The organism is Levilactobacillus suantsaiihabitans (assembly GCF_004745505.1).
GTDB lineage: Bacteria > Bacillota > Bacilli > Lactobacillales > Lactobacillaceae > Levilactobacillus > Levilactobacillus suantsaiihabitans.
This window is the reverse complement of record NZ_RKLX01000005.1, coordinates 57,298-114,968: the sequence shown is the minus strand read 5'-3', so window position 1 is coordinate 114,968 and position 57,671 is coordinate 57,298. Positions and strand designations below refer to the sequence as shown.

Below are 57,671 nucleotides of genomic sequence, written 5' to 3'. Positions count from 1 at the left end.
ATCACGTAAACCGCATCCTCTATGATGTGACGAGTAAGCCGCCTTCGACTATTGAGTGGGAGTAGAAGTTATATGTTAATTGAACCCGGAGTGTTGATTTAGCGGCGTTTTCGGGAAGTACAAAGGATACGATTGGCGGGGAATTGTTACATTTCCCACCAGGATCCCCGCCAAGTTTAGGCCGAATGAAGGCTGAGTTGGCGGGGATTTTTCGTAAATTATAAGTCTATAATTCGTGGTAAAATTAGTTAAACTGATTGATGGCGGTGATGATTGGGATGTCCTCTGAAAGAAAAAGTGTACTTGAAATGACGGCCGCGGAAGCGCGTGCCTTTTTCCTTAAATCAAGTAGCTATGCAAGTATGGTATTGCCGGAATACTTTGACTTTCAGCCTGTGCTTGATTTTGCCTTTTCAAAAGTCTCAGGCGGAAAGCTCAACTCGATGATTAATGGTAATATTCTTAAGACTGCCGAAAAAGCTAATTACTCTATTATTTTGAACAAGGATGCAGGATATGATTGGCGAGAAGTTAAAATTGTACATCCGCTTTTATATGCTGACCTTGTAGAAAAAATAACAGAGGATAAAAATTGGAATGAATTACTTGATAGATTTGGTTTATTCGAGTCTAATCCGAAAATTAGGTGTATTAGTCTGCCCGTTAAGTCAACTGGGAAAATGGGTGATACCGCAGAGACTATTTTAAATTGGTGGGAAGAGTTAGAACAGACCTCAATCGTAAACTCACTAGAGTATGCGTACTGTATTAGAACGGATATTACTAACTGTTATGGTTCAATTTACACACATACGATTGACTGGGCTGTCCGGGGAAAGGATGCTGCAAAGCAGGCGGCAGGAAAACGCAATGACAAGTCTTTTGCGCATAAGCTAGATTGGACAGTGGAAAGACTTCAATGTAATCAAACAAATGGTATTCCACAAGGTGGAGAACTTTTTAACTTCATTGCTGAGATTGTTCTTGGATATTCCGACTTACTTCTTTCTGAAAAATTGAAGGATTTGAATAACGTAGATTGGCAAGTAGTTAGATATCGCGATGATTATAGAATTTTTTCAAATAGTAAGGAAATTGCTGAGAAAATTGTAAAGGGACTTGCCGATGTACTTGCTGACCTGAATATGCATTTTAATACTAAGAAAACAGGACTTGTCTCTGATATTATTGAATCGGCTATTAAACCGGATAAGGTCTATTGGAATTCGAGAGTGCCAATTATAATGCCTAAAGTTTGGGATGGAAAACATCGTAGAGTTAATTATCAGTTAACATTACAAAAACATCTGCTAGAAATTCTTTGGTTGTCAAAAAAATTTCCAAATTCTGGAAGTATCAGTAAGGCCTTAACATCGTTTGCTAAAAGGTTAGATCAACAAAGTTTAATTGAGGAATCCATTGAGCCGTTGATAAGTATTGTAGCAGACATTGTGAGCAAGAATCCGAAGGCTATTGCGCCGGGAGTTGGCGTGCTTAGCAAGATACTCCTAAAAGGACAACAGAAATCTAGCGAATCCGCCAAGATAGTATCTAAGATCACAACGAAGCTAGAGAATACTCCCAATTTAGAATATTTGGATGTGTGGTTGCAACGGCTATCAATGCTGTCGGGCTCAGAATTAACGTTTTCTGGGAAATTATGTGATGCTGTAAAGAACACTAATAATACAATCTGGGATTCATCGTTTGTAAGAGCCAAAATAACGTTGCCATCAATTATTGATGAAGTTAAGCTCCAGGAGCTTAAACCGGAAATCTCCACTGAGGTGTTCGATGTCTTCAATGATTATAACCTGTGAACTTAAGCTGGCATTAGAAATGTAATGATATACTATGGCGGTATTTTTTCCTCACGTTGCAATTTTTATGTGGGAGAACCAATGATCTGCAAGACTGATTTTTTCTAATAGGACGAGACAAACATCGGCGGCGTTCATAAGAAACGCGTCATATGGCGAATCAGTGGTGTCGGGATGAAGTGGAAGGAATGGTTTTGATAAGTTGGTTTTCATTAGTGGTTATGTGGGTAAAGAATAAGCTCCTTAATTATGATTGGAGTAAATAACATAGCAAAGAACATTCTTTTTGATGATTATCTTGCTGAACAACTTAAAGACCCTGAATTCAAGGCAGGCTTTGATGCCGGATCTGCCAAACTTGAGCGTGCGGTTGAGGTGATGAACGCGCTGGTTTGACCCAGCGGAAACTAGCAGAGCGGGCAGATGTGCCGCGGTCAACGATTGCACGGATCGAGCAGGGCCAAAATACTAGTTTTGACACCATGAGTAAGATTGCCTTTGCGCTGGGGAAAAAGCTCAAAGTTGAATTCGTTTAAGATATAGAAACGTCTCCAATTCAAAGACACTACCCACGCCGTCAATTATCGGCGGTTGGGTAGTGTCTTTTTTCGAGCAGTTTACTGGTTACTCAGATGAGTTATTTAGCTTGTCGTTGAATAGCAGCCAGCTGGCGGTACTGTCCCTGCATCCAGGTCAGGTAAGTTTTTTCTTGTGGTAGGGTCTCAGTCACGTTTAGAACGGGGACTTGTTCCTGCTTGGCGAGCTGGACCATTGCCTTAACGGTCTTATTGCTGGCCTGCTGATTGTTGACGAGAAAGGCGATACGGTGGTGGCGAAGATCCGCCTGCAGGCGCTTAATAGCTGCGGGGGCGGGATCGGTGCCGTTCTCAATGGCCAGGGCGAACTGCTGATTGTTGCGCCGGTAACCGAGTGCCGTGAGGGCGTAGTCGAAGACGGGTTCGCTGACGTCCACGCGTTGTTGGTGACTGTGTTGCTTTAAGGATTTGATTTGCGCCTGCAGCGGTGCGAGGCGGCGGATATAGGCCGCGGCGTTGCGTTGATAGATTGCCCGATAGCGGGGCGCACGTTTACCAAATTGCCGCGCCAGATAAGTCGCCGTCCGCGCCATCGTTTCGGGGTCATACCAAATGTGTTCGTTGGCCCCTAGCTTTTTATCCATGACGTCTTCACCCACGCGAATCAGCTGTGCCTGATGGTGATGACTCTTGACGAGCTTGGAAAGCCACGCATCATACCCCAGACCGTTGCCGAGAACCACGTTGGCGCGAGCGACTGCGGTGGCATCTTTGGGGGTGGGTTCAAAATCGTGGGGGTCAATGTCCGAACTCTTGATAATGGTGGTCACAGTCCCGTGGTCACCGAGAACGGTGCGGGCGACTTCGCCATAGAAATCCAGACTGGCCACCACGTGAATCGGTTTAGTTTTGCTGGTTGTTGGCTGCGACTTGGTAGGGCTACAGGCCGTGGCTCCTAGTAATAACAAGCCCAGGGCCAAGGGGGTTAACAGAAATCGTTTAAAATGGGACATCATCAATTCTCCTCTAATATCTAAATAGTAATGATTACTGTTTAGATATTACAGAAGTTATTTTCATTTGGCAAGGATAATTTTTAATGAAAATGGTCGGTCCCAATCGCATCTGCTCGAAAAGCCATCCTGACCTTAGTCGCAAAAAAGGACAGTGACTAGCGAATTTTTACGGCTAGTAGCTGTCCTTTTATCCGTATTTGTATTTTCACGTTTCAAACGTCATCATGTGGTATAATGACGTTTGAAACGTGAGGCGATCTTAATGTCAGATTTAATCGAAGCATTTATGAAACAAAATAATGGTCAGGTGACGACCGCAGACGCTAAAAGGCTTGGGGTTAATCCGCATCTGCTCATTGATCTTGCAAACCGTGGTAAGTTGGAGCGAGTAGGGCGCGGCGTGTATATTGACCCAGCGATATTTGAGGACGACATGTATATCCTTCAATATCGGTTTAGTAAAGGTGTTTATTACAAAGACACTGCGTTGTTTTTGCATCGCATGATCGATCGGACGCCGGATCGCTATCAAATGAATTTTCCACGCGGCTACTACCCCAGCGCAATCGGTGAGTTTCCAGTTCGAGTGTATCATCAAAAGTCAGAATGGCACGAGCTAGGAATTGAGGAAGTGCTTTCGCCAGGTCAACACAAAGTCCGGGTCTATAACGTCGAACGAACACTTTGTGATATATTGCGAACGCGTGATTCATCAGATTCAGAAACTATTCGTCAAGCGATGATTAGCTATTCGCAGCTAAAACAAAAAGACATTGGTCGATTGGTACGCTATGCAGATTTGTTCAAAGTTAGAGAAAAAATCAACAACTACATGGAGGTACTACTATGAAACTCGGTTTTTCAAACGGGCAACAGTTTAAGGATTTTTTCCAAATTGAGAGGGACTTGACAGGCATGTTAAAATTAATTTATAAGCACCATTAATTAGATATCCAAAATTAATTTCATCCTGAATACAAGTCTTTTTTTAATTTAAAAACGGCGGTAAGCTAGCTTTAACCAATTTGGTTGAGGCTAGCTTATTTTTTTGGGAGTGATGAGCACATGGAAGAGTTGGATAATCCATTGTTGAGCCGCCTGCAACGCTTGCAGGATCTGAAGTTTCTGATTGACCGGGGGACGGACCACCGGCTGGATTATCACCGATTTCGGATCTTTGAGATTCAGTTGCCGACCCAGACGATTGACTTGGTGGCTGAGTATCAGGCCTATGCGCAGGACCGGACACTCAGTGAAGTCGCTGAGCTGATCGTTCAGAAGTATCGGCTATAGCTTGAGAATCTTCAAGATACTTTCGGCGATGACCTCGCGTTGCGCCTCCGGTAGGGATTTGAGATAGGCGATGAGCTCCAAAGTGTGCGCACCGGTCAACGGGTCATCGGCAAAAAAGTCGCCGAGGGTGAGGTGCAAAGCGGTGGCAATCGCCTGCAGCTTGTTGACGCTGATATTGGCCAGCTCCCCACGTTCGATTCGTGAGATTAAACTGACGGAAACGCCGGCTCGTTCAGCTAGTTGTTCAATGGTTAAGTCTAAAGCTTGTCGTTTCTGATGGACCAGTTTACTAATAACATTTTGCATGGTTGGCTATCTCCTATTGTGGTCTTAAAGCTAACCATAATGGAGGAATCTTATCTTTGACAGAGATTAAAAGACGTCTTTTTATAGATAATAAGGAAAATAATCATTGTTTGCGGTATACTTTAGATTAGCATCACTTATATTAACGTAAGTGAAAAATGATAAGGAGGATTTTTAATGATTCAAAAAATACTGGATATCTTTAAGCAGCTATACTTTGGCTTAAATGTCCGCTTCTGGGCGACCCGGTACGCTATTTCAATATTTGGGGCCGTGGCCTTTGCTTACCTGGGCAAGGAAATGTTTGTGGGCGGTCAAATGCCATTTTACTGGTACCTGATTATCATTCAGGCGGCCATCTTTTACCCCATGGCTAACGGTTTTTTGGTCATCCGCGAGTGGGAGCATGGGCGGCAGGCCAAGGGAATCTTCGACAACGTTGCGGAAATGCAGGCTGCTGATTTCCGCAAGGCCCAGTTCCGGGCGGTCCGCATGATTAACGCGAACACGAGAGAACAATCTTTTGGCGAAACCAAAAATGCCATCAAGAGTGACGCGGCTGGCATGAAGATTATGTTCAAAATTATGGGGCACGCTTTTTTATGGGCCTTCGCCATTTGGTTTGTCATTCTGGGGGTTGTCCGGTACTTGATGATTCTGGGACCAGAGGGCTATACGTTTAATTATCGTGAGGATGGCACGTTTATTGCTGATTCAGATTCGCAAGATCAATCATTATAGGAGGAATTAAATTATGAAGAAAAAGTTTTTTGCAATTGTGATTGCTATCACCTTAGTCATGATGGGCAGTGGCTTTCTGAACGCACCAGTGACGGCTAATGCCGCAGTCAAGTGGCAAAAGAAGATGCCCAAGCAGATTAGAGGGACTTATCGCACCAAAAAGGTCAACAACCATTTGCATGAACTGGGGATTGCCCAAAATTACATGGCTGATGAATACTTTACATACCACGCGAACAAGAAAGTTACGAAGAAGCTGCCAATTCTACTGATGTGGCGGGTGCCAGCACGCAAACTGAGTGCGCACCTCTATGAAGTTAAGAGCATTACCCGTTCCGGCAAGCATGTGCACTATTATCTCAAGACATTCAACCATCACCGGTTAAAGCTATCGAAGACCCAATCCTTCGCACACAAAGCTTATTACCACAGAATTAAGAAGTAACTGAAGGCTGAAAGTGAAATTAAGGCACTAATTACCGTAATGACGGTGTTCTGACACCTGAAATTGGTGAAACCAGGCGCCTGCGTCAGCCAGGGTTCCGCCTGCTCTGGGGAACACCTCCAGACTGAGAAGCGGTCTTCCGGTTCGCTTGAAAGCCTGGCCAAGACCGCCAGTCTCTCAAGTCGTCCCGCGCTGTAGGCTGAGAAAAAACCTCAGCCAACACCGCCGACACAGCTGGCTCCACCCTGGCTGCCTCCGGCAAGGTTGACGGCTATCAGCAACACTGTGTTAATGAAAGACTAGCCGTCAATGCAGCGACTACCTGGGTTTTAGACGCCTGTTGGCGCACGTTTCGGCCATGAGGCCACTTTGAGACGCGACCTTCGGCTCAAAGCGAGGTGTCGAGACTGGTCTTTGGCTCGACCCGTCCCCCCAGCGTTCCAACCCATATTTGGCGAACGGTAGGCGACCAGTTCGTGATGTGAGGCTGTAAACGACCGTTTTTGACGTCATAAGTCGCATGATAACAATAGTTTCAGTTGATTTTCGCCTTTCAACCCTTAGTAAGTAACATAGACCATTTCATTTTAGGAGGAAACAAGTATGTCATTTAACTGGATCAGCAAAGCCACGACTGTCCTACTGAGTAGCGTCTTACTCGGTGGGGTGGTCACCACGACCATGCCCGCGTTAACCACCACTGCCCAGGCCGAATATCTGGCGGACGCGCCGATTAGCTACCAAATGTTTAAGGCTGACGAAAAGGCCGCTAAGCAGGCAGTCAAGCAGGCCAGTCCGGCAGTCAAACTACAGATTAATGGGGCATTCTTCAAGCGGATGGCAGCAAAACCGGTGAACGCGTACGGCGGGACCATGTCAGCGTATTTCACCCAGATCATGCAGTCGCTGTCATCCCATGCTATCAGTGAACTGGGCCGTAAAGGACAGGCCACCGCGGCATTTAAGAAAGACTATCACGCGATGCTGGTGCTTTATGATCAGTTTAAAGGGCGCTTAGAGCCCATCTACCAAAGTGAGATTAGTGACTATCTTGATGACGCTGATCAGCAAATCAGTAAAAACGAGGTGGACTCTGGGGTTATCAGTAATTTTGGCGACTACTTTGAGCAATACTTTAGAGCCGACATCCGGCCAGATAAGGTGACAGGGGTTCCCCGAGCGAAGAGTAAAATCACGAAGCTGACCGCCAAGAAGACGGCCTCGAAGAAGTACGTGAAAGTGAAGGGGACAGTCAAGCTAAGCAAGAAGGCCAACTACGCCAAAATCAAGACCTACAAGGGGACGCGTTACGTCAAGCTGAAGGCCCACAAGTTCAGCAAGAAAATCTACGCGCCCAAGGCCAAGCGAGTGAGCGCCACCGTTGGTCACTATGCGCACGGGCATTTTTCCCGGGTGACGGCTACTAAGTCGGTGCATGTGAAGTAGTTTAGAAGACCATGAATAGCAATAAAAAACACGACCGCCATCAAGGTAGTCGTGTTTTTGGGCTTTAGTGAATCATCACTGTTCATGGGTAATCTCGTTAGCCCGTTCGATCAGTGAAACAAATTGCAGGATGCTTTCGACTTGTGAGTCGGTCAGTCCGCCCATCTTGAAGGGAAGATTGTCGGAGACCCCCAGTAAATAATCAGCAGAAGTGTCTAAAATTGCACAAATTTTAACGAATGTCTCCAACGAGGGGTAGGACAGTCCTTGTTCATAGGCAGAAACTGTGCCCTTACTTACTTCTAATCGTTGGGACAAGTCTAACTGTGTCAGGCGTTTTGATTTACGGACAGCTTTTAGCCGTTCGCCGAAGAAGTCAATGCTCATATGTTCACCCTCGATACAGAATAGCAGAGAAGCGTACCTAAAATACTGGTACTAAGTAAACGTTATATTGACACTTAAGAAAAACTTTACTAATATTGTCAGTATAGAATACCAGTATTAATTGTACTTTAGCATCAAGGACAAGTGGGTGAATCTTTCTTCTTAAAAAAGGTTACAGCCGGCTTAATCACTGAGTGCGAATGCTGGTTTTCGATAACGAAAGTGAGGGTGAGCAGTCGTACATTTAAGCAATAGATTGGTGAAATATATAGTGACAGTGTAAATGGTCAGTTTAGTCGGTGACAGAACGAGTGGTGTGGTATCACGAAAGGCGTCATCGCTGGCTGCTTTTTTTAACTGACTAATGCGGCCAAATTTGAGGTGACCATAGCAAGTAATTAGGAGATGACAAAGTGGATGGCTTAAAAGATAAGAATGGTAAGTTAAAGAAGAGCTGGTTGATTGGCGGTATCGTTGTTCTGGTGATTATTGTAGGATTGATTGTTTTGATGCCGCGACATTTAAGTGGCAAATACTCGCACACGACGAACCTCCTATTGTCTAAGTCGACCGATACCCTGGAATTCAAGGGAAGTAAGGTCACAGAATTTGCCGGCAATAAAAAGGTTAATGAAGGTACATATCAGTTAAAGGGTGATCAGCTCACCATGAAGATCAACGAAACCAATATGACCGCAACGCTGGCTAAGGACAAAAAGTCTTTTGTCGTTGACTCTGCGGATGGTCTGGCAGACTTGGCTAAGGGATTCAAGTACACGAAGAGCGCAGATTAATTGAAGGAATGGAGATTGGTTAAATGACAAAGGAAGAAATCATCAGTTACCTGACGGATAAGCAGCAGTTAACGGCTAAGGTTCAGGACTTGCGCCATGACATCTATGTTTTACAGACACAGTCAGATGGGGTATTTAACAAGTACAAGAAGCATCGGAACATTTTCGTGGTGGTCATGTTGTTTATCTTATTTATGGTGGATAACGTTGTGGCTGCGGGGATTATTTTGGCAATCTTGTTAGGTGGTTACATTTGGCTACGGATGCAGCGTTCGGCGGCTCAAGGAAAGCTCAATACGCAAATCGATCAAGTCAATCAACAAATCGCAAATGAACAAGCACAGCCAGACTACCTGGCGGGATTGCAGGATTTCCCGCGGGAATTTTACAGTTACTGGACGATTGACCGCTTAATTCATTTAGTCCAAGAAAATCGAGCAACGACATTGCAGGAAGCCTTTAACGTCGCAGAAAATCAGAATTTCCAAAACGACCAATTGGCCTTGCAACAACAGAATCTGGCCGTAGCCGAATCAACGAATTCAGCTGCCAAGGTTTCTGCGGCTGCCAACGTCTTTACGGCAATGAATACGCGGAAATAGGAAAAGACTGAATCACTGAGGAGACAATCATGATGCGTAAATTAAGCAAGGGGTTACTACTCATGTTCGTCACGTTCGGTGCGTTGGTGCTGGCAACGGGCACCACGGCCGACGCTAGTACCTGGCATCAAGGACTACCCAAGTTGGTGCGGCAACATAAGTTGTGGGCCGGCAAGAAGGGCGCCAAGTTCGGGTCCGCTAAGCAGCTCTACTCTCGGAATTACATTGAAATTGGGAAGCTCACCGAGGGCAAGTGGAAGAACAAATACTACTTCGCCGACGTTTTACGTTCATACTACAAGAACGGTAAGTATGAGGACACATTCGACGAGGTCTTGATCAACAACAGTCGTTACGAAAGCGACCCGGCGACAGCCTACAAGAAGATGGGTAAGCACACCTACCAAATCAAGTCGACCTTGAAGCGTTCGGGCTATCCCGACCAACGTTACAAGGTGAAGTTCTCCAAGAAAAATAAGCGGATGAACGTTTGGCAAAAGCGGTTGTGGAACCACATTGACCCGAATAAGGGCATGAACCGAAGTCAAAAACGCTGGCACAAGCTGGGGCAGTACCATGGGATTAAGACGGTATCTGATGACAGTTTGTGGAAGAGAGATCCGGTCCGGAAGTAAGTAGTTGAGCGGGTTTGTTTGGAGGATGATTTAAATGAAAACAAAGTTAGTCACAACAACGGTTGCGCTGGCGGCCGGATTGGTGTTGGGCGGATTGGCGTTGCCTAGTAGTACCGCGGAAGCCAAGATTCACCATACCACGATGCCCAAGGCGCTCAGAGGGACTTGGGTCCACCGAGAAAAGGACAATATTGGCGGTGATATATACAAGTATCGTACCACGATTAAGGCTACGAAATATGTGTATAACTATAAGTATGTGGTGAATGGAAAGACTATCACTAAGATCAGGTGGTCTGGTAAAAAGAAGTCGCCTTTCTACAATCACAGTGATTTGAATGTGAAGAAGCTGAAGAAGGGACGTTGGCGGATTAGCTGGTACAAGATGAACAGTGATATGGCAAGGACTTACAAGCGGGTTAAGCATAACGGTAAGCCAGCAATAGTCATGCTTGATCACTATTTAGATGGGCGACCGATGAAAATTTACTACTACAAGCAATAGAAAAATGACAAAGGGGTATTAGCGATGAAGATGAAATGGTTGGTTTCAATGATGGCAGTTACCGCTGGATTGGCGCTGGGTGGAAGTGTCGCTCCGGAGACCACGGCGCAAGCACGGATTCACTACACGACGATGCCAAAGTCGTTGAGAGGAACGTGGTTAAGCGTTGACAATGAGGATCCCCAAATTAAGCATACGTTAAAGATTACCAAGTACGTTTACCACTATAAGTCTAATTATCATGGTAAGAAAAGGACTTTGGTAAAGTGGTCTGGAAAAAAGAAATCGGATTATTATAATCATAGTGATCTTAGCGTCAAAAAAGGAAAGAAAAAGGGCACTTGGCGCGTTGGTTGGTATGGCATGAATAGTATCTTTAATAGGACCATCAAGCGAGTAAAACATCATGGCAAAACCGCACTGGTCTTTCTTGATCATTTTGGAGATGGCACACCGCAAAGGACTTACTTCTACAAGAAGTAACCATATCGACGTTGAATGGTGGTTGCTAGACCGAAATAGCAGATTACCGTATGGCAGTGCCAAGGCCAAACATTAGCGGGTTGGACGTTAAGTGAAAGCATATGCTTCGGTTGCGCGCGGACAACACGCCAGACGCTGGCATGTGGTATCGCGCACTGATGCCCAAAACAGCGAAATGATTATTCTGCCGACACACAAGACGGAGGAGCCAGCGGTGGTTTTGGCAACCCCGAAGTAGATTGGTTTGAGCGAAAAAATCTCGTGGCCATCGCTTTGAAGAAAGCGGCCGCGGGATTTTTTTCGGTTAAAAAAGGCCGGCCCGAGGTAATGTGAGCCAGTTACGGGACGTCCTAACAGTCTAATATTCTTGTCACCGCTCTTAAAACGGTTGGCGTTGGTTGGTGCGCAAACGCCGTTGCCCTCACGCGTAGTAGCGGGGCACCGGCAGTTGGGCCAGGTGAACACCATGAGATAGGGTAAAACGCTAAAAAGTCAGCATATGACGTTTATCACCACCCAACCTGATTAATTGAAAGATGCGGGCCGCTCATCTGAGAACAATCGCCGGTACCATGGTATTCTAAGAATGTACCAAATACATAATCCGAGGAGCGGTTCAGATGAAGCTGAAACAACTCGCAGCGGTTTTACTGACAGTAGTTACGTTGGGACCAGTCATGACAGTGCCGGCTAATGCCAGTACTAAAGTATTGCCCAAGAAAATGCGGGGCACTTGGGTCATCAAGCCACAATACAATAGCCCACACCACGTCAAAAAGAATATGTGGTGTCCCAAGTTGAAAATGCATGTTTACAAGAAGTCCGCGACGTGGCAGATGAAGGGATACTTACCCGATAAAATGTACGATCACAAAACGCATAAGGTTCATGTGGTTAGTTACAGTCATGGGTCAGCACTCTTAGGCGGAGACACGCTTTTTACCAAGCGGAACTTTTTCTCGATTCGTGGCAAGACACTGGACTTGGGCTGGGAACATGGTGGCGATATGTTTTTGCATCGCGCTAAGTAATTTTCAAGGGACTGTGAGCGCACAGTCCTTTTTCTTTACGACAACTGACTACGCTTTTACTACAAGAATCCCCCACCCAGGGTGTAAACTTGACCTAGAGAGAAAAATCCAAGCACAGGGGGATTTTATATGGCAAAACAACTGATTTTATACTTTTCGAATACCGGACACACGCAGGCGGTCGCACAGAAGATTGCGGCCGTGACCGGGGCCCAGCTGGTGGCGCTGCAGGCCGAACAACCGTATACGGCAGCTGACCTGGACTGGCATGACGCGACGAGTCGGACGTCGCTGGAGACCAACGACAGCACGTCGCGTCCCGGCATCGTGGTGCCAGACAAGCGCATGATTGCCCAGGCGGACACCATTTTTCTGGGCTCGCCGCTTTGGTGGGGCCAGGTGCCGCACGTGATCAACACTCTGTTGGAGACCGGACTGTTTCGCTGCAAGGACGTTCGGCAGTTCTGCACCTCGGGGTCGACGCCCATCGCTAAATCCGCGACGGCGCTGAAGACGGCTTATCCGGCCATCAACTGGGGGCCCAGCCACCGCTTTACGACCGCGATTACCGGTCAAGAGGTGGAGGCCTGGCTCAAAGCCGGGAATCAGTAATTTCCCGCGTCATTCGTGGCGTTGCAGAATCAATTGTCGTATAATGGGTTTATTCTAAGAATTTAAGGAGAAAACTATGGCAGAATCCACACATTTTTATGAATTATTCCAACCATCACATTACAACGTGTTTCTCGATATCAATCGGGCAACCAAGCAAATCTCGGGGACGTCGACCATCACCGGTGACGCCAAGGAAACGGGGATTGCCATTCACCAAAAATACATGACGATCAGTGCCGTCACCGCTGACGGGCAGGCCGTGCCGTTTACCTTTGACGACGAGACCGAAGCCATTCACATCGAACTGACCAAGACCGGCGAAACCACGTTGGCCATTGATTTCAACGCGCCGTTGACCGATAGCATGATGGGCATTTACCCGTCTTACTACGAACTGAACGGCGAAAAGAAGCAGTTGATCGGGACCCAATTTGAAACGACCGCCGCACGGCAAGCCTTCCCGTGTGTCGATGAACCCGAGGCCAAGGCCACGTTTGACCTGGCCATCAAATTCGACGAACAGCCGGGCGAGACCATCATCAGCAACATGCCCGAGGTGAAGACGGAAGACGGCGTCCACTACTTCGATACCACGGTGCGGATGTCCTCTTACCTGATTGCCTTTGCCTTTGGTGACCTGCAAAGCAAGCTGACCACGACCAAGAGTGGTGTGCAGGTCGGCGTGTTTGCCACCAAGGCCCACCAGGCCAAGGAACTCGACTTTGCCTTAGACATTGCCAAGCGCTCGATTGAATTTTATGAAGACTTTTATCAAACGCCATACCCGCTGCCGCATTCTTGGCAACTGGCCTTACCAGACTTCTCTGCCGGGGCCATGGAAAACTGGGGGCTGGTCACTTACCGGGAAGCCTACTTACTGTTAGATCCCGACAACACCGCCTTTGAAACCAAGCAACGTGTGGCCACGGTCATTGCCCACGAACTGGCTCACCAATGGTTCGGTGACCTGGTCACCATGAAGTGGTGGGACGACCTCTGGTTGAACGAAAGCTTCGCCAACATGATGGAATACGTGGCCATCGACGCCATCGAACCGGATTGGCACATCTGGGAAGCCTTCCAGACGGGTGAAGCTCCCATGGCGCTCCAACGGGATGCCACTGATGGCGTGCAATCCGTGCACGTGCAAGTGGAAGACCCGGCTGAAATCGATGCGCTCTTTGACAGTGCCATCGTCTACGCCAAGGGTGCCCGGATGTTAGTCATGGTCCGGGCCTTGATCGGCGACGACGCCTTACGGGCAGGGTTGAAGAACTACTTCGCCACCCACCACTATGGCAACGCCACCGGGGCCGACCTGTGGGCCGCCCTCGGTGCCGCTTCCGGCATGGACGTCGGGGCCATCATGACGTCTTGGCTGGAGCAACCGGGCTACCCCGTGGTTTCGGCTCAAGTCGTGGACGGCAAACTGACCATTCACCAACAACAATTCTTTATTGGGGATGGCAAGGATGCCGGCCGGCAATGGCAAGTGCCGTTGAACAGTAACTACGACGCCGCACCGGCCATTTTTGCGGCTACTGACGCCACGTTAGGCGACTACGCTGAGCTACGCCAGGCTAGCGGCGAACCGTTCCGCCTGAACGTCGGCAACAACTCGCATTTCATCGTGAAATACGACGACACCCTGCTACAAGACATCTTGGCGCACTTAGATGACCTCGATGCCATCGCTCAATTACAGTTGCTCCAAGACCTGCGGCTGTTAGCGGAAGGCCAACAAATCTCCTACGCCGACATCGTACCGTTGTTACCACGGTTTGCGGCCAGCCATTCGGCCATTGTCAACGACGTGCTTTACGGCGTCGCGGCCAACCTGAAGAAATTCGTCAAGGAAGGCTCCGCCGAAGAACAACAATTGCGCGCCTTGTTTGGCCAATTAAGTGGCGACCAGATCGCCCGGTTGGGCTGGTTACCGCGGGCTGGCGAAAGCAACGACGACCAGTTGACCCGGCCAACGATCTTAAGCGCCGCCCTGTATGCCAAGGATGATGCGGCTTTGCAAGCGGCACACGACATCTTCACGGCCAACCAGGACAACTTAGCCGGTTTACCGGCGGCGGTGCGGGTCTACATTTTGGCCAACGAAGTCGAAAACTTCGGGTCCGCGGCGTTGTTTGACCAGTTGCTAAACGACTACCGCAAGTCCAGCGATGCCAGCTACAAGGCCGACATTGCCGCGGCATTGCCAACCACGCCAGATAGCGACCTGGTGGCCAAGCTGATCGACGTCTTCGAGGACGCTGACACCATCAAGCCCCAAGACTTACGGGCTTGGTACCGCGGTGTGCTGGCACACAAGGGGCAACAAGCTGCTTGGGACTGGATCCGCAACGACTGGCAATGGCTCGAGGACACGGTCGGTGGCGACATGGAATTCACCACGTACATCACCGTGACGACCGGGGTCTTCCACACGCCAGAACGGTTGGCTGAGTTCAAGGCCTTCTTCGAACCGAAAATCAACACGCCGGGCTTAACCCGGGAAATCACCATGGACACCAAGGTCATTGCGACCCGCGTGGCCCTGGTCGAAGCCGAAAAGGACGCTGTCAATGCGGCAGTGGCCCAAACGGTGAAGGACTAAATTACTTCGCATAAGTCTATTGAGAGCTTGGAATAATTTCTGAGCTCTCTTTTTGTGCTGTAAAATCATTGCAATGGTAGACTAGTAGCGGCTTAAAACGATTCTGCTGGCAAAAGGGGCGATTTTTCTATACAACGATGGGGTGAAGCAGGTATACTGACTAGACCAGAGGCGATAGTTCATGATAGCGAAAAATGGCCCATCAGGAGAGATCCTCCCAATGGGCCATTGACTAAGCAAACGATTAGTCGTTCAAGTTGTAGCGTAACTTCATGTGTTCGGAACCAAAGGTCACCATGTCGCCCAGTAACTTGGTTTGACGCGTGAAGGATTCGTTGGATAATTTTTCGTTGGCATCCTTCAAAATCTTCACGTCGGCACCGTTTTCGATAGCGGCATCGGTGTCGTTTTGAATCTTGCGGTAAGCGCCCATGGCTTCCAGAGCGAAGGTGTTGCGGAAGTCGACGTACAGGTCGTAGTCCGTGTCACCCAGCAGTGCCGTGGTGCAGCTCAACCAGTACATGTGGTTCAAGTTGAAGGTACCGTCCGCATCCTTGTAAGCGGCTGGCGTGTCGTCCACGTTGGCGTAGAATGGCACGACCGTGTTGAAGGTGTTGGCGCCAAAGGCTAACCAGTGAATGCCGGCGATGCTGTCAGGAACGTTGTTACGGATTTGCAAGATGTGCACATCGTGGTTCCGGTTGATACCGATTGGCCGGAACTTGGTCTTGTCAGCTTCGGAGCCGTCACCGTAAACGTCGTACTTGGTGTTCTCAAAGTGTGAGCTCAAGACGTACTTCACGTCTTCGATGGTAATCTTGCGGTTAGCGTGGCAAATGAATGGCAGGTCTTGATCTTGAGGGTCGTGTTCTACGTCTGGAGTGAAGTACTTTTGACCGAACCAAGCCCGGGGGTTGTTGTAGACCGTGTCCTTATCGGTGGCACTCCCGAAGATGTGGCGCAGGTTGACGCCTTCAAAGTCGGGGTTCAGGTTGTATTTGGCAATCAGGTCCTCGAGGTCGTCTGAAGCCAGCGTGTCATCGGCGTTGAAATCAAAGTCGTCGATATTCATCCGGTTGGGCGCGACAACGTAGGCGTCGTCGGGAATCCGCTTGGCTGCCCAGTGGTGACCGCCGATGGTTTCTAACCACCAAATTTCGTTGTTGTCAGAAAAGGCGATCCCGTTAGGTTCGTAAGTCCCGTATTGGGCGAGCAAACTGCCTAGGCGTTGGACCCCTTCCTTGGCGCTGTGGATGTAAGGCAGAACCAAAGTAACCAGGTCTTCTTCACCCAAGCCGCCAGCCACGTAGGGGTCAATGCCCATGACGCGTGAGTTGGTCGTGATGGTTTCGGTCGCAGACATGGCGACGTTGTCACTGTTGATCCCCGCAGCCGGCCAGATCCCGTTGGTTAAGATTGAATTGGGGATGGACGTGTAGCGTAGGGGATTGTCCGGCAACTCGACCTTGACGCCACTGATGACGGATTGATAATGCCGTGGTTGGTCGGCCGGGTTGATGACGACAAACTTTTCAGGGTCGAGGGCTTCGTGACCATCGTCGTTCCGCGAAATAATCGTGGAGCCATCGATGGAGGCCTTTTTCCCCACTAAAATAGTGGTACATGAACCTTTAATGCGTTTTTCCATAAGTACAGCAACTCCTTTTAACCCGTATTATATCATTGCCGGCTAGGAGAAGAGAAGTAGTTCAGCAAGAATCGCGATTTCGGGAAAAACGCCGGCACGTTTCGGCTATGTGGCGGATATAGACGTGCTCCTCGGCTCAAAGCGAGGCGGCGAGACCGTCCCTTGGCTCGGCCCGTTCGCCCCAGCGCTCCAACCCATACTTGGCGAACGGTAGGCGGCCAGTTCGTATTATGTGGCTGTAAACGACTATTTTTGACGCCATGAGTTACTTATTCTTGACCTGATTTTGGAGCGTTTCCACCAGCTGGCGGAGTTCTTGATTTTGCTGCTCGATGTTTTCCAGATGTTGTTCTAGCCGGTGGTAGTCGGTGGCGGATTCGCGATTGGCGAAGTAGGTGGTGATGGTACTGGTCAGCGCCCCAATGAAGCCGATGCCGACCAGCATCAACACTGTGGCCGCCACCTTGCCGACGACCGTGTGCGGGGCCACGTCGCCGTAACCCACGGTCGTGGTCGTCGCAATCGCCCACCACAGCGCCTCGCCCCAGGAGACGTGTTCGGCGTAGGCGTAGAGGGTGGCCGCCAGAATCAAGATGGCCATGCACGCCCAGAGCAAATAGATGAAGCCGTTGGTCTTGAGAAATCGCTTGAGCACGTGCCGCAATTTGCCCAGAAAGCCCACTAGCCGCACGAATCGAAAGAGCTGCGTCAGGCGGAAAAGTTGGGTGAGCCGGGCCAGCCGAAAGAAGCTGAAGAGGCTGCTGAGGGGGATGATGGCCAGCAAGTCGAAGATGTTTTGCCGAAAAAAGCGGCGTTTGTCAGGCGCGCGCCCCAGTCGAATCAGGTAGTCGAGAGTGAGGAAAAGCAGGATACCTTGGTCGTAAAAGAGCCATGGCCGGTGGGTCAGGTCGATCAGCCGCGAAAAGTCTAAAATCGTCAGGACAATGGAAGTCAGGGCCAGCCCCACGACGCTGATAGTATAAAATTTGTGTAGGCGAGACATCGTTGCACCCCCAGTCAATCACCAGTCTTTAACACTAGTATGCCAGGTTGCGGCGGTAAGCGGGTGGCAAAGGCGTCGGTATTGGCGGTGGCTGAATTAACGGCGACTACGCAGGTGGCTGACGGTATTGATCTTGCTGGCCGCCTTACCGTTCTTGGCTAAACCAGTAGCCTACGTCAGCCAGAGGTTCTGCCTGCTATGGGGGACGGCTTCAGCCTGAGAAGCGGGCTTCCGCCTCGCTTGGAAGCCTCGCGAAGTCCGCAAGTCTCCCAAGTCGCCCCACGCTGTAGGCTGAGACAAAACCTCAGCCAACACCGTCGACACAGCTGGCGCCACCTCTGGCTGACTCCGGCAAGATTGAGCGTGTCAAATATAAAACGCCAGACCAGCCGGAATTATACGGGTCGTCAGCGCTGGTACTTGCCTGAGTGCGTGGTATTTGTCGACCATCACCGTAGCCGAGAGTTCGCTAGAGATGCGTTCAGCTGTGGGAGTTCCCTTAGCGGCGCGGGTCATGGCGCTTAGGGAACTGGCAACTTTGAGACGTGGGCTTTCGGCTCGAAGTTGAGGCCCAAGACCGCTCTTTGGCTTGGGCCGGCGCCCTCAGCGTTCCAACGCATCTCTAGCGAACGGTAAGGCGGGCTGCCAACAACTATGTAAACAGACCAAAAAGGCCCGGACCAGCGTCCAAGCCTTGAAGTGAATTTTGATTTAGTCAGCAGGCGTATCTGCTGCTTGCGGTGCTAACATGGCGGGCAATAGTGCGTCGATGATGCCTTGCGTGGGGGTGGGAAAGGCCATGATCAGTCGACTCAGTGCCGTGCCGGTCAGCTGTTGGTCGATGATCAGTGTCAAGACGTTGATCAGGTCAGGCGCATCCAAGCCATAAATGGCCGCACCCACCAATTGGTTATGGGTATTGAGCACAGCCGTCAGTTCGGCCGTCGTTTCGTTTTGGTATTCGAACGCGAGCAATTGGCCGAACGGAATGGTTTGGGTGTGGTAGTCGCTGGGGTGAGCGGCCGCCTGGTCCGTGGTTACGCCGACCTGGGCTAAGCGGGGCAGGGCAAACAGCACGCTCGGGATGGCCGGGTAGCTAATGGGCGCTGTGTCACCGAGAATTTGGCCAGCGATGTAGTTGGATTCGAAGGTGGCCGTCGGGGTCAATTTCGGTTGGAGCTTGGCCACCACGTCGCCACTGGCGTAGATGTTAGCGCCGTTGGCTCGTAAATGGTCGTCGACCACGATACCGAAGTGGTTGGTGTGGATGCCGGCATTTTCCAGGCCCAGGTGGGTCACGTTGGCTTCGCGACCGGTGGCGTCGACCACGTAATTGGTGTCAACGCTAAGGCCGCTGGTCGTGGTGACCTGGTAGCCGTCCGTGGTCACATCCACGGCCAGGGCGGTCTCGCCGAAGTAGAAGGTGGCGCCGTCGTTTTCCATTTGGGTGATCAATTTACCGACGTGTTGGGCGTCAAAGCCGCGCGCGGCCCGGTCGCCGTGTTCCAGAATCGTGACCTGGCTGCCCAGTGCCATGACAAATGAAGCAAATTCCAGCGTGATAATGCCGGCGCCGATGAAGGTGATGTGCTGCGGCAGTTCGGGCAGGTCCAAGAACTCACGGCTGTCGTGGAGAAATTCCTTGCCGACGATACCTAAGCGTTTGGACCGTTGCCCAGTGCCTAAGACGATGTTAGTCGCTTGAATGACCTGCTTGCCCACCTGAATCAAATGGTCGCCCATCAAAATGGCGCTACCTTGAATGACGTCGATGCCCAGTTGGTCGAACATGCCGGCCATTTGGGTCGGTAACGGATCGATGACCTGGTGCTTGTAGGCCATGAATTGTTGCCAATCCACGTGGGCCGTGGTGTCGACGCCGACCGTGCTGTAACGGCGTAAGCGGGCCAGCAGTTCGGCCGGGCCGTCCAACAGGATCTTGGCGTCACAGCCGTAGTTGGTGCAGGTGCCACCGAGCAGGTCCTTTTCGATGATAACGACGGACTTGCCGGCTTGTTTCAAGGTGACAGCGGCGTGCCAGTTGGCGTGACCACTCCCGATAAAAGCAACATCATATTCTTGAGTCATATAAGTTAGAGAACCTCTTTCTAAAATTAAGTCGTGAACGATTGGTTTAACGAACGCAAAATGACTAGGGTAACAAACGTTGGAGTTGGGTGATGAGCTGTTGGTTGAGCTGCAGGGCCGTTTGGTAGTCGTGCTGATTGAACGGTTGGCGCGCCACGTAGGCTTTTACAGCCGCAAAAATCTCAGGCTTTTGTTGCAGGGCCCGGGGGGTCAGGCAAATGATCAACTGCCGCCGGTCACTCAGGAGCGCTTCACGCGTCAACCACCCGTTGAGTTCCATGCGTTTCAGCAAAGGCGTCAGGGTGTTGCTACCAAAGTCCAACCGATCACCCAACTCATGCAGGGGCAATCGATCATTTTCCCACAGAACTAGCAAAACGAGGTACTGGGGATACGTGAGCGAAAACGGCTGAAGTGCTTGCTGATACAGTTTGATCAACAAGCGGCTGGCGTGGTAAGTTGAGAAGCAAAGTTGATTTGCCAAGGTTAAGTCGTCTTCTGTCAAAATGTCATGCCTCCAATTGAATTGTGTACGATGAAATTTACTATAGTCGAATTTATCCCACCTGTCAACTATATTCGGGCGAGATTGTGAAAATTAATTATCACGTTGTTCGGTTGTAACCGAACCCGAATGCCAGTAGAATAGACTTATTGAGATTTTTAAATTGGCTCAAAAAATGATTAAAAATTTTTTCGAGTGGGGGAGTAATCCCCGAAATAACTCGGATTTTTGCCACTTCGGGGTGGCAGTGACACGTGCTTACCGGCGTGGTAAATGGCAAGCAAGTGTGGCGGTATGCTGACCAAGGCCGGCACACGAACAACCCGAAAAAAGTTAGTGAAAAAATGACTAAGGAGCGACTCGATGGATCTGACGGCAGCGCAACACGTTTTAAAACAGGTCTTTGGCTATGATGCATTTCGACCAGGGCAACAGGCAGTAATCGAACACGTCTTGGCCGGGGAGAACAGTCTGGCCATCATGCCCACGGGTGGCGGTAAGTCCCTGTGTTACCAAATCCCCGCGATGCTCTTTGACGGCATTACGGTGGTCGTGTCGCCTCTGATTTCCTTAATGAAGGATCAGGTCGACGCGTTAAACGATAGTGGGATTCCCGCGACCTTCATCAATAGTTCGCTGGAATGGCCGGACATTCAAGAACGGCTGGCCGCTCTGCACAACGGTGAATATAAATTACTCTATATTGCGCCTGAGCGGTTGGATTCGGCTGCCTTTATCCAGTCCTTGGCAAGCCTGCCCATCGACTTGCTGGCGGTCGACGAGGCCCACTGTATTTCGCAATGGGGCCACGACTTTCGGCCCAGCTACCTGGCGTTGAGTACCGCCATTGAGCAGTTGCCGACGCACCCCCAGGTGTTGGCGTTGACGGCGACGGCCACGGAACAGGTGGCGACCGATATTCGCCAACAGCTGCGAATCGACGCGGCCAACGAGGTCAATACCGGCTTTGCGCGCGACAATTTGAACTTAACGGTGGTCAAGGACCAGGATACCGACCGCTACATTTTGGATTACCTCAAGGTCAACGCGGGCGAGGCGGGCATCATTTACGCCAGTACCCGCAAGGAAGTTGACCGGGTCACCAAATTGCTGCAGCGCCACCACATCGACGTGGCCCCGTACCACGCGGGATTGGCGGAAGAGGTGCGGCGGCAAAATCAAGAAGACTTCTTATATGATCGGGTCCAGGTCATGGTGGCGACCAACGCGTTTGGGATGGGCATCGACAAGAGCAACGTGCGCTTCGTGATCCACGCCCAAGTGCCCGGTACACTGGAAGCATACTACCAAGAAGCCGGTCGGGCGGGGCGAGACGGCCTACCTAGTGAGGCCATTTTGCTTTACCGCGCGTCTGACTTGCAAATTCAGCGGTTCTTTATCGACCAATCCGAAATGGATGAGGAACACCGCCAGCGCGCCTACCGAAAATTGCAGGTCATGAACCGCTACGCCAATACGCAGGGGTGTCTGCAGCAATTTATTCTCCATTACTTTGGGGAGGAGTCGGCGCCGTGTGGCCGTTGTAGCAACTGCCTGGATGACCGCGAAGCTCAAGACGTGACCACCGATGCGCAGAAAATCTTGTCCTGTGTGATTCGCTTGCGGTCGCGGTACGGCAAGGCCGTGGTCGCCCAAGTGCTGACGGGCGCGCACAACCAGCGCGTCTTGGAACAACATCTCGACGACGTGGCGACCTACGGCATCATGCGTGGTCAGCGCCAAAAGGCCGTGGGTGAGCTGATCGATTTCTTGACGGCGGCTGGTTACCTGGCGAGCGTGGGCGGCCAATACCCCACGCTCAAGGTCACGGCGGCTGGCGGGGCAGTCCTGAAGGGCGAGACTCAGGTCTTCCGCAAGATGGCCCGGCAAGTGAAACGCCTGGCCCCCGAAGACGACGAACTCTTCGAGCAGCTGCGCGCATTGCGGCGTAGCCTGGCCGAAGCTATCGGCAAGCCACCGTTCGTCATTTTCTCGGACAGAACCCTGCACGCCATTTGTGAAGCCCTCCCCGTCGATGATCAAGCTTTCCTCGACGTGAAGGGCGTCGGCCAGAGCAAATTGGATAAGTACGGCGAAGACTTCATGGCCATTATTCGGGAGTTTGTGGCGAATAAGGGGCAGGATGCGGGCGAGTCGGCGAGTTAATAGCTATAAAACAAAAGGGCTTCAACGCCTAACCGCTCAGTGCGGTAGGACGTTGAAGCCCTTTTATTCAGAATTGCTTACTTAACCTTGATCCGGAACATGTTCCAGGACAAGGGTTGTAACGTGGTCTTGAGAACGTTGTCGTCCAATGTGACCTGTTTGTTGGGTTGAATTGCCATTTGTTGATCTTCGTTGGTCTGCTTGATGTCGTAGCCATAGAATTGTGTGGCTTCGATGATGCTATCAGCCTGTAAATCGCGTAGATCAGTGGTGAAGTCCATGGCATCTTCGCCTTTGTTTTCGGCAAAGACCACGACTTCAGAGGCATCTTGGTTGTAAACGGCCAGGCTATCGAGGTAAGGTACATCCTTGAAGTCCTTGCTGTCGTAAGTGTCAGCCGTTTGCTTTGGTGTCAGCGCAATGCCCCGACCGTACTTGGAGACCTGCATGAACGGGAAGAAGATGGATTGTAGCCAGATGCCTTGGTCATCGGTCATGATTGGTGCGATGACGTTGACCAATTGTGCCAGGCAGGCGATCTTAACACGGTCGGCGTGCTTGAGCAAGGTAATCAGCATGGTCCCAACCATCAAGGCGTCTTCAAAGTTGTAGTGGTCTTCCAGCAAGTGGGGGGCGTTTTGCCATGGGGCGGTTTCGTCGTCTTGCTGATTAGAGTGGTACCAGACATTCCATTCGTCTAGCGCAAGATTGATGGTCTTTTCACTGTGTTTACGTGCTTTAACAGCGTCACAGACCGCAACAATACCACTAATAAATTCATCAAAATCAATGGACTTTGCTAAGAAATTGTGAAGGTCATTTTCCTTATTATCGTAGTAACGGTGAAGAGAGAGATAATCGACATCATCATAAGTATGGTCGAGAACGGTTTCTTCCCAGCTACCGAATGTTGCCATTTCACGGGTTGAGCTACCACTAACAACTAAATCGATATCGGGATCGACTAGACGCATGACTTTAGCAGTTTCATGGGCTAAACGACCATACTCTTCAGCAGTTTTGTGACCAATTTGCCAGTCGCCGTCCATTTCGTTGCCCAGGCACCAGGTTTTGATATTGAATGGCTTTTCGGCGCCGTTCTTTTTCCGCAGGTCACTCCAGTAAGTGCCGCCGGGAAAGTTGCAGTATTCAATTAAGTTGCGAGCGGCATCAATGCCTCGGCTACCTAAATTGACTGCCATATCGGGACGAGTACCCGTCTGATCGGCCCACTTCATAAATTCATGCAGGCCAAATTGGTTGGTTTCAATGCTGCGCCAAGCCAAGTCTAGACGAGTTGGACGGTCTTCCTTTGGGCCGACGCTATCTTCCCAGTTGAAGCCGGAAACGAAATTACCACCAGGGTAGCGAATCAAATCAATATTTAAGTCCTTGACGGCTTTGACAACATCCTGACGGAAGCCATTTTTATCTGACTTAGGATTACCAGGATTGTAAAGGCCATCATAGACAGCACGGCCTAAATGTTCAATTAGAGCACTATAAACACGGTCATCAATTTTAGAAATTTGATTATCGAGATCAACAGTTAAGTTTCCTTGCATGAAATAACCTCCTGATTGTATGTAAGTTGCTAACACTAATATTATTCGTAATTATGTGGCACTGGCTTGCCGAAGTTTGGCGTTCCGTCATCATTCCAAGTGAATGGTTGAACCATGGTGTGACGGTTTGGATCGTACAATGGGTCACCCTTGATGTCGGTGTAGTTCCGGCAGTGGTAAACTAAGATATCGGTCTTGTCATCTTCGGCGACGGTGAATGAGTTGTGACCGGGACCGTATTGGTGAATTGGCATGTTGCTTTGGAAGACAGGGGTCTTGGACTTGGACCAGTTAGAAGCATCCAAGAGATCGGCGTCTTCTGGTACGGTCAACATTCCCATGGCGTAGTTTTCGTCGGTAGCGCTTGCAGAATAGGTCAAGAAGAAACGACCGTTGCGGTGAAGCACTGCGGGACCTTCGTTGACCCAGAAGATCTTGGTTTCCCAATCGTATTCCGGCTTCGTTAACATCACTGGCTTGGTCTTCAACGTCCATGGATTTGCCATTTCAGCGATGTAGATGTTGGAATTACCCTTGATGGCAGGATCTTTTTGGGCCCAGACGTAGTACAACTTGTTTTGGGCTTCGAAGACCGTGGCATCCAAGGCGAAGGTATCCAGTGGTGTTTCGATTTGACCATGTTCGATCCAGTCGGCTTCGTCACGCATTGGGTCTGGGTTGTCACATTCGATGCAGTACATCCGGTGTTGGAACATGCCGTTGTGATCAAATTCCTTGGTGTGAGAAGCAGCGAAGTAGATGAACCATTTGCCGTCGATGTAGTGTAATTCAGGGGCCCAAATCAATTGGCTCATGGCACCGCTACCATCTGGGTGTTTACGCCAGATAGTCCGGGGTGCGGCGTTGGCTAAACCGTTCAAAGTTTTGGCCCGGCGAATTTCGATTAGGTTGTAAGCTGGAACAGAAGCAGTGAAGTAGTAGTAACCATCCGTGTGCTTGTAAATGTATGGGTCGGCCCGTTGGACAATCAATGGGTTGACGTAATCTTGTGCTTGTACCATAGGATCGATATGCTCCTTTTTAATATTTGTAAGTACCTTAAGAAAATACATTTCAAATAAGTGCTAATAAATACGTACAATTGAAATATACAACCGTATGAAAACGCTGTCAACCCTTTTGAGGGTCCATAGTATATTTCTAGAAGTGATGTAAAAAGTTTGTCTGATCAAAATCCATTCGAGTAGAATCCTAGATAGACCGGCAAGTTAGAAATTCGGCACGATACATCCTAATAAATTTTAAAAGTATTGAATTTATCAATGTTTTTGTGCAGGTTTGACAAAGTTCATATCAGTTTTTGGTCACTATTTGCTTTAAATGAATGCGCTTTCACAATATACTAAATATAGATAAACTTGAAAGGAATGTTATACATAATGGCAGAAGTTAACCTAGAGCATATCTACAAGCAATATGATGGGGCAGAAAATTATTCTGTTACTGATTTTAATTTGGATGTTAAAGATAAAGAATTTATGGTTTTCGTTGGACCATCTGGTTGTGGGAAGTCGACGACCTTGCGAATGATTGCCGGTTTGGAAGATATTACTAAGGGTAAGCTGGTCATCAATGGTAAAGTTGCTAATAATTTGGCACCAAAAGACCGGGATATTGCTATGGTCTTCCAAAACTACGCTTTGTATCCTCATATGACCGTGTACGGAAACATGGCCTTCGGGTTAAAGATTCAAAAGAAAGCAAAGGAAGATATTGATAAGCGCGTTAAACATGCTGCGGATATCTTAGGTTTGACGGAATACTTGGACCGTAAGCCAGCTGCGCTTTCTGGTGGTCAACGTCAACGTGTTGCGTTAGGTCGGGCTATTGTCCGTGATGCACCCGTATTTTTGATGGATGAACCTTTGTCAAACTTGGATGCTAAGTTACGGATTTCAATGCGGGCACAAATCGCTAAGCTGCATCAGGATCTTGGGACGACTACGATTTATGTCACTCATGATCAAACGGAAGCAATGACTATGGCAGATCGGATTGTTGTTATGCGTGATGGGAAAGTTCAACAAGTTGGTACACCATCCGAAGTATACGACAAGCCTGTAAATGCGTTTGTTGCTGGATTCATTGGTGCTCCAGCCATGAACTTCTTTAACGTCACGTTGCATGATGGTATCGTGACTGATGAAAAGGATGAATTACATCTTCGTGTTCCAGAAGGTCGTCTGAAGAATTTGGTTAAGCATGGTTACAATGGGAAAAAGTTAATTTTAGGTGTTCGTCCCGAAGATATCCATACAGAAAATGCGTTCTTGGAGGCATTCCCTGAAAATGAGGTTGATGCTGAAATTATCGTTTCTGAATTATTAGGAGCTGACTCACAACTTTACAGTAAGGTTGGGAATACTGAATTTGTTTCTAAAGTAAATGCACGTGACTTTGAAAAGCCAGGTGCTAGCGTCAAGATGGGCTTTGATTTGAACAAGGCACATTACTTCGATCCTGAGACTGAAGTTTCTGTAGATTACATGGAATAGATAATAAGATTAACTAAAAATAGGACTCCCGCTAAGGAGTCCTATTTTTAGTCATTGAAAGGTCAACAAGTAACAAAAGAGTAAGTCGTCCATATTTCTTAGATTAAACCCAGTTGTCTCTTGAAATTTCTTAATGCGGTATTGGAGTGTATTTCGGTGTAGAAACATTTTTTTAGCTGTGATACTGATATTTCCACCATTTTGATAAAGGATGGTGACCGTCTTTTTAGCATCAGGCATGTTGAAAAGTTCCGAATGACTCTTTAGAATAAGTGGATCCTGGCTCAGTTGCTTCTCGAAGTAATACTTTAAGATGCTATTTGAGATGGAGAAGATGCGTTCACTGGTGTTTTGCTGTAACTGGAACTTGAATAGTTTCCGTTCATGAGAAAATAGTTGCTCAATGGTGTCATCGTTTTGCCAGTACTGACCAATATATAACTTGGATGTGCAGTAGAAATCACTGTCCAGAGCCTGGCTAACACCCAAAAAATTTTCGTTATCATACATTTTGTCCTTCAAGGCTTCAATAACAATGGCCTCGTGGTTGTTAACCAGAAAGGTATCGACGAAAGGTTGCTTAAACATAGTCCTAAATGCACGTAACCAGTTATTAACAGGCATTGTGCTGTCATGACTAATTAAATTGATTTGGATAATTCGGACTCTTGATTCTGTTGCTTGTTTTTGAGAGCATTTCTCGCCTAAAAATAGCCGTCTGAACCAAGTATGATCATTTGCAGAATTCACGTTCTGCAGAGGCGTTTCATCAATTATGAGATTTAAAAGGGCCCTTTCTCGAGAAGAAAGGCTTTTCCGAGGGAGAGTTAACCACTTTGAGTCAATGGGAAAACTTAAGGAATTTTCGTCAGATGTAGGTGTATCTTTAAGCTCGGCATTCGGGAAAATACTGAGCAACTTATTAATTTCCATGCTATGCTTATTCCCCTTAGTATGATGATCCATTTATTTTAAGTACAATTAAATATTAACGCAAAGGGTTCTTGCAAAACTAGTCGGAATGACAAATTTTGCAAGAACCCATTTGGTGTCTTACGGTGTGGTAGATCACTTATTCGTGTTTACCTGTAGAGTAACGACGCTCATTGGTGGAATTTGAGCCTTCAACTGGTGGGGTTGGAAACTCGTCGTGGAGAATTCTTCTGATTTGACTTCATCTGGATGCTCGAAGTCATTGTGATCATCCATTCGTAATCCACGAAGCACGGTACCACTCACAGATTTAATCGCTGTATCTACGTCTACGGTGATGTCGTCGGGAGCACTTAATCCAAAATTACATAGTGAAATGAAATAGCCATCAGCGTTTTTGGAGACTGAAGCACTGGTTGTATCTGAAAGGTTATCAAAAGTGTCCATGGCGATTGCCTCTTGGTGTTTGGTAAACATTTTGAACACATAGTAGGTTGGCGTTTTAACCAACTTAGTACCATCCGTGAGTAACATAGCTTGTAGGACATTTACCATTTGGGCAATATTTGCCATTTGTACGCGGTCAACATGTTTTTGGAAAATGTGTAACGTGATTGCCGCAATCATTGCATCACGAATCGTATTTTGTTGATATAGAAAGGCAGGATTCGTATCTTTTTCGGCACGTAACCAAGAACCCCACTCGTCGACGATTAAGCCAATCCGTTTTTGAGGATCATACTTATCCATGATGGTACTGTGCTTGGTAATAAGTTCATCCATCTTTTGAGCACTCTTAATTAATGAGAACCATTCACTTTCAGGGAAGTCCAGCGCAGGGCGCTTATCCTCCCAAGCAGAGGCTAGTGCATAATGGTGAAGGCTAATACCGTCCATATATGGTGCAGCATTCTTCATCAGGACATCCATCCAGTGATAGTCATCCACGTTAGGGCCAGAAGCAATCTTATAGATAGGCGTATCAGCGTCGTAGGAGTTAATGAAGGTCTGATACTGGCGGTAGAGATCAGCGTAGTATTCGGGGCGCATATTACCGCCACCTCCCCAGCTTTCATTACCTACACCAAAGAATTTAACTTGCCAAGGATCCTTGTGCCCATTAGCAGTACGTAAGTCAGCCATTGGAGACGTGCCATTAAAAGTCATGTATTCAACCCACTCCGACATCTCCTGAACAGTTCCACTGCCAAGATTACCGTTGATATAGGCATCCGCACCAAGTTGTTTTAGGAGTTCAAAGTATTCGTGAGTTCCAAAATGATTATTTTCAACGACACTTCCCCAACTAGTGTTTACGATTCTTTTTCGTGTACTGGCAGGTCCAATGCCATCTGTCCAGTGATAGGTATCAGCAAAACATCCACCAGGCCAACGAAGGACAGGGACGTTAATTGCACGTAAAGCACTGACCACATCGTTGCGAATGCCATTTGTATTGGGAATATCAGAGTCTGGACCCACCCAAAGGCCATCGTAAATCCCGTGACCGAGGTGTTCAGAAAATTGACCGTAAATGTATTTGCTGATTTTGCCGCGTTCTCTTTGCGAATCGATTGAAATATAAGACAAACTATTACCTCCATGAAAAAATATAGAAGAAACATGAATGTGTCTCGGTGAAATGTTTTTTGTTCGGATAACATTATTTACTTGAACAATACATCTGAACAAATATTACCCTATAAAACGCTTTCAATCAAGCGGCAATGTTATCTGAAATATTTAAGTCTAGGTAGTACGATTGAGCGTGCCTAAGAGGTGGGGGATCGGCTAAGTCTAGCTGGTGACGCAGTTGGAATTAATAATGCATGCGGAGCAATTGCTAATGATTGTATCAAAAAAGCATTAAACAAGAATAGAGCCAGTTGATTTTTTTAAGATTGAGGATTTTATAGTACAATGTGAGTCGCTTTTAGTCATAATGAAGAATATGTCTTCTTCATTACGAAAGAAAAGAGATGATATTCAGATGATAAATTAAAGAAAAAAAGGGAAAAAATCAAAATTGTTCCGTATAACTATTGTAATCGCTTACAATTTATGCTAAATTTGTACGTGGATAAGGCAAGGGAGTTAGATAGATAATTAGGAATATGAAAGTATTGCTAGTTGTTCTAAACCCAGGAGTTGCTGGGGCTAACTTATTGCTGAATCGTTTGTTCATTGAACAGACTAGTGAGGATAATTGCAGTTAATCTATTGAACGTTAATGCGCAGGCGATCACTGGATTAGGTGTGATGACTATCATACCTTGTGATTTTATTCTCAATGAGTTGACTAGTGTTCAATGGCTGTATAGATGAAAGGGGGTCCTTCAATCGAGTATAGCAGTTCAAAAGTTCTAATATGGTAGTGGCATTGCGTAAAGTACGGTCATTATTCTAAGTACATAATAAAGAGTTGGAGTATCTCATATCATTTAGGGGTTAGTAGATACTTGGATTCGAGAGCGAAACCACTATCATTAAGTACGGTATTGGAATTAACTACTAATCATAGAGGTGTAAATCATGAAACATGGCTTAATTAAAAAGCTTGGTGTTGTCGCTGCGATTGCTGCAGCCGGACTTAGTTTAGCTGCATGTGGGAGTAACAGTAAGTCGAGTAGTAGTTCTTCAGGGAAGACAACGACTATTACTTTCTGGAATGGGTTCACATCAACCGATGGTGACGTCCTAAAGCAGATTGTTAAAGATTATAACAAGACAAATAAGGATCACGTTAAGGTTAAGATGGACATCATGACTTGGGATAACTTCAATCAGAAGTTACCAACGGCCATCACAGCTAAAAAGGCACCTGACTTTGTCGCTATGAATTATGGTGACATGGCTTCCTACGTTTCTAACGGAACAATGAAGGAAATGGGTGACTTCTACAACCAAAGTGGCGTTGACAAGTCAAACTTCCAGTCAACTGCACGGAACTTAGGGGTTATCAATGGTAAGACTTACTTCATTCCTATGCAAGTGCAAGGTATGTATCTCTACTGGAACAAGAAACTCTTCAAGAAGGCCGGTTTGAATCCTAACAACCCACCTAAGACTTGGGCAGAATTAGCAACTGATGCTAAGAAGATTTCTAAGTTAGGGAACAACACCCAAGGGTTTGCAATGCCTAAGGATGGTAGCGCTATCATGTACAACTTGTTACAGGATAACGGTGCTAAGTTAATGAACAGTAGCGAAAAGAAGTCTGCTTTGAATTCTGCAGCTACTAAGAAGAGTTTTGATTACCTGCAACAATTAATCAACAAAGATGGCGTTGGTCCTAAGAACATTTCTGGTGCCGAAGCTGATAACTTAATGCTTGCCGGTTCTCTTGGGATTTACATCAACGGTCCTTGGTTAAACTCTGGTTTGAAGAAGAACAAGATTGATTATGGTATCAATACCTTGGTTCAAGCTAAGCAAGGAGACCAGAAGGCTATCTTGGATGGTGTTGGGTTTGGTATTCCAACCAGCACTAGCGATGACAAGACTAAAGCTATTTACTCATTCGTCAAGTACTGGAACACGACTAAGATTGGTAAGAAGTGGAGCCTTGAAAACAAGTGTGCACCATACCTGAAGTCTGTCGCAGCTAACAAGGATATCAAGGCTGATAAACTTGTCTCTACGATGTACAAGCAAATTGGGTATGCTAAGCCATACTACCCAGGTAACAAGAACATGAGTAACATCACGACTAACGTGATTAACCCATCTATTGAAAAAGTTTTAGCTGGGAACAATACTACGAGTGTGATGAAGTCTGCATCTAAGCAAATTGATAGTACATTAAGTGGTAATTAGTTTGTAAGCTAGTTAATGTGAATCATAAAAAAACAGATGTTAATTTCAATCTCGGTTGGAATTAGCATCTGTTTTATAAAGGAGTCGAGTTAAATGGAAGAGATCGATACATCAGTTAACAAAAAACGTTCGTTCTTCCGATTCTGGAATCAACCGAAGCATGCTGCCTACTTATTTATGGCACCATCTATTATCATCCTGCTATTCTTCATGGTGATTCCTTTGGTCGGGACCCTGGGTCTCAGTTTCTTTGACATTAATATTTTCTTCACGGGAACAAAGTTTGTTGGTTTGGATAATTTTATTCAATTCTTCCATGATCAACGGGCGATTAACTCTATGTGGCATACGGTATACTTCACGCTTCTGGAAACACCTACACAGGTTATTGTGGGGACTATTGCTGCCGCTGCACTGTCACGGACAACCTTATTCAATCGCTTTTCTCGGTCCGTATTTTATGTGCCAGTTATCTGCTCTTTGACAACTAGTGGGATCATCTTCTCAATGTTGCTCGATCCTAACATTGGTTGGATTCCTTATGTGTTACACCAATTTGGCATGAGCACACCTCAATTCTTCCGTGACGCCTCGTTGGCAATGCCTTCAATCGCTGTCATGACGGTTTGGAAGAACTTCGGTGTTACGATGACGATCATGTTGACAGCCATCCAAGCAATTTCGCCTAGTCTGTATGAATCAGCTGAAATGGATGGGGCCAATAAGAAACAACAATTCTTCCATGTTACGATTCCACAAATCATTCCTTCATTAGGTTTTTGTGTGATGACTAACTTGATTGGGTCAATGCAAGTCTTTGACCAAATCTATGTAACTACTGCTGGTGGACCAGAATTTAAGACTGAATCAGCTGTTCAGTACATTTATAGTCGAGGATTTTCTGCGCCATATCAATTGGGTTATGCGTCATCCGTTGCAACTATTTTATTTGTGATTATCGCGGTTCTTTCTATTTCCGCTAACTTGTACATGAGTCATAAGGAAAAGCAAATGCGGTAAACCCCAATTTGACTAAAAAGTCCTTTATGGTAGGCGACTTTAAATTTATTTGGTCCGTAGAGGACGCGAAAGGAATGAATCTGTATGGAAGCACGAACAGCTAGTACGACTGAGCTGGTTGACTCTGGTAAGAAGAGTAACTACCATCGGAGTCGGTTAATCAAGTCAATCATTTTCAAAATTGTTATGTCATTGTTGATTTTAATTGTTGTCTTTCCGTTCTTATGGTTACTGTTATCCTCATTCAAATATGAAAAGGATATTATTACCTATCCACCGCACATCTTTGCTGGAAAGTATACGTTCCAAAACTACATCAAAGTTTGGGATACTATCCCTCTGTTAGGGTATGTCAAGAACACCGTTGTCTTTGCTGGGGCAACTATGATTATTTCCCTGGTCTTAGACTCAATGACGGGGTATGCATTAGCACGAATGGAATTCAAAGGTAAGACGATGTTTTACTACTTCGTCATGGTTACTATGATGATTCCATTCATGGTTTACATGATTCCTCTGTTTATCGAAATGAACAAGATGAACTTGTTGGATACCTATACTGGGTTGATTATTCCGCGGGCAACGACCGCATTTGGGATTTTCATGATGCGTTCTAATTTCGTTGGGTTACCACGAGATCTAGACGAGGCCGCTCGACTAGATGGATTGAATGAGTGGCGGATCTTCACCAAGATTATGCTACCATTGTCCAAGCCAACTTTGATGGCACTAGCGGTCTTCACTTTGACCAACAACTGGAACGACTTGCTGTATCCATTGATTTTGACGACGACTTCTAGCATGCGGACGTTACCAGCCGGGTTAGCACTCTTTACGGGTCAACATATTTCATTCTATGGTCCTGTTATGGCTGGTGCCGTTATTTCTATGTTGCCATTATTCATCATTTACATCTTCGCTCAAAAGTACTTTGTTCAAGGTTCAGCAATGTCTGGTATGAAGGAATAGTTTCAATATAGATAAGGAGGAAAGCTACGCATGTCACGGATTTTTAACAGCCGGCTATATTTGGGCTTGATACCGCTGACAAACTATCTGATTCTTGGGGTATTTGCAACGATGGGGTTTGCGACGGTTTTCTTTGCCTATCCAATCATTAGTGCATGTATTACCACTGCAATTCGGATCTATGGTCAGGGTAATGAAACGATTTTGAGAAAGTTTTTTGAAGAATTGAAACGTCACTTTTGGACAAAATTGGGAATTGGGTTGGTCACTTCAACAATGGCCATTCTATTCTACTATGTCTACATGAAGGCGTTTACGCGGGTAATTGTGCCAATTCGTGTAAGTCTGGTCATCTCATTATTTCTGTTTGTTGCAGCGTTGTTTTACATGGTACTTGAGGAATATTCGATGAGAGATGAATTTCATTTTAGTCGATTCTTTCAGAATGCGATGATTGATATCGTAATTGAATTACCGATGACCTTAGCATTTGCGGCAATCATGTTCATTATGATTTTATGTGCGATGGTTTTCCCAGTCACTATTTTCTTCAGCTTAACTTTTTTGAACTTTATCTTCGCCTCTTTCTATCATAAGAGGTTAAATACAAAACTTTCGAGGTTTTAGTCTATATGGCAAAATTAAATTTGTACAATGAACAACGATTTGATGTTCGTCCGCGTATGTTTGGCTCTTTCCTAGAGCATATGGGAACAGTCATCTATACTGGAATTTATGAACCGGGACATCCTTCAGCAACTCCTGAGGGATTTCGCGGGGATGTACTGCAATTAGTGCGTGACCTTGGCGTGAAAACCTTACGTTATCCCGGCGGAAACTACACGTCCAGCTATCACTGGGAAGATACAATTGGTGATAAGACGACGCGGCCTAAGCGAATGAATATCGCTTGGCAATCGTTAGAAACGAATCAGTTTGGTTTGGATGAATTCTTCCAATGGATTCAACAAGCGAAGGTGGATAACCCGATTTTAACGGTCAATTTAGGTACTCGCGGTATTGATGATGCTCTTCACGAATTAGAATACGTGAATGGCAAATATGATACCGATTGGGCTAACTTGAGACGGCAGAATGGACATGCAGCTCCCTACGGTGTTAAGTATTGGTGCCTAGGTAATGAATTGGACGGTCCTTGGCAGGTGGCAAGCAAGACGCCAGAAGAATATGGCCTACTTGCAAACGAGACTGCCAAGGCGATGAAACTGATGGACCCAGATATTGAAACCATTCTGGTTGGAAGTTCAACGCCCCGGCTTGATACGTATCCTTCATGGGATTTCAAAGTTTTGATGGCTGCGTATGACAATGTTGATTACATCGCGATGCATGATTATATCGATCGTGATCAATCTGAAAACTTAGACCAAGAGTCTTTGCGTGCGTCTGACGACCTACCAACGTATTTGGCGCGGTCGCTTGAGTTCGACAAGCAGATTGAAGAGGTTGAAACAATTGCTGATGCGGTGAAGGCACTGAAACATAGTGATAAGACTATGAAGATTTCGTTTGACGAATGGAATGTTCATCATTTCTCGCAAAAGAAATCACAGCCTTGGAGTGAGCACAACCCTGTGGATTGGTGCTACTTCAATTTGGCCGATACGTTACTGTTTGGTTCAATGGCGTTGGCAATTCTTAGACACGGTGATCGGGTCAAACTTTCGTGTCAAGCCTTATTGGTTAATACGATTCCATTGATTTTGACCGATGAAGGTGGTAACGCCTGGGCTAATCCGACTTATTATGTTTTGCAATCGATCTTACGTAACTTATCAGGGACGTCGAGTGTCGTGAAAACAGCAATGGTGGATGGCAAGCGTTATTCAACAGAGCGGTATCAAAATGTTTCAAGCGTGGATCAAGTTGTGATGGATACGGGTTCTGCGTTTGTTGTATTTGCGGTAAATCGAGAAAACGAGAGTCAAACTTTCTCAATTGATTTTCCAAACGTAATAAAAGATGGTCATATGGAACACATCGTAGGTAAATTAGAGGATATGAACACACGTGAGCATCCCGAGACACTAACGCTTCAATCGTGTGAGACTACTATCAATAGTGGCAGTAGCTCACAAAATGTTACATTATCGGGATATTCATGGAATGTCGTAACCTTTAATTACTAGACGGTACCTGGTGATTCCACCTGATGATCTGATGTTCACTAAAGCGGCAGTGAGAGTTGAAATTGAAGGCAAATTTAAGCAGTACGTGAGCGTTTAATGTACTGATTGTATTTTGAATCATCTGTCACTTAAGGAATGAGAAGAGATAGTGTCCTCAAGACTTGAGGGAACTATCTCTTTTTGGATAGAAGATTATGGACACCACTTTTTGGGTTAACGATCGGGTTAAAGCGTGAGACAAAAGAGTTGTCTAATAAATATATTTATTTCATAATTTATTTGTAAACAAGATCGAAAACCGGTAAAATGGGACCATTGATGAGGTGCTAACATGGAGAACAAATATCAAAAAGTCAAAGATGGCTTAAAAGAAGATATCATCTCGGGAAAATATCAGGTGGATGAGAAGTTGCCTACTGAGTCCGAGTTAATGAAACAGTATGCGGTCAGTCGCTATACGGTTCGTCGTGCAGTGGGGGACCTAGAAAGTGATCATTTTATTTATCGCATTCAAGGTGGTGGGATGTTTGTACAGGATTGGCATAAGGACTGGTCTACGCCAACCGATACCAAACTGATTGGTGTTATTACTACCCACATTGCGGATTATATTTTTCCTAATATTATCTCGGGAATTGATCAAGTATTATCTAAAGCGGGCTACTCTATCCTTATCAGTAACACGCACAATACGCATGATAAGGAACGTAAAAGCCTAATTAATATGTTGGATAGTAAGGTTGCGGGATTGATTATCGAGCCAACTCAAAGTGCTTTACCCAACCCCAATGAAGACTTGTATCAGGAAATTAAAGACGATGAATTGCCGACGTTATTTATTAACGCGCATTATCCGCGGTTAGACTTCCCGTATGTAGATACAGATGATTTGGGTGCAGAGCAACGCATGATGCAGTATTTATTCGATTTAGGACATCGGAGTATCTTAGGGATCTTTCAAGTTGATGATATTCAGGGTGTCTACCGGATGAATGGGTTTGTTCGTGCCTATCAGGAGCATCCAGAATATTCTTATTTGAGTAATATCATCATGTATCAATCAAAGGAATCAGCTGATAAAATCTATGAACGAATCAACGGTTACTTACAACAATCAGAGGCGCCAACCGCGATTGTTTGTTACAATGACCAGCTAGCGATTCGCGTGATTGATTATTTGAAGTCGAAGGGTATTCGAGTGCCTGAAGATATTTCAGTTACCGGATTCGACAATTATCAACTTGGTGAGTACTTTACGCCGTCGCTGACAACCATGAATCATGAGAAAGAACGTATGGGAGCCGACGCCGCTAAGGCAATTATCAAGCTGTTAAATCGTGAGGCAGTTGAAAACGTTACTTATCAACCTGATATTGTCAAGCGACATTCGGCTATCGAGTTAAAGAACCAATGAAGGGAGGGCCTGGTGTATTCCAGGCCTTTTTTGTGTTGGAGGTGACATTATTACAAACGAAATTTGACCGGATTTTGTATCTGGGATCCATAAAATGTAAAAAATTCTTAATGACCTGATGTGAAAACTAATGGATGAATTCGGAAGACTTACGAGAGTGTTCGACAATAGCACTCAGCTTACGAATGGTTTTTAAGCACAAGCCTGTAAATGAGCATTTTAAGGGTGAATTTAAGAGAGGTCCTACTGCAAAGACTATTTATCCGGATAACATTAAAAGAGGGTTGTTCCACGGAAAAATAATGGTTGCGGTTACATCGCTGTGGTGACAACAAATATGGTCTTATGAAGGCTGAAAAATAAAAACCAATTATTAACCGAAAAAATTGGAATATAATACGGACAAATGTGTAAAAGCTCTTGATTTGTACGAACAAAAATTGTACAATTCTTATGTTGAGTCATAAGTTATAGAGATTAATTGAGCTATGGAGGTTTATCGCATGAGTGCGGATAAGATTATTCAGGATGTTGAAAGCGGTAACATCTCGTTGGGGATCGAATTAGGGTCCACGCGGATCAAAGCCGTCTTAGTAACGCCCGACTTTAAAACGATTGCTTCCGGCAGTTACGTTTGGGAAAACGAATTGAAGAATGGCATTTGGACGTACAGTTTAGATAACGTCTGGGCCGGGATTCAAGCCAGTTACCAAGCCATGGCCGCGGAAGTCAAAGATAAATATGGCGTGGCCCTCACCAAGATTGGTTCCATTGGGGTCAGTGCGATGATGCACGGTTACATGGCCTTTGATGCCAACGACCAACTGCTGGTACCTTTCCGGACTTGGCGGAATAACATCACGGCAGAGGCCGCCGATGCGTTGACGGATTTGTTTGATTTCAACATTCCCCAACGTTGGAGCATCGCCCACCTGTACCAGGCCATCCTTAACCAAGAAGACCACGTCAAGGACGTCACGTTCTTCACGACGCTGGCCGGTTACGTTCACTGGCAATTGTCCGGCGAACGGGTCATCGGTATCGGCGATGCGTCCGGGATGTTCCCGATTGATAGCGACACCAAGGACTACAACGAAAACTTATTAGACAAGTTCCGTAACGTGAAGTCCGTGCGCCAATATCATTGGGACATCAAAGACATCTTGCCCAAGGTCCTCTTGGCTGGGCAATCAGCTGGTAAGTTGACGACCGACGGGGCCAAATTACTGGATCCCGCGGGCAACTTGACTGCTGGTAGCGTCATGGCGCCGCCAGAAGGGGATGCCGGGACCGGGATGGTCGGCACCAACGCCGTGCGTGAACGGACCGGGAACATTTCCGCTGGGACGTCAGCCTTCTCCATGGTGGTCTTGGACCAACCGATGAAGACCGTTCACCGCGACATTGATTTGGTCACGACGCCTACCGGATTACCCGTGGCCATGGTTCACACCAACAACTGTTCTTCCGACATCAACGCCTGGGTCAACCTGTTCAAGGAATTTGCCCAAACCATTGGCGTTGATCTGAAACCCGACGAATTGTACGGGGCACTCTTCAATAAGTCGACCGAAGGGGATGCCAATGCCGGGGGCCTGTTGAACTACAGCTACCTGTCCGGTGAAAACATCACCAAGATGACGGCTGGCCGGCCCCTGTTTGTGCGGACGCCGAACAGCAACTTCACTTTGGCCAACTTCGTGAAGACGCAGCTCTATGCCGCATTTGCCCCACTGAAGATTGGGATGGACATCCTGGCCAACGAAGAACACATCCATTTGGACTCCTTGATTGCCCAGGGTGGGTTGTTCCGGACGCCAAAAGTGGGCCAACAAGTCTTGGCCGATTCCTTGAACACGCCAATCACCGTCACCAACAATGCCGGCGAGGGTGGTCCTTGGGGGATGGCCGTCTTGGGCTTCTACGTCACCGATAAAGATGACCATGAAACCTTGGAAGACTTCTTGGATCACAAGGTCTTCGCCAATCCTGAAAGCACCACGCTCGCACCAGATCCCGCTGGCGTACAGGGCTCAAATGAATTTATCGCCAACTACAAGGCCGCCTTACCGGTTGAAGGCAGGGCCGTCGATGTCTTGGCTGACTAACACAGATTAAAAGGAGAAATAGCATGCTTGAAGATTTAAAACAAGAAGTTTACGAAGCGAACATGCGGTTACCAGAACTTGGCCTGGTTTCATTTACCTGGGGCAACGTTTCTGGGGTTGACCGGGAAAAGGGTCTGTACGTCATCAAGCCTTCTGGGGTTCCTTACGATGAGCTCAAGGCTAGCGACATGGTCGTCGTGAACTTGGCTGATGGTAAGGTCGTTGAAGGGGATTTGAACCCATCCAGCGATACGCCAACGCACACGTATTTGTACAATCATTTTCCAAAGATCGGTGGCATTGTCCACACCCACTCACCTTGGGCTGTGTCCTTCGCCGCAGCCAAGATGGATATCCCAGCCATGAACACCACCCACGCCGACACCTTCTACGGCGACGTGCCAGCTGCGGATGCCTTGACTAAGGAAGAAATCGAAGCCGACTACGAAGGCAACACGGGTAAGACCATCGTTAAGACCTTCAACGAACGCGGCATCGATTACGAAGCCGTTCCCGCTGCATTGGTCAGCCAACACGGGCCATTTTCCTGGGGCCCGACTCCCGACAAGGCCGTTTACAACGCCAAGGTGCTCGAAGTGGTTGCCGAAGAAGACTACCACACCTTGCAACTGACGCGGGCCAACCGGGAATTGCCACAATACCTGTTGGACAAGCATTACTTACGGAAGCACGGCGCCAACGCCTACTATGGCCAAAACAACGCCAAGTCCAAGGAACACGCTGCTCGCGAGTAGTCATTTAACCCTGTTAAAAATTAATTTAAAATCTCTCAAAGGAGTGTCACTTATGTTATCAGTACCAGATTATGAATTTTGGTTCGTTACCGGTTCCCAACACCTGTATGGTGAAGAACAATTGAAGTCCGTTGCCAAGGATGCCCAAGACATCGCCGACAAATTAAATGCCAGCGGCAAATTGCCTTACAAGGTGGTCTTCAAGGACGTCATGACGACCGCTGAAAGCATCACCAACTTCATGAAGGAAGTCAACTACAACGATAAGGTTGCCGGGGTTATTACCTGGATGCACACCTTCTCCCCAGCCAAGAACTGGATCCGTGGGACGGAATTATTGCAAAAGCCATTGTTGCACTTGGCAACCCAATACTTGAACAACATTCCTTATGCCGACATCGACTTTGATTACATGAACTTGAACCAAAGTGCTCACGGTGACCGCGAATATGCTTACATCAACGCCCGGTTACACAAGAACAACAAGATCGTTTACGGCTACTGGGGCGACGCTGACGTGCGAGAACAAATTGCCCGTTGGGAAGACGTTGCAGTTGCTTACAACGAAAGCTTCAAAGTCAAGGTTGCCCGCTTTGGCGATACCATGCGTAACGTGGCCGTCACTGAAGGTGACAAGGTTGAAGCCCAAATCAAGATGGGCTGGACCGTTGACTACTACGGTATCGGTGACCTGGTTCAAGAAATCAACAAGGTCGCAGACGCCGACATCGACAAGGAATACGCTGATCTGGAATCTCGCTACGAAATGGTTCAAGGCGACAACGATGCTGACAAATACAAGCACTCTGTTCGCGTACAATTGAAGCAATACCTCGGGATCAAGCGTTTCTTGGAAAAGGGCGGTTACAGTGCCTTTACCACCAACTTCGAAGACCTTTGGGGCATGGAACAATTACCTGGCTTAGCCGCACAACTCTTGATTCGTGACGGCTATGGCTTCGGTGCTGAAGGTGACTGGAAGACCGCTGCCTTGGGTCGGGTCATGAAGATCATGTCTCACAACGACCGGACGGCCTTCATGGAAGACTACACGTTGGATCTGCGGAAGGGCCACGAAGCCATTCTCGGGTCTCACATGCTGGAAGTTGACCCATCGATTGCTTCCGACAAACCACGGGTTGAAGTGCACCCATTGGATATCGGTGGCAAGGCTGACCCAGCACGGTTGGTCTTCACCGGTTCCGAAGGCGATGCTATCGACGTGACCGTTGCGGACTTCCGTGATGGCTTCAAGATGATCAGCTACGCCGTTGATGCCAACAAGCCAGAAGCCGAAACGCCTAAGTTGCCAGTTGCTAAGCAACTCTGGACGCCAAAGGTTGGCTTGAAGACCGGTGCCTTGGAATGGATGAAGGCCGGTGGTGGTCACCACACCATGCTGTCCTTCTCCCTGACCGAAGAACAAATGGAAGACTACGCTACCATGGTTGGGATGACCAAGGCTTTCATCAAGTAAGCTAGTCAGTAATGAAGTGGCCACTCGCCAGTATTCGGCGGGCGGCCGCTTTTCGTTTTAAGAAAGTATTGCGTTGGCTGGCCGCCTTGCCGTTGCGCGAAGGCAGGACTGGAACGTTAGGCGGCCAGTTCACATTGTGAGGCTGTAAACGGCTATCTTTGACGGCGTGTTATTATTGCGTGCCATGAGAATTTGACAGTGATAGATCTGCATTGGAAAGAGGAGAAAACCTATGCCAAAGACTGAAAAAGAAAAAATGATTACCGGTGAACTGTTTAACGTTTATGACCCCGAATTGGTCGCCGAACGCGGTGTTGCGCGTGACCAGGTGGAGGCGCTGAATGCCCTGGGGGAAAGTGATCCTGAGGAGAGCACCCGTCGTGTTAAGGCGTTGTTTGGCGCCACTGGGGATGCCGTGGAAGTGCACGCGACCTTTCGCTGCGACTACGGCTACAACATTTCCGTGGGGGAGGACTTCTTTGCCAACTATGACTGCACGATCTTGGACGTTGCGCCAGTGACGATTGGCAAGCACTGCCTGCTCGGGCCCAAGGTGCAGATCTATTCGGTCAACCATCCCGCTGACCCCAAGCTGCGCCGTAACGGGGCCATGGGCATTGGCAAGCCGGTCACGCTGGGCGACGACGTCTGGGTTGGTGGCGGGGCCATCATTTGTCCCGGCGTGTCTCTGGGCAACAACGTCATTGTGGCCGGGGGCGCGGTCGTGACCAAGTCCTTTGGCGATAACGTGGTCCTGGGCGGTAATCCAGCGCGGGTGATTAAGGAATTGAAATAGGATTGATTAGTGTGGCTGCCTGAGAGGGTGGGTGCGAGAACCCCACTCAAAAAGTTGTTCAAATAAAAAACGGACCCAGCCCAATCAGCCGAGTCCGTTTTACGTTCAAATTGTGTGTCACGAATCTACCAGCAACCCATGCCCATAGCGGTGCTCCAGCTCCCCAAGCTGAGATAGCCGCCTAAGACGATGAGTCCTAATGCGACTACCGTGAATACCCCCAACAATGCGACGGTATCCTTGTCATGGTTAGTTCGCGGAATTAACCGTGCTAGTAGGAAAATAATTAGGACAACACCGGTCAATAAGATTAAACTACCGGTCAACCAACTGCCTGGCATCATGTGAATCTCCCCCTTTTTGTCTTCCATTATACAGAGTTTTGGCGGGAATGGGGGAAATAGCTCCCGAGAATTTGTGGGCTATGTTAAAATGAGACTTAATTACAGGTGTCGTTGGGGATGAGAGGTTCTAAACTTGACGATACCAACTTTATGGCTGAAACGGGTGTCGAAGACAATGGGTTTCGCTGAACCATCTTTGGGCCCACGCTAGCCGCAAAAAAATTGCAAGGGGTGACGACAATGATTGATCGAATTGAAGCAAGTGCAGACGCGCTGTGGGTAACGCCCAATGAAGACGGACTGATGCGTTTAGGGTTTGCGGATGATGGCCGTGAACTGGTGGGGCCCGTGACCCACATTTCGTGGTTACTCACCAGCGGTCAGGTGAAGCTAGGGACCCCATTTATGATCGTTCATGGCGAACACGAAGACCTGACGTTGCGGTCACCTTTTGCCGGGCGCATCCAAGCGGTCAACGACGCGTTGGCGGACCATCCGGAGCGGCTGAATAACCGCAACGATGACTTGGATTGGATGATTGATTTAGTTGATGAGTAGAGGAGCGAACACAGCATGGAGTTAAGTTGGCAGGTAACCCGTCCCGTCACCAGTTTGAAACGATTCTTGAACCAGCAGGGCGTCAGTCACCGCGTCTTCAGCGACCTGAAGCGCGATGGTAGCATTCGTGTCAACGGCCAGACCGTGACGCCGGCCGTGGATCTGCAGGTGGGGGATGCCGTGACGGTCGTCTTACCGGCCGAAGCCGCCGATCCCGCCGTGGCGACCAGTCGCGAACCCATCACCGTGTTATTTGAGAATCGCGACTGGTTGGTCGTGGACAAGCCAGCGGGGCTAAACGTGGTGCCGGGTCCCGCTAACCGGACGGACACGTTGGTCAACCGCATCAAGGGCCATTGGCTAGCAGAACAAGCCGAAAACCAGGTGCCACACATTTTGACGCGGCTGGACCGCTTCACCAGTGGGGTGGTCTGGGTGGCGCGCCATCGTTTGGCCAACAGTCTGGCGAGTCAGCTCCAGGCGGCCCATCAGGTGGACAAGCGTTACTTAGCCGTCGTCAGCGGACAAGTCGCCGACGACCACGGCATCATTGATGCGCCGCTAGCTAGCGACCCAGCCGGCTACAATCAAATGGTCTCACCCGCCGGCAAACCGGCTAAAACCGAATACTGGGTGGTCCAACGGTGGGCCAACGCCACGTTGGTACGGGTGAAATTGCACACGGGACGGACCCACCAGATTCGCGCGCATTTTGCGTCACTGGATCATCCCCTGATTGGTGACGCACTGTATGGCGGCCCGGCACTCGGCGGAATGACCCGCCAGGCCTTACACGCCCAAACGCTGGCCTTCACCGACCCATTTACTGGTGAAGCCCGTCAGTTTAGTAGCGAGCCGCCCGCAGATTGGCAACAATTATTACGAAATTTATCCAAGGAGTCCTGAGAGCATGCCAGAGCACACACAGATTACCTGTTTGGTCGATGGCGCGCCCCTGTCGTTAGAAACGAGTCTCCAGCTATCCGAGCTAGAGGTGGGGTTGCGCAACCGCATTAAGCGGGATTACCCGCAAAGTCAGCCGAGTGACTACATTTGCGGCCATCACCTCTTGAAGTATCGGCTGGATCACGTGGACGCGATGATCAATGCCGATTTGAAACAGACGAAAAAAATCAATCACAAATTAACCAAGGCCTTACAGAGCGACGATTACGATATTATTGATGTGAACGACAGCTTGAAGGAGAGCCTGACGTTTGGCCAAAAGGTCTCCGACGATGTAGCTCGGTTTGGCGGTTCTTGGGGCTTTATCTTCGTCTTCCTGTTCGTTTTGATTGGCTGGATGATTGTCAACGGGCTACACGTCTTTGGCGTGGACTTTGACAACTACCCGTTCATTCTGTTAAATTTAGTATTAAGCTGTGTCGCAGCGATTCAGGCGCCCATCATCATGATGAGTCAGAACCGCTCTGCAGACCGGGACCGGATGATGGCCGAAAACGACTATCACGTTAACCTCAAATCCGAACACGAATTGCGGTTACTTCACGCTAAGGTCGATCACTTGGCGCAGAACCAGGTCCCCCATACCATGGAGATCGAACGATTTCAGTTAGAAATTTTAGGTGAAATTCGTCAAGAACTCGCTGAACTGCGGGAAGCCAAGGCAACCGCTGATTCAGCAGAACGAAGGGAGTCTCACCATGAGTAAATGGATCACCGCTAGTCTCTTATTTGCCGTCGGGTTGGTCTTTGGCCAACGCGTCGCTGAGCGTACGGCCCATTAATGTCGACCCAAGCGTCACCGGCCATCAAGGCCACCCACAGGTTCCGTTGCCAGTCATTGGCAGCGGGGCCTGTTTTGTTGTACCGCGGGGGTGTGGGGGAGCTGGCCGCCTACTGTTGCGCGAAAATGGGCTGGAACGCGGCGGGCGGACCGGTCGAGCCACAGTGCGGTCTCGCCCTCGCTTTGAGCCGAAAACCACGTCTCAAAGACGCCAGTTCCCTAAGCGGGTAAAGACCACCCACTAAGGGAACTCCCACGGCTGAGCCCATTTTCGCTCCACTCTCGGCTCCGGTGGTGATTGGTCAACGCAACTGGTTTGTCCCCGCTTGCCAATAACTGGGGACAGGGGCTGGCTCCAGTTGTGATGCGGGGTCCCATTTCACCTGAGGCTATCGGGAAAATTACCGCCTATCCGTTCGTCAAGTATGAGCTGGAACATGGCGGGGGGGATTTTCGGCTGCATTGATGGCCGATGACAGTCAGGTCGGTTACTACCTACAAATCTGAATGGCCGCGATTGGTTTGAGCGATTGTAGCTGATAAATGACTACCTTGCCGGAGGCAGCCAGGGGTGGAGCCAGCTGTGTCGACGGTGTTAGCTGGCGTTTTGTGCCAGGTTACAGCGTGGGGCGACTTGGGAGACTGGCGGATTCTGCCAGGCTTTCAAGCGAGCCGGAAGCCTGCTTTTCAGGCTGGAGGCGTCCCCCATAGCAGGCGGAACCCCTGGCAGCCGCAGGCACTGGTTTCTGTTAGTTATAGTTAAGGCACCCGACATGGTCAAACAGCAAATGCTTTGACAAAGGCGCGCGGCTCCGGTAGGCTTAAGGAAGAACTAGAAATGGAGGATTTTTTGTGATAATTCGTGAAGCTCGACCAGCGGACGCACCGCAGATAGCGCCGCTGATGAACTTGATCTACGACGAAATGGAATTGACCGACCTGGAAGACGTTCCAGGCCCCGACTTACTGAAGGTCATCACGGCGGCGTACCGCACGCGGACATACTTGTCCGGGGCGGCAACCACGGTGGTGGCCGAGGCCGATGGCCAAGTAGTGGGGGTGGCGTTTGGCTACCCTGGTGAAAATGAAGACGTTGTAGATGACGTGATGACTCGCCTAGCAGCTCAAAGTGCCGCTTTCGACGAACCATTTGATTTAGATTCAGAGACCGCAGCCGGTGAATGGTATTTAGACTCATTGGCTGTCTCGCCGGATCATCAAGGGCAAGGGATTGGCCGCCAGTTATTGCGGGCGTTACCAATTTATGCCCAACGGGACCGGCAAGCAGTGATCGGCCTCAACGTTGACTTCGAGAACCCCGGCGCCATGCGGTTGTATGAGCGGATGGGCTATGAAGTCACCGGTAAGCAGATGATTGGGGACCACGAGTATTACCACATGCAACTCGAGATTGGGAAGCCAATCCGAGTGACCAACTAAGTTGACTTTTAATGTGGGGACCACCTGACTGGCGTTGGGTGGTCTTTTTTTGACAAAATTTTTATTGCAAATACAATATAATGACGTTACACTAGATGTTGCCATCAGGAGGTGAGTGACGTGACAGAGATTTTACGGCCCATCGGCAATATTTCCCGGGCGCTGGACGCCATTGCCAATCGGGAATTTCAACAGGTGCAGTTGACCAAGGGCCAGTACCTGTACTTGGTCCGGGTGGCCGAGCATCCCGGCATCATCTTGGAACGCTTGACCGAGCTACTTAAGGTAGACCGGACGACGGCTTCCCGGGCGGTCCAGAAGCTGACGACCGCGGGGCTATTGGAGAAGCGGCCGGATGCCGTGAATCACAAGATTAAAAAATTATTCGTGACGGCGCGCGGCGCTGAGATTTATCCGTTGGTGCAACGGGAAAATCAGTATTCCAATCAAGTAGCGCTACAGGGGTTTAGCCCAGCCGAGGCCCAGGTGCTGGCGGGGTATCTACAACGCGTTGAACAAAACGTAGCCGCCGACTGGCAGGCCGTTAAGCAGGGACACTCACGCGATTATTAAGGAGATGCAACATGACGGGAATCATCAAGCCTTGTACAGAGGCAGAAATTTTACAACTACAAGCCGTTTGCCGCCAGACGTTTACAGACACGTTTGGGGCGGCCAATACACCGGCGGATTTAGCGGCATATTTGGACACGGCTTACAACCCGCAACAGCTGTTAAGCGAGTTGCGGCAGCCGACGACGACCTACGAATTGATGTGGGTCGGCACGCAGGTGGCGGGGTATCTCAAGTTGAATTGGGGACCAACCCAATCGGAGCCGCGGGGGAACCAGACGTTAGAAATCGAGCGCATTTACATTTTGCCCGCCTTTAAGCGCCAGGGGCTGGGCCAGCAGTTCTATCAACACGCCGTCGACCGGGCACGGGCATTGGGGCTGACCTCGGTGTGGCTGGGCGTGTGGGAACACAACGCGGCCGCACGGAAATTCTACCAGGCCATGGGCTTCACCCAGGTGGGCGACCACGTCTTTCAACTGGGGGCGGACCGGCAACGTGATTTAATTTTAACCAAGACGCTGGTATAATGATGACTAAGTTGCCAGTAGACGGGAGAGCCCCAAGCTGGCGCGTTTAGGAGGAAATTAAACGATGAAAGACAATATTCAACTCGGTGACACTGAATTTGCTAACATGATGTTGGTCTTAAAGCAACCGGTCACCCAAGCCAACCACAAGGAATTCAAGTTCTTGGACGGCACGGAGACGGGGGAGATGCAAGAGATTGCGCCCGATATTTGGGCGATGCCTGCATACATGCAAGCCGACGATGACTTCACTATGTTTTTCTTGACCACGCAAATCGAATCTGGCGAGACCGTGATGGCTTTTGCGACCGGCGAAATGGCGGACGGCGACTTCCGGCTCAGCCAACCGATGGTCACGGGGGCTGGCCTGAACCTGTTACACGACCAACAACCGGACCGGGCCAAACGGGTGTTGAAGTTCTTAAACGACATTTCCAAGGCCGACGAGGGTGACTGGCGGATGGTTGATTAACCGCGATAACCTTCGGGTGATTAAGTCGCTATCATGACGATTGGTTTAGCGGTCAAATGGCCGGATGGCTAAAAACGATTCTCAACAAAGACCGTTGACCTGCCTTGACGGACTGGGTATACTAAATAAAAATATGTTCCTTTAACGTTGTCCCGTGAGGCAATGAAGGGTGCACACGTCGACCAGCGTCGGGCGAAGTCTACAGTGGGCACGTGCGTTTCTTCACGGGAACGGCGTGTCCTTTTTTCTATCTTGAGAATCTGGAGGCTTGCGTTCATGAAAACACCGTCGCGTTACCGTAATCCGGATGCACTGATCGACATTTGGGAACGTCCCAGCTGGGGTCAGTGGTTCGGGTTATCGCTACAGCACTTATTTTCCATGTTTGGGTCGACCGTTTTGGTACCCATTCTAGTCGGGTTAAACCCTGGTATCGCCCTCTTCAGCTCGGGCGTGGGGACCCTGATGTACATTTTGATCACCCGGGGCAAGATTCCCGCTTACATGGGGTCGAGCTTTTCGTTTATCGTGCCCATGGTCGCGTTGATGAAGACGACCGGTTATCCCGGCATCGCGCAGGGAACGCTGGCCGTGGGGGCCGTCTACCTGGTCGTGGCCCTGATTGTGGCTTTGATTGGGTCGGACTGGATCAATCGGGCCTTGCCGCCAATCGTGGTCGGTCCGATGGTCATGGTCATCGGGCTGTCGTTGGCCGGTAGTGCGGCTCAAAAGGCCACGGTCGACAGCGCGGGGACGTATCACTGGCAATACTTTGCCGTGGCCATGGCGACCTTACTGTTGACGATTGGCTTCAACCTCTACCTACGCGGCTTTCTGTCGTTGGTGCCCATTCTGCTGGGAATCGTCGCGGGTTACCTGATTGCGGCGGTTAGTGGCCTGGTGAATTTTAAACCGGTCCTCGCAGCGGCGTGGTTTCAATTACCCAGCTTTGAAGTGCCCATCTTGAGTTATCCGCTGCATTTCTACTGGGGCGCTATCGTAAGTCTGGCCCCAATTGCCTTCGTGACCATGACAGAGCACATCGGCCACATCACGGTCTTAAACGAACTGACCCACCGCAACTTCTTTGAAGATCCGGGGTTGCATCACACGCTGGCCGGGGATGGGGTGGCCTCAATCATGGCTAGCTTCGTCGGCGGCCCGCCCGTCACATCTTACGGTGAAAACGTCGGCGTGTTGGCCATCACGCGGGTCCACAGTGTGTACGTGCTGATTGGCGCGGCCGTGTTTGCCATCATCTTCAGCTTCGTGGGCAAGCTAAGCGCCCTGATCGAAAGCATCCCCAATCCGGTCATCGGCGGTGTCAGCTTCCTACTATTCGGGGTAATTGCCTCCAGTGGGATGCGCATCCTGATCGAAAAGCACGTGGACTTCAATCGCAAACGTAACTTAATGATTGCCTCGGCGATCCTGGTCATTGGCATCGGCAACGCGTACCTCAAGGTCGGCCAATACGAGTTCTCCGGCTTGGCTGTGGCGGCAGTACTGGGCATCGTATTGAACCTAGTGTTACCGGATAACGATTAAAGTGGCCGCCTACCGCGGCGCGCCAGATGCGTTGGAACGCTGTGGGCGGACGCACCGAGCCAAAGGGCGGTCTCGGTACTCGCTTTGAGCCGAAAGACACGTCTCAAAGACGCCATTTCCCTAACCGACTTCGTCGCTAAGGGAAATCCTACGGCTGAACGCATCTGGCGCGCCGCTCTCGGCTACGGTGGTGTCTGGACAACGTAACTGATTGTCCCTTTCTGTCAAAAACGGTAAGGGGATGCCATCAGTGGCGAGAACGCTGGTATGACCGGAAGAGACAAGGGCGTTTATCCATTATCAGGAAATTACAACAAGGTTAAGTCTTGCGAGTTTTGAACGAAAAATACCAACCATTCAGAAAAAACCGAATGGCTGGTATTGTCGTTTGATGGTATATTTGGGGGAGTGTTGTTATTGTCTCTACATCTGGAGAATAGGCTGCAGAAATCGGCAAGATAGCCCAATGACGGACTAAGTTAGTGGGGATGGACACCACCGTTTTGGCAGAACAGTGGACGACATCAGTGGTTGACTGCCACAATCGTAGCCGATAGTTCGCTAGAGATGCGTTCAGCTGTGGGAGTTCCCTTAGCGGCATGGGCCACGGCGCTTAGGGAACTGGCAACTTGGAGACGCGGTTCATTGGCTCCAAGTTGAGGACCAAGATCGTCCTTTGGCTTGGCCCGGCGCCCTCAGCGTTCCAACGCATCTCTAGCGAACGGCAAGGCGGCCAGCAAACACAAGTGTTGCCGGGCCACCTGGTTAGCCACCAATGGCGAAGTAGCGCAGGACGGCCATGGCCATGATGCCCACGACCACCACCATCAGCAGGCTCTTAGTCAAGATGCCCGCCAGCGTCGCCGGAATGGCCGCCAGGCAGTTGGCAACGTTGAGGGTGGCCAAGTGACCGGCGTGGGCGACAAACAGGCTCTCGCAGCACAGCGCCGTCATGATCGTGATGGGGACGAAGGACAGGAAGCTAATCAGCCAGTCCGGCATGTTGAGAGATTTAACAAACGCGAAGGGTAGCACCCGCGACAACACCGTAATGGCGCCGCAGCCGAGGATGACCCAGAGTTCCGTAAGACTTATCGACATTTTTTCAGCTCCATTCCAAATAAACAGCCGGCGACGGTCGCGATCATCAACGCAAAGTTTTGGCTCATGACCCCAATCAAGAAATAGTAGGCCAACGCGACGAATACCATGACGGTCAGCTGGAGTGACATACCGAGGTGCTTGTCACTGATCAGCTGGAGGTAGACCAGTCCGATAAACATGGCGGTCAACGCAAAGTCAAAGCCCAAGCGTGTCGGGTCAGCAATCAAACCGCCCAGCATGGCCCCAATCACGGTCGCCACGCCCCAGACCAGGTAGGCCACCAGATTGGCGGCGGATTGCCAGGCGAAGCTCAGACGGCCCTGGGTCTTATTTTGCTTATTCATGGCCAACGCGAAGGTCTCGTCGGTCACCAGGGTGCCAATCAACAGGTTGCGTAGTAGCGATTCGTGTTTGAAATACTGCGCCAGGCTGGTACTCATCAGAATCATCCGCGAATTGACCAGAAATGTCGAGATAAAAATTGCGGAAAGCGGGTCGTGTAAGAGCAACATACTGGTAATGATAAATTGGGCAGAACCGGCGTAAACGATAAAAGATAATCCGGCGACCACCAATAAACTGAGGTGGCTGGTGTGGGCGACGATGCCAAACGCCAGGCCGACACCAATGTAGCCGAAGACGGTTGGTAAAACGTCACGAACGCCGGTCTTAAAGGTCAGAGAAGGCCCCATGGACAAACTTCCTTTCTAAACTCTAATGGGATTTTAATCTCCAGTTTAGCGCTAACTTATGGTGACGTAAACCCGTAATTTATTCGCTCAAAAACACTTGAATTTTCTGGGCGGAAAAGGTTGCATTTCGGTAAAGGTGGTTGTATGATACTCTCATTGATAACGAATGAAAGTGAGGGTACGGGCGATGAAGATGAACTTAACTGAATTGGCAGCATCTGCACACGTGGACGCGAGCCGCATTGAGGATTACGTTAAGAACGGGCTGTTAGGTAAGGACCATTCCGCAACGGAATTCGATGATTCAGATTTGTACTGGATCGACATGATTCAATGTTTTCAGGATAACGGGACGTCTTTAGACGACTTGTCCGGGTTGTTACCACGCTGCCGCAAAGGCCAAACGCAACTAACCCAGGTGAACTAGTTAAGGTAATGAATCGGTAAAATGACCCACTCAGCAGCTCCACGGATTCCGGCCGTGAGCTGCTTTTTTTTCGGCATTTTTTGGCCGTATTGCAACGGCAACGGGGGCTGGGCGCCTTACCGTTACGTGAAATTCTAGGCTGGAACGCTGGGGAAGGACGGTTGGCGCCAAAGAGCGGTCGCCAGCCTTGCTTTGAGCCGAACCCCACGTCTCAAAGACACCAATTTGGTAGCCAAGAACGCAACTAAATTCCCCGGCTGAGCCTAGATTTCACTTCACTCACGGCTAACCGGTGTGCGTACCCGCAGCGGGTGAAAAGAGTCGAATGGTCACTGACACGGTGGGGAGGTTACTGGCGAAATGGTGCCAATGGCCGGGGATGTTCTAAGATAGTTGTTGGTAGTAGCCTAACAGTCGATTTGTGGTGGGGGCCTGCGGTTTTAGCGGATAGCGTCGTTAACCGTCTCTGTAGCCGGGAGTGGCACAGAGCCAGGTTCAGCAAGCCACGAGACCGTTTTTCAGGCTCGGGGCGGTTGTTCCCCAGCGTTCCAGCCTGGCAGTTGCGCAACGGTAAGGCGGCCAGTTCCCACAATCTTCGTCGGCCATCCCCCCCCAAGCCACAAAAAAACAGGCCCCATCACCACCAATGACGGTAGTGACGGGGCCTGTTTGCGACACGCGGTTACTTCTTGACCTGAGCAATCAATTGCTTCATTGCTTGGGCTTGGTAAGCAGCGGTGGCTTGTTTGGTGACCTGTTTTTGTTGCGCAGCGGACATGCTAGGGTTCTTGGTCATGGCAGCCATGACGGCTTTCTTGACGTAGGCCGTAGCGGCCGCTTTTTGTTTAGCCTGGAAGCTCTTGGACTTGGTTAAAGCTTGAAGCTTCTTGGCTTGGGCCGTACTCAAGACGGTCCAGTTCTTGTTGATGTAAATGGTATTGGTTTCCTTCACGTACTTGTGACCGTTACCGGACAGACCGAACCAGAACTTGTAGGCGCCGTTCTTGTATTCGCGGTACACCTTCTTGGTGACAATCCGGTTGGCACCCGTGGTCCGCTTGACGACGTTTTTGGTCGTGACCTTGGCCCGGGTGTGTTGGGTCTTCTTGGCGTTAGCACTGGTCTTGTAAACGTAGACCTGGTGCTTGTCGGCCGTCCCGATGGATTGATAGATCATCATCGGGAGTTGTTTCGACGGGGAAGCCGAGTAGATCTTTTGCGTCGACGTTTGGGTGACTTCGTGCAGGCCGTAGTGGTCATGGTCATTTTTCACCATGAAGAAGATACTGGTCAGCAGGCCGATCACGGAAATAGCGGTGAGGATGTTGCTGAGGGGCCGGTTGGCAATGTAGACGTTGCAAACGAAGGACAGAACAGCAAAGATAATCAGCGTAAAGACGATCATTATGCGGCACCTCCTTCAGTGGCTTTGTTTTCTTCGGCTGCGCTCTTGTCAGCTAAATGAATCGAGCGGTTGCTGCCCTTTAAGAAAAAGGCGATGACCAAGGCGACCACACAGAAGCCGACAGCAATCCAAAAGGCGGCGTGGTAACCAGACAGCGTGGCGTTGATGGCCCCGTTGGCGTAGCTCAGTGGGTCACTCTTCAAGACGTGCTTGGCTGGCATTTGGCCCTTGGTGACGTTGGTCAAGACACTGATCAAGATGGCGGTCCCCACGGAACTGGCCACTTGCCGTTGGGTGTTGTTGACGGCCGTCCCGTGAGAGATCATGTTCAATGGTAAGGCGTTCATCCCAGCGGTCGTGGCAGGCATCATGACCATGGCAATCCCAAACATCCGCAGTGCGTAGAGCAAGACGATGTACAACGTGGAAGTTTCCTTAGTGATCCAAACGAATGGTAAGGTCCCGACGGTCAGTAAGAACATCCCCATCGTGGCTAAACGCTTGGCACCGAAGCGGTCAAAGGCCCGACCGGTAATCGGACTCATGATCCCCATCATCAGGGCACCAGCCAACAGCGTTAATCCGGAGTGGAAGGCGGACATGCCCTTGACCATTTGTAGGTACAAAGGAATGACCATTTCGACCCCGACCATGGCCATGTTGACCACGGAACTCAGGATAGCGGAAACGGTAAATTCAGCAGATTTGTAAACCCGGAAGTTTAAGAATGGCTTGTCCATCGTCAGTTGACGCCAAACGAAGAGACCCACGAAGATGAACCCAATGGCTAAGGTCGACAGCACGATCGTACTGCCCCAGCCGTCGTCACCTACAGAGGAGAAACCGTACAGCATGCTCCCAAACCCAATCGTGGATAACACGATGGATAAGAGATCCAGCGGTTCCTTGTGCGTTTCCAAAACACTGTGCATGATCCAGAAACTGGCAATGACCACGATAGCCACGATTGGAATGATCATGCCGAACAGGTCACGCCAAGTCCAGTTGTCAATGACCCACCCAGACAGTGTCGGTCCAATCGCTGGGGCTAACCCGATAACGATTCCGGCCAGGCCCATGGCAGTTCCCCGTTTGTTAGCCGGGAAGATAGTCAGCATCAACGTTTGTAAGAGTGGCATCGATACCCCGACACCCACGGCTTGAATGAGTCGGCCAATGAGTAACATGGGAAAGCTCACGGCAGACCAACAGAGAATCGTTCCTAATAGGAAGGTTGACATCGCGCCGATATATAACCACTTGGAGCTGATGGTCGTCAGCAGCCAAGCGCTAATTGGGATCATGATCCCGTTGACTAACAAGAAACCAGTCGTCAACCATTGAACGGTGGAGGTCGAGACATCAAAGGCCTTCATCAAGGTTGGATAGGCAGTACTTAAAATGGTTTGGTTCAGCACCGTACAGAAAGTCCCGACCAGTAGCAAGACGACCAGTAGCGTCCGGCTATAGGACTTTCCATTGGTATCAATTGCAGTTCCCAATGTATATTCCCTCTTTATCCATAAAATTAATTCTGGGACTACTATACGCAGATTTAGGGTCCTTGTCAACTAGCTTGACATTCTTTTTAAAATATCTATACTGGTTGGAGAAAAGGATACAATGATAATAGAAGAACTCATAAATTTCACAACCGCTTTCATTTACACAATACCGGGTTTTCGGCGTAAGGGGAGCAGAAAGGTGGGAGGTACCCATGATGGACGAAGATGCATCAAACTTATTAAAGAGAATGCCAATTGAAGATTTGATTTTGGGCATTGGCGACGTGGCCGCGGCGACGGGGGTCTCACAGAGTCAGATTCGCTACTGGGAGAGCAAGGGCTACATTCACAGCGAGGTGGCGACCGACGGGAAAAACCGGAAGTTTTCCTATAAGACGGTGCTAAAAGTCCAGCAGATCAAGACGTACCTGGATGATGGCTACACCTTAGTGGGGGCGGCCAAGCGGTCACAACGGCGGTCCAATTACTTCGACATGTTGCGGTCATTTTTCGAGGGTCGCTTCGTCAATATGGCCATTGATGAGGACAATCGGCAGGCCAGTATCGACTTAGGCCCGTTCGATCCGGAACCCGGCAAAAATTTGGTCGCGCAAAGAATTGACGGCCACTGGCACTTTCAGCTGATTGATACCAAGAATTAGGGCGATTTGATTGTTTATCGCCGGTAACAATGGTAATCTGAAGTCACGGGAACATTTCTCGTAGGTGGCAGAAAAAACTTTCGATACCAATCGATCTTCTGGCTGGATTGGTGGTCAATCATGTTGTTGACGTGTTGTGAAACCAGGCGAATAACCATTAGTAATAGCGCGTTTATCTTGCGCATGGACTACGTTGGCAATATGTCAGCGTAAGCGATCGTGAAACTAAAACGACGTGTTTTCTGGAAAATTAATTGTGATTTTTCTCTCGCCGCCTACCGTTCCCGTGGGGCTCACTCAAGTTTAGAAAGTTCTTGGGTGGGTTTTTTATTTGGAATTAATGCAGATGATTTAGTTGCTGAATTACAGAAGTTTTAAAATATAAAGTCGATGAAAACAGTAAATTAGGATTGAACTATCATAACTCATAGTTCAATCCTAATTTTTATTGTATTAAAAATATTGACTTCTCAGCCTATCAAACAAGTATCTTCTTTAATTCGGTGTGACTATTTGTTGATGCTTATCTATTTCAAATAGTATCTTTATCAATGTCAAGCACGTCGTTGGATGATAACCGTAAAGCTAATACGATGTGGTTTATATGATTATTGAGAAAACGTTTGGATAACAACATTCATAAAACTACATTAGATTGACATGACTGCTTTTCCCGCAATCCAGATTTGTTGAATGTCTAAGGTGGCCTGAATATCTTCAAGTGGATCATTCTTCAATAAAACAAGATCAGCTCGCTTGCCGCTAGCTATAGTCCCACGATCAGTCGCAAAGTAATCAGCTGGCGTCTTAGTTGCTGCTAACAAAGCTTCAGCGTTAGTTAAGCCAGCTTGTGTCAGCAATTGTAATTCATGATGAAGGCTGGCACCATGTGCTAGTCCACCTAAGTTAGGTGCTGGTTGCGATACATCAGTTCCTGCCAGAATAGCAACGCCACGGTTATGCAATTCTTTTACATTAAGCAGTGATGCTTGAAAGTCCATATTGGTAGCTGTACCGAAAGTTCTCGCTAGGTTTTCTTGCCATTCAGGTGCCAGTTTTGACATGACACGTTGATCTTTAAGCAAATTGGTTGGTAAATTTCCCGTCAATGAAGCATTTAAACTTAAACATGGTGTGACAAAAACGTGGTTTTGCGCAATTGCATCCAAAATTGCGGGCGTCTTTTCATCATGTTCTAAAAACAAGTGTGCTAAGCCATCGACACCCAATTCGACTGCTTCCAGGGCAAAATCTTGTGACAAAGCATGGGCAATAACTAACTTGTTTTGACGGTGTCCTTCATCGACAGCAGCTTGTAAAACTTCACGCGGTAAAACTGGTAAAGGCGCTGCATTTTCATAACGACCATCATCAAGCATGATTTTAACATAATTAGCACCATTTTTAATCTGTGCATCAACAAAATGCCGGGCATCTTCTGGCGTTTCAATGCTGCCATTTTTCCCCTGAGCTTTTTTATGAGCTTCGATAAAGGCATTACGTTCTAATTCAGTCATTGCAGCCATCTCTTTTAGAACGCTGGCTGGGATACCAGCACCTTTTTGTAATTCACTAGGATGACCACCTTTGGCTGTGACCCCCATTCCGGCTGAACGAACATCTGCCATCAGTTGATCTGCATCTGTATGTTGACGCGAATTAGCTCGTCCCATCATTTCTAATTCAGTGGTAACACCAAATTTTAGTGAAGTCGCTAATCCATCTTGACTAGTATGGGTATGCGCATCAATTAATCCTGGAATCAGATAACCATATTGACCATCAACAACATCATCGTAATGATCATCTTGGCGATTAGTTACAGCAATTTTCTTGTCATCAATAACGAGATCCGTCAAGGCTGTATTTTGGCTATCCTTAAATAAGTGAATATTTTTAATTAATGTTTTTTTCATGATCATACCAACTTTCTACATTTTGATTTTGGTAGTTAATTGTTCTTAATGACGACTTAAAATTATTATTTTTTAGAAGGTAAGCACCCAAATATGGTAAAAACAAGGGCACCTACTACAGGAATGAAGTCCAATCCAATCAGCCAATGAGACAGCTTAAGATCGTTTAATCGTCTAATCTTAGCCCCTAAGAGTCCACACCAGGCGATCATAAAAATCACGCGACCGGTCAGCCTTAACGTAGGTAATTGTATGGCAAAGATAGCTGACCAACTATAACCAGCCTGTAACGCTAATAGGATTAAACATATTAAGGCCAATCCATAACTAGCTGAGACAAGTTGCCAAAATTTCGCGCGATTCAGTCGTCCTTTAAATCCTAATTTTTTTATTTTTAATATAAGTTGCATTTTTACACCTCTTTCAATAAGTACTGGTTTCGTGAATAATAAGAATGCTAACTCTTAGATATCTAATTGTCAACTGTCGTATATAAAAAAGAGGCCTATGAAGGTCTCTTTTTGAGTTTAATCAGTAAATTTTATTTTTTTTAGTA

The 57,671-nt window shown here is 48.4% G+C and carries 55 protein-coding genes and 2 pseudogenes (2 of these 57 only partly in view); 38 read left to right on the top strand and 19 right to left on the bottom strand.

Features of this window, described 5'->3' with window-relative positions:
* The 3 genes and pseudogenes from EGT51_RS04625 to EGT51_RS04615 form a co-directional block, all read left to right on the top strand.
* Window positions 1-65 (top strand): annotated as a pseudogene (locus EGT51_RS04625) (GMP synthase (glutamine-hydrolyzing)); its annotated part reaches 247 nt to the left of the window's first position; the annotation flags it as partial.
* Window positions 66-260: 195 nt separating this feature from the next.
* Window positions 261-1,820 (top strand): RNA-directed DNA polymerase, encoded by a 1,560-nt coding sequence (locus EGT51_RS04620; protein WP_225428679.1) that lies wholly within the window; start codon window positions 261-263, stop codon window positions 1,818-1,820.
* Window positions 1,821-2,087: 267 nt separating this feature from the next.
* A pseudogene (locus EGT51_RS04615) lies at window positions 2,088-2,356 on the top strand (helix-turn-helix domain-containing protein).
* Window positions 2,357-2,457: 101 nt separating this feature from the next.
* Here the strand turns inward: EGT51_RS04615 and EGT51_RS04610 are convergent.
* Window positions 2,458-3,369, bottom strand: a complete 912-nt coding sequence (locus EGT51_RS04610) for a metal ABC transporter solute-binding protein (protein WP_135367599.1) — start codon at window positions 3,367-3,369, stop codon at window positions 2,458-2,460.
* A 265-nt stretch (window positions 3,370-3,634) separates the two neighbouring features.
* Here EGT51_RS04610 and EGT51_RS04605 point away from each other — a divergent pair, with 265 nt between their 5' ends.
* Window positions 3,635-4,222: a type IV toxin-antitoxin system AbiEi family antitoxin domain-containing protein gene (locus tag EGT51_RS04605; RefSeq protein ID WP_135367598.1), complete on the top strand. Its 588-nt coding sequence runs from the start codon at window positions 3,635-3,637 to the stop codon at window positions 4,220-4,222.
* A 215-nt stretch (window positions 4,223-4,437) separates the two neighbouring features.
* Entirely contained in the window at window positions 4,438-4,665 is a 228-nt protein-coding gene (locus tag EGT51_RS04600) for a hypothetical protein (RefSeq protein WP_135367597.1), read from the top strand.
* On the opposite strand, the gene EGT51_RS04595 is transcribed toward EGT51_RS04600, so the two are convergent.
* Window positions 4,660-4,971 carry a helix-turn-helix domain-containing protein gene (locus tag EGT51_RS04595; RefSeq protein WP_135367596.1) on the bottom strand — a complete coding sequence of 104 codons (312 nt, stop codon included), beginning with the start codon at window positions 4,969-4,971 and terminating at the stop codon, window positions 4,660-4,662. The genes EGT51_RS04600 and EGT51_RS04595 overlap by 6 nt on opposite strands.
* Before the next feature lie 177 nt (window positions 4,972-5,148).
* On the opposite strand from EGT51_RS04595, the gene EGT51_RS04590 reads away from it, so the two are divergent.
* From EGT51_RS04590 to EGT51_RS04580, 3 genes are all read left to right on the top strand, one after another.
* Window positions 5,149-5,712 carry a hypothetical protein gene (locus tag EGT51_RS04590; RefSeq protein WP_135367595.1) on the top strand — a complete coding sequence of 188 codons (564 nt, stop codon included), beginning with the start codon at window positions 5,149-5,151 and terminating at the stop codon, window positions 5,710-5,712.
* A gap of 13 nt (window positions 5,713-5,725) precedes the next feature.
* Window positions 5,726-6,157, top strand: coding sequence for a hypothetical protein (locus tag EGT51_RS04585; RefSeq protein WP_135367594.1), 432 nt, complete (start codon window positions 5,726-5,728; stop codon window positions 6,155-6,157).
* A gap of 603 nt (window positions 6,158-6,760) precedes the next feature.
* Window positions 6,761-7,603 carry a hypothetical protein gene (locus EGT51_RS04580; protein ID WP_135367593.1) on the top strand — a complete coding sequence of 281 codons (843 nt, stop codon included), beginning with the start codon at window positions 6,761-6,763 and terminating at the stop codon, window positions 7,601-7,603.
* A 75-nt stretch (window positions 7,604-7,678) separates the two neighbouring features.
* Here the strand turns inward: EGT51_RS04580 and EGT51_RS04575 are convergent, their stop codons facing one another.
* Window positions 7,679-7,990: a helix-turn-helix domain-containing protein gene (locus EGT51_RS04575; RefSeq protein ID WP_125576650.1), complete on the bottom strand. Its 312-nt coding sequence runs from the start codon at window positions 7,988-7,990 to the stop codon at window positions 7,679-7,681.
* Between the two features lie 413 nt (window positions 7,991-8,403).
* Between EGT51_RS04575 and EGT51_RS04570 the strand changes: the two genes are divergently transcribed.
* From EGT51_RS04570 to EGT51_RS04535, 8 genes are all read left to right on the top strand, one after another.
* Window positions 8,404-8,784 carry a hypothetical protein gene (locus tag EGT51_RS04570; protein WP_135367592.1) on the top strand — a complete coding sequence of 127 codons (381 nt, stop codon included), beginning with the start codon at window positions 8,404-8,406 and terminating at the stop codon, window positions 8,782-8,784.
* Window positions 8,785-8,807: 23 nt separating this feature from the next.
* Window positions 8,808-9,386: a hypothetical protein gene (locus tag EGT51_RS04565; RefSeq protein ID WP_135367591.1), complete on the top strand. Its 579-nt coding sequence runs from the start codon at window positions 8,808-8,810 to the stop codon at window positions 9,384-9,386.
* Window positions 9,387-9,415: 29 nt separating this feature from the next.
* Complete coding sequence (locus EGT51_RS04560) at window positions 9,416-10,021, top strand: hypothetical protein (protein WP_135367590.1); 606 nt, start codon at window positions 9,416-9,418, stop codon at window positions 10,019-10,021.
* A gap of 34 nt (window positions 10,022-10,055) precedes the next feature.
* Window positions 10,056-10,526 (top strand): hypothetical protein, encoded by a 471-nt coding sequence (locus EGT51_RS04555; RefSeq protein WP_135367589.1) that lies wholly within the window; start codon window positions 10,056-10,058, stop codon window positions 10,524-10,526.
* Window positions 10,527-10,550: 24 nt separating this feature from the next.
* Window positions 10,551-11,009, top strand: a complete 459-nt coding sequence (locus EGT51_RS04550) for a hypothetical protein (RefSeq protein WP_135367588.1) — start codon at window positions 10,551-10,553, stop codon at window positions 11,007-11,009.
* 620 nt (window positions 11,010-11,629) lie between these two features.
* A complete protein-coding gene (locus tag EGT51_RS04545) occupies window positions 11,630-12,040 on the top strand; it encodes a hypothetical protein (protein WP_135367587.1) in 411 nt (136 codons plus the stop codon).
* A gap of 129 nt (window positions 12,041-12,169) precedes the next feature.
* Complete coding sequence (locus EGT51_RS04540) at window positions 12,170-12,652, top strand: flavodoxin (RefSeq protein ID WP_135367586.1); 483 nt, start codon at window positions 12,170-12,172, stop codon at window positions 12,650-12,652.
* Between the two features lie 76 nt (window positions 12,653-12,728).
* Window positions 12,729-15,263 (top strand): M1 family metallopeptidase, encoded by a 2,535-nt coding sequence (locus tag EGT51_RS04535; RefSeq protein WP_135367585.1) that lies wholly within the window; start codon window positions 12,729-12,731, stop codon window positions 15,261-15,263.
* Window positions 15,264-15,507: 244 nt separating this feature from the next.
* Here EGT51_RS04535 and EGT51_RS04530 read toward each other — a convergent pair whose 3' ends face one another.
* From EGT51_RS04530 to EGT51_RS04515, 4 genes are all read right to left on the bottom strand, one after another.
* On the bottom strand, window positions 15,508-16,911 hold the full coding sequence (locus tag EGT51_RS04530) for a C69 family dipeptidase (RefSeq protein ID WP_135367584.1): 1,404 nt from the start codon (window positions 16,909-16,911) through the stop codon (window positions 15,508-15,510).
* Between the two features lie 265 nt (window positions 16,912-17,176).
* Complete coding sequence (locus tag EGT51_RS04525) at window positions 17,177-17,914, bottom strand: ion channel (protein ID WP_135367583.1); 738 nt, start codon at window positions 17,912-17,914, stop codon at window positions 17,177-17,179.
* A gap of 711 nt (window positions 17,915-18,625) precedes the next feature.
* Entirely contained in the window at window positions 18,626-20,002 is a 1,377-nt protein-coding gene (locus EGT51_RS04520) for a dihydrolipoyl dehydrogenase family protein (RefSeq protein ID WP_135367582.1), read from the bottom strand.
* A 64-nt stretch (window positions 20,003-20,066) separates the two neighbouring features.
* On the bottom strand, window positions 20,067-20,507 hold the full coding sequence (locus EGT51_RS04515) for a MarR family winged helix-turn-helix transcriptional regulator (protein ID WP_135367581.1): 441 nt from the start codon (window positions 20,505-20,507) through the stop codon (window positions 20,067-20,069).
* Window positions 20,508-20,870: 363 nt separating this feature from the next.
* Here EGT51_RS04515 and recQ point away from each other — a divergent pair, with 363 nt between their 5' ends.
* A complete protein-coding gene (recQ, locus tag EGT51_RS04510) occupies window positions 20,871-22,673 on the top strand; it encodes a DNA helicase RecQ (protein ID WP_135367580.1) in 1,803 nt (600 codons plus the stop codon).
* A 77-nt stretch (window positions 22,674-22,750) separates the two neighbouring features.
* Here the strand turns inward: recQ and arfA are convergent, their stop codons facing one another.
* On the bottom strand, window positions 22,751-24,238 hold the full coding sequence (gene arfA, locus EGT51_RS04505) for an arabinosylfuranosidase ArfA (RefSeq protein ID WP_135367579.1): 1,488 nt from the start codon (window positions 24,236-24,238) through the stop codon (window positions 22,751-22,753).
* Window positions 24,239-24,279: 41 nt separating this feature from the next.
* A complete protein-coding gene (locus EGT51_RS04500) occupies window positions 24,280-25,260 on the bottom strand; it encodes a glycoside hydrolase family 43 protein (protein ID WP_135367578.1) in 981 nt (326 codons plus the stop codon).
* Window positions 25,261-25,638: 378 nt separating this feature from the next.
* On the opposite strand from EGT51_RS04500, the gene EGT51_RS04495 reads away from it, so the two are divergent.
* Window positions 25,639-26,754 carry an ABC transporter ATP-binding protein gene (locus EGT51_RS04495; protein ID WP_135367577.1) on the top strand — a complete coding sequence of 372 codons (1,116 nt, stop codon included), beginning with the start codon at window positions 25,639-25,641 and terminating at the stop codon, window positions 26,752-26,754.
* 51 nt (window positions 26,755-26,805) lie between these two features.
* On the opposite strand, the gene EGT51_RS04490 is transcribed toward EGT51_RS04495, so the two are convergent.
* Together EGT51_RS04490 and EGT51_RS04485 are read right to left on the bottom strand one after the other, a co-directional pair.
* On the bottom strand, window positions 26,806-27,687 hold the full coding sequence (locus EGT51_RS04490) for a PucR family transcriptional regulator (RefSeq protein WP_167850140.1): 882 nt from the start codon (window positions 27,685-27,687) through the stop codon (window positions 26,806-26,808).
* A 135-nt stretch (window positions 27,688-27,822) separates the two neighbouring features.
* Window positions 27,823-29,277 carry an alpha-N-arabinofuranosidase gene (locus EGT51_RS04485; RefSeq protein WP_135367575.1) on the bottom strand — a complete coding sequence of 485 codons (1,455 nt, stop codon included), beginning with the start codon at window positions 29,275-29,277 and terminating at the stop codon, window positions 27,823-27,825.
* A gap of 942 nt (window positions 29,278-30,219) precedes the next feature.
* Between EGT51_RS04485 and EGT51_RS04480 the strand changes: the two genes are divergently transcribed.
* The 10 genes from EGT51_RS04480 to EGT51_RS04435 all read left to right on the top strand — a co-directional run bounded on the left by EGT51_RS04480 (window position 30,220) and on the right by EGT51_RS04435 (window position 42,192).
* A complete protein-coding gene (locus EGT51_RS04480; RefSeq protein WP_135367574.1) occupies window positions 30,220-31,503 on the top strand; it encodes an ABC transporter substrate-binding protein in 1,284 nt (427 codons plus the stop codon).
* 93 nt (window positions 31,504-31,596) lie between these two features.
* On the top strand, window positions 31,597-32,523 hold the full coding sequence (locus tag EGT51_RS04475) for a carbohydrate ABC transporter permease (protein ID WP_135367573.1): 927 nt from the start codon (window positions 31,597-31,599) through the stop codon (window positions 32,521-32,523).
* Window positions 32,524-32,607: 84 nt separating this feature from the next.
* Complete coding sequence (locus EGT51_RS04470; RefSeq protein WP_135367572.1) at window positions 32,608-33,492, top strand: carbohydrate ABC transporter permease; 885 nt, start codon at window positions 32,608-32,610, stop codon at window positions 33,490-33,492.
* A gap of 30 nt (window positions 33,493-33,522) precedes the next feature.
* The gene (locus tag EGT51_RS04465; protein WP_135367571.1) at window positions 33,523-34,119 is read left to right on the top strand and encodes a hypothetical protein; all 597 of its coding nucleotides are present in this window, start codon (window positions 33,523-33,525) and stop codon (window positions 34,117-34,119) included.
* Between the two features lie 5 nt (window positions 34,120-34,124).
* Window positions 34,125-35,642: an alpha-L-arabinofuranosidase C-terminal domain-containing protein gene (locus EGT51_RS04460; protein WP_135367570.1), complete on the top strand. Its 1,518-nt coding sequence runs from the start codon at window positions 34,125-34,127 to the stop codon at window positions 35,640-35,642.
* A gap of 331 nt (window positions 35,643-35,973) precedes the next feature.
* Window positions 35,974-37,056, top strand: a complete 1,083-nt coding sequence (locus tag EGT51_RS04455) for a GntR family transcriptional regulator (RefSeq protein WP_135367569.1) — start codon at window positions 35,974-35,976, stop codon at window positions 37,054-37,056.
* A gap of 503 nt (window positions 37,057-37,559) precedes the next feature.
* On the top strand, window positions 37,560-39,164 hold the full coding sequence (locus tag EGT51_RS04450) for a xylulokinase (protein WP_135367568.1): 1,605 nt from the start codon (window positions 37,560-37,562) through the stop codon (window positions 39,162-39,164).
* Between the two features lie 23 nt (window positions 39,165-39,187).
* Complete coding sequence (locus EGT51_RS04445; protein ID WP_135367567.1) at window positions 39,188-39,919, top strand: L-ribulose-5-phosphate 4-epimerase; 732 nt, start codon at window positions 39,188-39,190, stop codon at window positions 39,917-39,919.
* Window positions 39,920-39,971: 52 nt separating this feature from the next.
* Complete coding sequence (gene araA, locus EGT51_RS04440) at window positions 39,972-41,396, top strand: L-arabinose isomerase (protein WP_135367566.1); 1,425 nt, start codon at window positions 39,972-39,974, stop codon at window positions 41,394-41,396.
* A gap of 232 nt (window positions 41,397-41,628) precedes the next feature.
* Window positions 41,629-42,192, top strand: coding sequence for a sugar O-acetyltransferase (locus tag EGT51_RS04435; RefSeq protein ID WP_135367565.1), 564 nt, complete (start codon window positions 41,629-41,631; stop codon window positions 42,190-42,192).
* A 125-nt stretch (window positions 42,193-42,317) separates the two neighbouring features.
* Here EGT51_RS04435 and EGT51_RS04430 read toward each other — a convergent pair whose 3' ends face one another.
* Window positions 42,318-42,536 (bottom strand): hypothetical protein, encoded by a 219-nt coding sequence (locus EGT51_RS04430; RefSeq protein WP_135367564.1) that lies wholly within the window; start codon window positions 42,534-42,536, stop codon window positions 42,318-42,320.
* 240 nt (window positions 42,537-42,776) lie between these two features.
* Between EGT51_RS04430 and EGT51_RS04425 the strand changes: the two genes are divergently transcribed.
* The 8 genes from EGT51_RS04425 to EGT51_RS04390 all read left to right on the top strand — a co-directional run bounded on the left by EGT51_RS04425 (window position 42,777) and on the right by EGT51_RS04390 (window position 49,404).
* Window positions 42,777-43,094 carry a glycine cleavage system H protein (lipoate-binding) gene (locus EGT51_RS04425; protein ID WP_135367563.1) on the top strand — a complete coding sequence of 106 codons (318 nt, stop codon included), beginning with the start codon at window positions 42,777-42,779 and terminating at the stop codon, window positions 43,092-43,094.
* A 15-nt stretch (window positions 43,095-43,109) separates the two neighbouring features.
* Window positions 43,110-44,000: an RluA family pseudouridine synthase gene (locus EGT51_RS04420; protein WP_135367562.1), complete on the top strand. Its 891-nt coding sequence runs from the start codon at window positions 43,110-43,112 to the stop codon at window positions 43,998-44,000.
* Between the two features lie 4 nt (window positions 44,001-44,004).
* On the top strand, window positions 44,005-44,766 hold the full coding sequence (locus EGT51_RS04415; protein ID WP_135367561.1) for a DUF1003 domain-containing protein: 762 nt from the start codon (window positions 44,005-44,007) through the stop codon (window positions 44,764-44,766).
* A 927-nt stretch (window positions 44,767-45,693) separates the two neighbouring features.
* The gene (locus tag EGT51_RS04410; protein ID WP_135367560.1) at window positions 45,694-46,281 is read left to right on the top strand and encodes a GNAT family N-acetyltransferase; all 588 of its coding nucleotides are present in this window, start codon (window positions 45,694-45,696) and stop codon (window positions 46,279-46,281) included.
* Window positions 46,282-46,401: 120 nt separating this feature from the next.
* On the top strand, window positions 46,402-46,854 hold the full coding sequence (locus tag EGT51_RS04405) for a MarR family winged helix-turn-helix transcriptional regulator (protein WP_135367559.1): 453 nt from the start codon (window positions 46,402-46,404) through the stop codon (window positions 46,852-46,854).
* Between the two features lie 11 nt (window positions 46,855-46,865).
* Entirely contained in the window at window positions 46,866-47,384 is a 519-nt protein-coding gene (locus EGT51_RS04400; RefSeq protein WP_135367558.1) for a GNAT family N-acetyltransferase, read from the top strand.
* A gap of 64 nt (window positions 47,385-47,448) precedes the next feature.
* Entirely contained in the window at window positions 47,449-47,856 is a 408-nt protein-coding gene (locus EGT51_RS04395; RefSeq protein ID WP_135367557.1) for a hypothetical protein, read from the top strand.
* Window positions 47,857-48,132: 276 nt separating this feature from the next.
* On the top strand, window positions 48,133-49,404 hold the full coding sequence (locus EGT51_RS04390; RefSeq protein WP_135367556.1) for a uracil-xanthine permease family protein: 1,272 nt from the start codon (window positions 48,133-48,135) through the stop codon (window positions 49,402-49,404).
* Window positions 49,405-50,169: 765 nt separating this feature from the next.
* Here the strand turns inward: EGT51_RS04390 and EGT51_RS04385 are convergent.
* Together EGT51_RS04385 and EGT51_RS04380 are read right to left on the bottom strand one after the other, a co-directional pair.
* The gene (locus EGT51_RS04385; protein ID WP_135367555.1) at window positions 50,170-50,505 is read right to left on the bottom strand and encodes an AzlD domain-containing protein; all 336 of its coding nucleotides are present in this window, start codon (window positions 50,503-50,505) and stop codon (window positions 50,170-50,172) included.
* The gene (locus EGT51_RS04380) at window positions 50,496-51,200 is read right to left on the bottom strand and encodes an AzlC family ABC transporter permease (protein WP_135367554.1); all 705 of its coding nucleotides are present in this window, start codon (window positions 51,198-51,200) and stop codon (window positions 50,496-50,498) included. The genes EGT51_RS04385 and EGT51_RS04380 overlap by 10 nt, the downstream gene beginning before the upstream one ends.
* Before the next feature lie 187 nt (window positions 51,201-51,387).
* Here EGT51_RS04380 and EGT51_RS04375 point away from each other — a divergent pair, with 187 nt between their 5' ends.
* Window positions 51,388-51,627, top strand: a complete 240-nt coding sequence (locus EGT51_RS04375; protein ID WP_125574909.1) for a MerR family transcriptional regulator — start codon at window positions 51,388-51,390, stop codon at window positions 51,625-51,627.
* A 682-nt stretch (window positions 51,628-52,309) separates the two neighbouring features.
* Here the strand turns inward: EGT51_RS04375 and EGT51_RS04370 are convergent.
* Together EGT51_RS04370 and EGT51_RS04365 are read right to left on the bottom strand one after the other, a co-directional pair.
* Window positions 52,310-53,032: a DUF4811 domain-containing protein gene (locus EGT51_RS04370; protein ID WP_135367553.1), complete on the bottom strand. Its 723-nt coding sequence runs from the start codon at window positions 53,030-53,032 to the stop codon at window positions 52,310-52,312.
* On the bottom strand, window positions 53,032-54,534 hold the full coding sequence (locus EGT51_RS04365) for an MDR family MFS transporter (protein ID WP_135367552.1): 1,503 nt from the start codon (window positions 54,532-54,534) through the stop codon (window positions 53,032-53,034). Before EGT51_RS04365 ends, EGT51_RS04370 begins: the two co-directional genes overlap by 1 nt.
* Before the next feature lie 218 nt (window positions 54,535-54,752).
* Here EGT51_RS04365 and EGT51_RS04360 point away from each other — a divergent pair, with 218 nt between their 5' ends.
* Complete coding sequence (locus EGT51_RS04360) at window positions 54,753-55,199, top strand: MerR family transcriptional regulator (protein WP_135367551.1); 447 nt, start codon at window positions 54,753-54,755, stop codon at window positions 55,197-55,199.
* Window positions 55,200-55,849: 650 nt separating this feature from the next.
* Here the strand turns inward: EGT51_RS04360 and EGT51_RS04355 are convergent.
* From EGT51_RS04355 to EGT51_RS04345, 3 genes are all read right to left on the bottom strand, one after another.
* Window positions 55,850-57,115 (bottom strand): amidohydrolase family protein, encoded by a 1,266-nt coding sequence (locus EGT51_RS04355; protein WP_167850139.1) that lies wholly within the window; start codon window positions 57,113-57,115, stop codon window positions 55,850-55,852.
* Between the two features lie 65 nt (window positions 57,116-57,180).
* Window positions 57,181-57,525, bottom strand: a complete 345-nt coding sequence (locus EGT51_RS04350; protein WP_135367549.1) for a DUF805 domain-containing protein — start codon at window positions 57,523-57,525, stop codon at window positions 57,181-57,183.
* Between the two features lie 117 nt (window positions 57,526-57,642).
* Window positions 57,643-57,671 carry the end of a MarR family winged helix-turn-helix transcriptional regulator gene (locus EGT51_RS04345; protein ID WP_135367548.1) on the bottom strand. It continues 394 nt past the right edge of the window, so 29 of the gene's 423 nt are visible here — the last part of the coding sequence; the start codon falls outside the window, past its right edge — the gene reads right to left on this strand; it ends in the stop codon at window positions 57,643-57,645.

Coding starts and splice junctions, on each gene's coding strand:
- EGT51_RS04620 (WP_225428679.1), top strand. CDS start 261: ATGGCGGTGATGATTGGGATGTCCTCTGAAAGAAAAAGTGTACTTGAA.
- EGT51_RS04610 (WP_135367599.1), bottom strand. CDS start 3,369: ATGTCCCATTTTAAACGATTTCTGTTAACCCCCTTGGCCCTGGGCTTG.
- EGT51_RS04605 (WP_135367598.1), top strand. CDS start 3,635: ATGTCAGATTTAATCGAAGCATTTATGAAACAAAATAATGGTCAGGTG.
- EGT51_RS04600 (WP_135367597.1), top strand. CDS start 4,438: ATGGAAGAGTTGGATAATCCATTGTTGAGCCGCCTGCAACGCTTGCAG.
- EGT51_RS04595 (WP_135367596.1), bottom strand. CDS start 4,971: ATGCAAAATGTTATTAGTAAACTGGTCCATCAGAAACGACAAGCTTTA.
- EGT51_RS04590 (WP_135367595.1), top strand. CDS start 5,149: ATGATTCAAAAAATACTGGATATCTTTAAGCAGCTATACTTTGGCTTA.
- EGT51_RS04585 (WP_135367594.1), top strand. CDS start 5,726: ATGAAGAAAAAGTTTTTTGCAATTGTGATTGCTATCACCTTAGTCATG.
- EGT51_RS04580 (WP_135367593.1), top strand. CDS start 6,761: ATGTCATTTAACTGGATCAGCAAAGCCACGACTGTCCTACTGAGTAGC.
- EGT51_RS04575 (WP_125576650.1), bottom strand. CDS start 7,990: ATGAGCATTGACTTCTTCGGCGAACGGCTAAAAGCTGTCCGTAAATCA.
- EGT51_RS04565 (WP_135367591.1), top strand. CDS start 8,808: ATGACAAAGGAAGAAATCATCAGTTACCTGACGGATAAGCAGCAGTTA.
- EGT51_RS04560 (WP_135367590.1), top strand. CDS start 9,416: ATGATGCGTAAATTAAGCAAGGGGTTACTACTCATGTTCGTCACGTTC.
- EGT51_RS04555 (WP_135367589.1), top strand. CDS start 10,056: ATGAAAACAAAGTTAGTCACAACAACGGTTGCGCTGGCGGCCGGATTG.
- EGT51_RS04550 (WP_135367588.1), top strand. CDS start 10,551: ATGAAGATGAAATGGTTGGTTTCAATGATGGCAGTTACCGCTGGATTG.
- EGT51_RS04545 (WP_135367587.1), top strand. CDS start 11,630: ATGAAGCTGAAACAACTCGCAGCGGTTTTACTGACAGTAGTTACGTTG.
- EGT51_RS04540 (WP_135367586.1), top strand. CDS start 12,170: ATGGCAAAACAACTGATTTTATACTTTTCGAATACCGGACACACGCAG.
- EGT51_RS04535 (WP_135367585.1), top strand. CDS start 12,729: ATGGCAGAATCCACACATTTTTATGAATTATTCCAACCATCACATTAC.
- EGT51_RS04530 (WP_135367584.1), bottom strand. CDS start 16,911: ATGGAAAAACGCATTAAAGGTTCATGTACCACTATTTTAGTGGGGAAA.
- EGT51_RS04525 (WP_135367583.1), bottom strand. CDS start 17,914: ATGTCTCGCCTACACAAATTTTATACTATCAGCGTCGTGGGGCTGGCC.
- EGT51_RS04520 (WP_135367582.1), bottom strand. CDS start 20,002: ATGACTCAAGAATATGATGTTGCTTTTATCGGGAGTGGTCACGCCAAC.
- recQ (WP_135367580.1), top strand. CDS start 20,871: ATGGATCTGACGGCAGCGCAACACGTTTTAAAACAGGTCTTTGGCTAT.
- arfA (WP_135367579.1), bottom strand. CDS start 24,238: ATGCAAGGAAACTTAACTGTTGATCTCGATAATCAAATTTCTAAAATT.
- EGT51_RS04500 (WP_135367578.1), bottom strand. CDS start 25,260: ATGGTACAAGCACAAGATTACGTCAACCCATTGATTGTCCAACGGGCC.
- EGT51_RS04495 (WP_135367577.1), top strand. CDS start 25,639: ATGGCAGAAGTTAACCTAGAGCATATCTACAAGCAATATGATGGGGCA.
- EGT51_RS04490 (WP_167850140.1), bottom strand. CDS start 27,687: ATGGAAATTAATAAGTTGCTCAGTATTTTCCCGAATGCCGAGCTTAAA.
- EGT51_RS04480 (WP_135367574.1), top strand. CDS start 30,220: ATGAAACATGGCTTAATTAAAAAGCTTGGTGTTGTCGCTGCGATTGCT.
- EGT51_RS04475 (WP_135367573.1), top strand. CDS start 31,597: ATGGAAGAGATCGATACATCAGTTAACAAAAAACGTTCGTTCTTCCGA.
- EGT51_RS04470 (WP_135367572.1), top strand. CDS start 32,608: ATGGAAGCACGAACAGCTAGTACGACTGAGCTGGTTGACTCTGGTAAG.
- EGT51_RS04465 (WP_135367571.1), top strand. CDS start 33,523: ATGTCACGGATTTTTAACAGCCGGCTATATTTGGGCTTGATACCGCTG.
- EGT51_RS04460 (WP_135367570.1), top strand. CDS start 34,125: ATGGCAAAATTAAATTTGTACAATGAACAACGATTTGATGTTCGTCCG.
- EGT51_RS04455 (WP_135367569.1), top strand. CDS start 35,974: ATGGAGAACAAATATCAAAAAGTCAAAGATGGCTTAAAAGAAGATATC.
- EGT51_RS04450 (WP_135367568.1), top strand. CDS start 37,560: ATGAGTGCGGATAAGATTATTCAGGATGTTGAAAGCGGTAACATCTCG.
- EGT51_RS04445 (WP_135367567.1), top strand. CDS start 39,188: ATGCTTGAAGATTTAAAACAAGAAGTTTACGAAGCGAACATGCGGTTA.
- araA (WP_135367566.1), top strand. CDS start 39,972: ATGTTATCAGTACCAGATTATGAATTTTGGTTCGTTACCGGTTCCCAA.
- EGT51_RS04435 (WP_135367565.1), top strand. CDS start 41,629: ATGCCAAAGACTGAAAAAGAAAAAATGATTACCGGTGAACTGTTTAAC.
- EGT51_RS04430 (WP_135367564.1), bottom strand. CDS start 42,536: ATGATGCCAGGCAGTTGGTTGACCGGTAGTTTAATCTTATTGACCGGT.
- EGT51_RS04425 (WP_135367563.1), top strand. CDS start 42,777: ATGATTGATCGAATTGAAGCAAGTGCAGACGCGCTGTGGGTAACGCCC.
- EGT51_RS04420 (WP_135367562.1), top strand. CDS start 43,110: ATGGAGTTAAGTTGGCAGGTAACCCGTCCCGTCACCAGTTTGAAACGA.
- EGT51_RS04415 (WP_135367561.1), top strand. CDS start 44,005: ATGCCAGAGCACACACAGATTACCTGTTTGGTCGATGGCGCGCCCCTG.
- EGT51_RS04400 (WP_135367558.1), top strand. CDS start 46,866: ATGACGGGAATCATCAAGCCTTGTACAGAGGCAGAAATTTTACAACTA.
- EGT51_RS04395 (WP_135367557.1), top strand. CDS start 47,449: ATGAAAGACAATATTCAACTCGGTGACACTGAATTTGCTAACATGATG.
- EGT51_RS04390 (WP_135367556.1), top strand. CDS start 48,133: ATGAAAACACCGTCGCGTTACCGTAATCCGGATGCACTGATCGACATT.
- EGT51_RS04385 (WP_135367555.1), bottom strand. CDS start 50,505: ATGTCGATAAGTCTTACGGAACTCTGGGTCATCCTCGGCTGCGGCGCC.
- EGT51_RS04380 (WP_135367554.1), bottom strand. CDS start 51,200: ATGGGGCCTTCTCTGACCTTTAAGACCGGCGTTCGTGACGTTTTACCA.
- EGT51_RS04375 (WP_125574909.1), top strand. CDS start 51,388: ATGAAGATGAACTTAACTGAATTGGCAGCATCTGCACACGTGGACGCG.
- EGT51_RS04370 (WP_135367553.1), bottom strand. CDS start 53,032: ATGATCGTCTTTACGCTGATTATCTTTGCTGTTCTGTCCTTCGTTTGC.
- EGT51_RS04360 (WP_135367551.1), top strand. CDS start 54,753: ATGGACGAAGATGCATCAAACTTATTAAAGAGAATGCCAATTGAAGAT.
- EGT51_RS04355 (WP_167850139.1), bottom strand. CDS start 57,115: ATGAAAAAAACATTAATTAAAAATATTCACTTATTTAAGGATAGCCAA.
- EGT51_RS04350 (WP_135367549.1), bottom strand. CDS start 57,525: ATGCAACTTATATTAAAAATAAAAAAATTAGGATTTAAAGGACGACTG.